The sequence below is a fragment of the Streptosporangium longisporum genome (assembly GCF_039534895.1).
Lineage (GTDB): Bacteria > Actinomycetota > Actinomycetes > Streptosporangiales > Streptosporangiaceae > Streptosporangium > Streptosporangium longisporum.
This window is the reverse complement of sequence record NZ_BAAAWD010000019.1, coordinates 344446-402116: the sequence shown is the minus strand read 5'-3', so window position 1 is coordinate 402116 and position 57671 is coordinate 344446. Positions and strand designations below refer to the sequence as shown.

Annotated in this window: 42 protein-coding genes, 1 tRNA gene and 1 pseudogene (1 of these 44 running past the window's edge); 34 read left to right on the top strand and 10 right to left on the bottom strand. The window is 71.9% G+C overall.

Going from position 1 to position 57671, the window contains the following annotated elements; genetic code table 11:
- The first annotated feature begins 320 nt into the window (after nt 1-320).
- The 6 genes from ABD832_RS33690 to ABD832_RS33665 all read left to right on the top strand — a co-directional run bounded on the left by ABD832_RS33690 (nt 321) and on the right by ABD832_RS33665 (nt 11691).
- Nucleotides 321-392 (top strand) — tRNA-Val (locus ABD832_RS33690).
- Between the two features lie 217 nt (nt 393-609).
- A complete protein-coding gene (locus ABD832_RS33685) occupies nt 610-3513 on the top strand; it encodes a helix-turn-helix transcriptional regulator (protein WP_344903722.1) in 2904 nt (967 codons plus the stop codon).
- Nucleotides 3514-4044: 531 nt separating this feature from the next.
- The gene (locus ABD832_RS33680) at nt 4045-7641 is read left to right on the top strand and encodes a galactose-binding domain-containing protein (protein ID WP_344903719.1); all 3597 of its coding nucleotides are present in this window, start codon (nt 4045-4047) and stop codon (nt 7639-7641) included.
- Between the two features lie 300 nt (nt 7642-7941).
- Nucleotides 7942-9888: a DNA helicase RecQ gene (recQ, locus tag ABD832_RS33675; protein WP_344903716.1), complete on the top strand. Its 1947-nt coding sequence runs from the start codon at nt 7942-7944 to the stop codon at nt 9886-9888.
- 132 nt (nt 9889-10020) lie between these two features.
- Nucleotides 10021-10683 (top strand): potassium channel family protein, encoded by a 663-nt coding sequence (locus ABD832_RS33670; protein WP_344903713.1) that lies wholly within the window; start codon nt 10021-10023, stop codon nt 10681-10683.
- Between the two features lie 108 nt (nt 10684-10791).
- Complete coding sequence (locus ABD832_RS33665) at nt 10792-11691, top strand: TIGR03564 family F420-dependent LLM class oxidoreductase (protein WP_344903710.1); 900 nt, start codon at nt 10792-10794, stop codon at nt 11689-11691.
- A 174-nt stretch (nt 11692-11865) separates the two neighbouring features.
- Here the strand turns inward: ABD832_RS33665 and ABD832_RS33660 are convergent, their stop codons facing one another.
- Together ABD832_RS33660 and dapD are read right to left on the bottom strand one after the other, a co-directional pair.
- Nucleotides 11866-12534, bottom strand: coding sequence for a hypothetical protein (locus tag ABD832_RS33660; RefSeq protein ID WP_344903707.1), 669 nt, complete (start codon nt 12532-12534; stop codon nt 11866-11868).
- 163 nt (nt 12535-12697) lie between these two features.
- Nucleotides 12698-13675, bottom strand: a complete 978-nt coding sequence (gene dapD, locus ABD832_RS33655) for a 2,3,4,5-tetrahydropyridine-2,6-dicarboxylate N-succinyltransferase (RefSeq protein ID WP_344903704.1) — start codon at nt 13673-13675, stop codon at nt 12698-12700.
- 154 nt (nt 13676-13829) lie between these two features.
- Between dapD and thrS the strand changes: the two genes are divergently transcribed.
- Complete coding sequence (gene thrS, locus ABD832_RS33650; protein ID WP_344903701.1) at nt 13830-15797, top strand: threonine--tRNA ligase; 1968 nt, start codon at nt 13830-13832, stop codon at nt 15795-15797.
- A 143-nt stretch (nt 15798-15940) separates the two neighbouring features.
- Here the strand turns inward: thrS and ABD832_RS33645 are convergent, their stop codons facing one another.
- Complete coding sequence (locus ABD832_RS33645; RefSeq protein WP_344903698.1) at nt 15941-16705, bottom strand: Asp23/Gls24 family envelope stress response protein; 765 nt, start codon at nt 16703-16705, stop codon at nt 15941-15943.
- A 181-nt stretch (nt 16706-16886) separates the two neighbouring features.
- Here ABD832_RS33645 and ABD832_RS33640 point away from each other — a divergent pair, with 181 nt between their 5' ends.
- Entirely contained in the window at nt 16887-17438 is a 552-nt protein-coding gene (locus ABD832_RS33640; RefSeq protein WP_344903695.1) for an HIT family protein, read from the top strand.
- Here ABD832_RS33640 and ABD832_RS33635 read toward each other — a convergent pair.
- From ABD832_RS33635 to ABD832_RS33625, 3 genes are all read right to left on the bottom strand, one after another.
- Nucleotides 17381-19468, bottom strand: coding sequence for a hypothetical protein (locus tag ABD832_RS33635; protein WP_344903692.1), 2088 nt, complete (start codon nt 19466-19468; stop codon nt 17381-17383). The two genes, ABD832_RS33640 and ABD832_RS33635, sit on opposite strands and share 58 nt — an antisense overlap.
- A 131-nt stretch (nt 19469-19599) precedes the next feature.
- Nucleotides 19600-21231, bottom strand: a complete 1632-nt coding sequence (locus ABD832_RS33630; protein ID WP_344903689.1) for a glycoside hydrolase family 10-like protein — start codon at nt 21229-21231, stop codon at nt 19600-19602.
- A gap of 162 nt (nt 21232-21393) precedes the next feature.
- On the bottom strand, nt 21394-23526 hold the full coding sequence (locus tag ABD832_RS33625; protein ID WP_344903686.1) for an elongation factor G-like protein EF-G2: 2133 nt from the start codon (nt 23524-23526) through the stop codon (nt 21394-21396).
- Nucleotides 23527-23875: 349 nt separating this feature from the next.
- Here ABD832_RS33625 and pgsA point away from each other — a divergent pair, with 349 nt between their 5' ends.
- From pgsA to ABD832_RS33535, 18 genes and pseudogenes are all read left to right on the top strand, one after another.
- The gene (gene pgsA / locus ABD832_RS33620) at nt 23876-24493 is read left to right on the top strand and encodes a phosphatidylinositol phosphate synthase (protein WP_344903683.1); all 618 of its coding nucleotides are present in this window, start codon (nt 23876-23878) and stop codon (nt 24491-24493) included.
- A gap of 12 nt (nt 24494-24505) precedes the next feature.
- Nucleotides 24506-25420, top strand: a complete 915-nt coding sequence (locus ABD832_RS33615) for a phosphatidylinositol mannoside acyltransferase (protein ID WP_344903680.1) — start codon at nt 24506-24508, stop codon at nt 25418-25420.
- Nucleotides 25417-26508: pseudogene (locus ABD832_RS33610) on the top strand (glycosyltransferase family 4 protein); the annotation flags it as partial. The gene ABD832_RS33615 and the pseudogene ABD832_RS33610, both read left to right, overlap by 4 nt.
- 230 nt (nt 26509-26738) lie before the next feature.
- A complete protein-coding gene (locus tag ABD832_RS33605) occupies nt 26739-27275 on the top strand; it encodes a LemA family protein (RefSeq protein WP_344903677.1) in 537 nt (178 codons plus the stop codon).
- Between the two features lie 105 nt (nt 27276-27380).
- Nucleotides 27381-28400: a DUF3048 domain-containing protein gene (locus ABD832_RS33600; protein ID WP_344903674.1), complete on the top strand. Its 1020-nt coding sequence runs from the start codon at nt 27381-27383 to the stop codon at nt 28398-28400.
- Between the two features lie 152 nt (nt 28401-28552).
- A complete protein-coding gene (pdxS, locus tag ABD832_RS33595; protein ID WP_344903671.1) occupies nt 28553-29467 on the top strand; it encodes a pyridoxal 5'-phosphate synthase lyase subunit PdxS in 915 nt (304 codons plus the stop codon).
- Nucleotides 29468-29705: 238 nt separating this feature from the next.
- Nucleotides 29706-30296, top strand: a complete 591-nt coding sequence (gene pdxT / locus ABD832_RS33590; protein WP_425582706.1) for a pyridoxal 5'-phosphate synthase glutaminase subunit PdxT — start codon at nt 29706-29708, stop codon at nt 30294-30296.
- A 3-nt stretch (nt 30297-30299) separates the two neighbouring features.
- The gene (locus tag ABD832_RS33585) at nt 30300-31052 is read left to right on the top strand and encodes a YebC/PmpR family DNA-binding transcriptional regulator (RefSeq protein ID WP_344903665.1); all 753 of its coding nucleotides are present in this window, start codon (nt 30300-30302) and stop codon (nt 31050-31052) included.
- A gap of 85 nt (nt 31053-31137) precedes the next feature.
- Nucleotides 31138-32523 (top strand): cation:proton antiporter, encoded by a 1386-nt coding sequence (locus tag ABD832_RS33580; protein ID WP_344903662.1) that lies wholly within the window; start codon nt 31138-31140, stop codon nt 32521-32523.
- A gap of 85 nt (nt 32524-32608) precedes the next feature.
- Nucleotides 32609-33862, top strand: a complete 1254-nt coding sequence (locus tag ABD832_RS33575; RefSeq protein ID WP_344903659.1) for a GNAT family N-acetyltransferase — start codon at nt 32609-32611, stop codon at nt 33860-33862.
- Nucleotides 33863-33982: 120 nt separating this feature from the next.
- The gene (gene ruvC / locus ABD832_RS33570) at nt 33983-34579 is read left to right on the top strand and encodes a crossover junction endodeoxyribonuclease RuvC (RefSeq protein ID WP_344904464.1); all 597 of its coding nucleotides are present in this window, start codon (nt 33983-33985) and stop codon (nt 34577-34579) included.
- Nucleotides 34576-35196, top strand: coding sequence for a Holliday junction branch migration protein RuvA (gene ruvA, locus ABD832_RS33565; protein ID WP_344903656.1), 621 nt, complete (start codon nt 34576-34578; stop codon nt 35194-35196). Before ruvC ends, ruvA begins: the two co-directional genes overlap by 4 nt.
- 34 nt (nt 35197-35230) lie before the next feature.
- Nucleotides 35231-36286 carry a Holliday junction branch migration DNA helicase RuvB gene (gene ruvB, locus ABD832_RS33560; RefSeq protein ID WP_344903653.1) on the top strand — a complete coding sequence of 352 codons (1056 nt, stop codon included), beginning with the start codon at nt 35231-35233 and terminating at the stop codon, nt 36284-36286.
- Nucleotides 36287-36454: 168 nt separating this feature from the next.
- Nucleotides 36455-36928 (top strand): preprotein translocase subunit YajC, encoded by a 474-nt coding sequence (gene yajC, locus ABD832_RS33555; RefSeq protein WP_344903649.1) that lies wholly within the window; start codon nt 36455-36457, stop codon nt 36926-36928.
- Between the two features lie 83 nt (nt 36929-37011).
- Entirely contained in the window at nt 37012-38808 is a 1797-nt protein-coding gene (secD, locus tag ABD832_RS33550) for a protein translocase subunit SecD (RefSeq protein WP_344903646.1), read from the top strand.
- Nucleotides 38805-39899: a protein translocase subunit SecF gene (gene secF / locus ABD832_RS33545; protein WP_344903643.1), complete on the top strand. Its 1095-nt coding sequence runs from the start codon at nt 38805-38807 to the stop codon at nt 39897-39899. The genes secD and secF overlap by 4 nt, the downstream gene beginning before the upstream one ends.
- A 195-nt stretch (nt 39900-40094) precedes the next feature.
- Nucleotides 40095-40613: an adenine phosphoribosyltransferase gene (locus ABD832_RS33540; protein WP_344903640.1), complete on the top strand. Its 519-nt coding sequence runs from the start codon at nt 40095-40097 to the stop codon at nt 40611-40613.
- Nucleotides 40614-40852: 239 nt separating this feature from the next.
- Nucleotides 40853-43048, top strand: a complete 2196-nt coding sequence (locus ABD832_RS33535; protein WP_344903637.1) for a RelA/SpoT family protein — start codon at nt 40853-40855, stop codon at nt 43046-43048.
- Nucleotides 43049-43350: 302 nt separating this feature from the next.
- Here ABD832_RS33535 and ABD832_RS33530 read toward each other — a convergent pair whose 3' ends face one another.
- On the bottom strand, nt 43351-44601 hold the full coding sequence (locus tag ABD832_RS33530) for a DUF349 domain-containing protein (RefSeq protein ID WP_344903634.1): 1251 nt from the start codon (nt 44599-44601) through the stop codon (nt 43351-43353).
- Between the two features lie 38 nt (nt 44602-44639).
- Entirely contained in the window at nt 44640-45509 is an 870-nt protein-coding gene (locus tag ABD832_RS33525; RefSeq protein ID WP_344903631.1) for a peptidylprolyl isomerase, read from the bottom strand.
- A 147-nt stretch (nt 45510-45656) separates the two neighbouring features.
- Here ABD832_RS33525 and ABD832_RS33520 point away from each other — a divergent pair, with 147 nt between their 5' ends.
- Genes ABD832_RS33520 through aspS form a run of 3 tightly spaced genes read left to right on the top strand, consistent with a single transcriptional unit; the run spans nt 45657 to nt 49386 of the window.
- Nucleotides 45657-46385 carry an MBL fold metallo-hydrolase gene (locus tag ABD832_RS33520; RefSeq protein ID WP_344903628.1) on the top strand — a complete coding sequence of 243 codons (729 nt, stop codon included), beginning with the start codon at nt 45657-45659 and terminating at the stop codon, nt 46383-46385.
- Between the two features lie 2 nt (nt 46386-46387).
- On the top strand, nt 46388-47653 hold the full coding sequence (hisS, locus tag ABD832_RS33515) for a histidine--tRNA ligase (RefSeq protein ID WP_344903625.1): 1266 nt from the start codon (nt 46388-46390) through the stop codon (nt 47651-47653).
- Nucleotides 47650-49386, top strand: a complete 1737-nt coding sequence (gene aspS, locus ABD832_RS33510) for an aspartate--tRNA ligase (RefSeq protein ID WP_344903622.1) — start codon at nt 47650-47652, stop codon at nt 49384-49386. The genes hisS and aspS overlap by 4 nt, the downstream gene beginning before the upstream one ends.
- 161 nt (nt 49387-49547) lie before the next feature.
- Here aspS and ABD832_RS33505 read toward each other — a convergent pair whose 3' ends face one another.
- The gene (locus ABD832_RS33505; RefSeq protein ID WP_344903619.1) at nt 49548-50780 is read right to left on the bottom strand and encodes a cytochrome P450 family protein; all 1233 of its coding nucleotides are present in this window, start codon (nt 50778-50780) and stop codon (nt 49548-49550) included.
- A gap of 488 nt (nt 50781-51268) precedes the next feature.
- Nucleotides 51269-52150: a peptidylprolyl isomerase gene (locus ABD832_RS33500; protein ID WP_344903616.1), complete on the bottom strand. Its 882-nt coding sequence runs from the start codon at nt 52148-52150 to the stop codon at nt 51269-51271.
- Nucleotides 52151-52349: 199 nt separating this feature from the next.
- Between ABD832_RS33500 and ABD832_RS33495 the strand changes: the two genes are divergently transcribed.
- The 5 genes from ABD832_RS33495 to alaS all read left to right on the top strand — a co-directional run.
- Nucleotides 52350-52811, top strand: coding sequence for a hypothetical protein (locus ABD832_RS33495; protein WP_344903614.1), 462 nt, complete (start codon nt 52350-52352; stop codon nt 52809-52811).
- A gap of 30 nt (nt 52812-52841) precedes the next feature.
- Entirely contained in the window at nt 52842-54152 is a 1311-nt protein-coding gene (locus ABD832_RS33490; RefSeq protein ID WP_344903611.1) for a replication-associated recombination protein A, read from the top strand.
- A 271-nt stretch (nt 54153-54423) separates the two neighbouring features.
- Nucleotides 54424-54816 carry a DUF948 domain-containing protein gene (locus tag ABD832_RS33485; RefSeq protein WP_344903608.1) on the top strand — a complete coding sequence of 131 codons (393 nt, stop codon included), beginning with the start codon at nt 54424-54426 and terminating at the stop codon, nt 54814-54816.
- Nucleotides 54813-55079, top strand: a complete 267-nt coding sequence (locus ABD832_RS33480; RefSeq protein ID WP_344903605.1) for a hypothetical protein — start codon at nt 54813-54815, stop codon at nt 55077-55079. The genes ABD832_RS33485 and ABD832_RS33480 overlap by 4 nt, the downstream gene beginning before the upstream one ends.
- A 1-nt stretch (nt 55080) precedes the next feature.
- A protein-coding gene (gene alaS, locus ABD832_RS33475; protein WP_344903602.1) for an alanine--tRNA ligase crosses the window boundary here: on the top strand, nt 55081-57671 show its 5' portion. It continues 79 nt past the right edge of the window; only the first 2591 of its 2670 coding nucleotides appear in the window; its start codon is at nt 55081-55083; its stop codon lies beyond the right edge, outside the window.

Below are 57671 nucleotides of genomic sequence, written 5' to 3'. Positions count from 1 at the left end.
TCACAGCGAGACATTTGGGCATCTACCTGGCTAAACATCACCAACAGGGCCGTATTTGCAAGGGTTTTGCGTATCGTTTTGGTCACCGTCGACTCCCCGGCGGGGCGTCTCGGGTGATTCGGGTCGAGCCTGGGTCGTTCGGTGCTTCTGCGGATCAGGACGATGCTATGACACCGTAGCCCTCCGCCGGATGCATCCTCGGACCTTTGCCTCCCGGCCGTGTCGTTCTCAAGATCTTTTATAGGCCGTCACCGCTTCGCGAGCGGTCCCGGATTGCTGTATGGTTTTCCACGTCGGCACCGTGAGGCGCCGCACAGGGCGGGCGATTAGCTCAGCGGGAGAGCGCTTCGTTCACACCGAAGAGGTCACTGGTTCGATCCCAGTATCGCCCACAGTAGCAAGGCGCAGGTCAAGGCCCCCCGGCGGAGTCCGCCGGGGGGCCTTCGACGTTCCCGGGGCCGTCCGGCCCCGCTCGCATGATCGCGTCATGATCCCGCCCGGTCCCGTACGTGCCCGGAGCGGGGGCGTGCCCCGGATTCCTGATCTACTTCGTAAAGGCGGGCGGTCGCCGAGCGCGTGGATGTCGGTGGGCGGTGGCATCCTGGGGGCGTGAGAGCCCACACCGTCAGTCCCCGGTTCATCGGGCGCGCGGCCGAGCTGGCCGCCCTGGAGCGCGCGCTCGGCGGGGCGCGCGCCGGATCGGCCTCCACGGTGTTCGTGGGCGGCGAGGCCGGGGTGGGCAAGACCCGCCTCGTCCGCGAGTTCGCCCGGCGCGCGGGCGACGCCTTGGTCCTCATCGGCGGGTGCCTGGAGCTCGGCACCGACGGCCTGCCCTTCGCCCCCTTCACCGCGGTGCTCCGCACGCTCGCCCGCGACCTGGGGCACGACGGGGTCGCCGCCCTGCTGCCGGGCGGCACGACCCGGGAGCTGGCCCGGCTGCTGCCGGAGTTCGGCGAGCCCGACAGGGAGGGCGCCGAGGCACGGGCCCGGCTCTTCGAGCAGGTCCTGGGGCTGCTGGAGGGGCTCGCCGAGCTCCGGCCGACGGTGCTGGTCGTCGAGGACGCCCACTGGGCCGACCGCTCCACCCGTGACCTGCTGTCGTTCCTGGTCCGCTACCGGCGTGCCGACACCCGGCTGCTGACCCTGGTCACGTACCGGATCGACGAGATCCACCGCACCCACCCGCTGCGCCCGCTGCTGGCCGAGCTGGGCCGGGTCGACGGGGTCGGCCGCCTGGAGCTGGGCAGGCTGAGCCGGCGGGAGGTGGACGAGCAGGCCGCGAGCATCCTGGGCACCGGGCCGGGTGCCGTCCCCGAGACCGACATGGACCTGGTCTACGCGCGCAGCGAGGGCAACCCGCTCTTCGTCGAGGCGCTGCTCAGCGGTGACGGGAGCGAGGCGCTGCCCGAATCCCTGCGTGACCTGCTGCTGGCCAGCGTCGAGCGCCTTCCCGAGGAGACCCAGGAGCTGCTGAGGCTGGCCGCCGCGGGCGGGGCGAGGGTCGAGCACGCGATGCTGGCGGCGGTCGCCGGCGCGGGCGAGGCCGAGCTCTCCGGCCTGCTGCGCCCCGCGGTGGCGGGCAACGTCCTGGTCGTGGACGGCGAGACGTACGCGTTCCGGCACGCGCTGATCCGCGAGGCCGTCCACCACGACCTGCTGCCCGGCGAGCGGATCCGGCTGCACACCCGTTTCGCCGAGGCGCTGGAGCGCGACCCCGGCCTGCTGCCGGCCCCGCGCGGGGCCGTCGAGCTGGCCCACCACTGGTACGCCGCGCGCGACCACCTGTGGGCACTGATGAGCGCCTGGCGCGCGGCCGCCGCGGCCAGGAGGGCGGCCGCCTACGACGAGCAGCTCAGGATGCTGGACCGGGTGCTGGAGCTGTGGGAGACGGTGCCCGACGCCGCCGGGCGGATCGGGACCGACCATGTCGAGGTGCTCCGGCAGGCCGCCACCGTGGCCCACCTGGCGGGGGAGTTCGAGCGGGGCCTCTCCCTGGCCAAGGCGGCGCTGCGCGAGATCGACATCGAGGCCGACCCGATCCGTGCGGCCCGGCTGCTGCGGCAGCGCGGCCTGGTCAGGTACGACCTCGGCCGGCCCGGTTCCGTCGAGGACCTGCGGACCGCCGTCGCGCTGGTCCCGGCCGAACCGCCGACGGGCCTGCGCGCCCAGGTCGTGGAGAAGCTGGCGCGGGTGCTCCACCACTCCGGGAACTCGCAGGAGAGGGAGGCCCTGGCCGAGGAGGCGATACGCATCGCCCGCCAGGTGGGCGACGCCGACACCGAGGCCCACGCGCTCATCACCCTCACCTGTGGCGGGTGTCACTACGCGGACATGGAGGGCCGGCTCGACGCCTTCGCGCGGGCACGCGAGGTCGCCGGGCGGGCCAGCACCTACGGCGCGCTGATGCGGGCCGTCATCTCCGAGTCCGACGCCTTCGAGGGGGCCGGCTGGCACGAGCGGGCCGCCGAGGTCGCCCGCCGGGGCGTCGCGGACGCCGAGGCGTACGGCCTGGCCCGCACCTCGGGTGCCTTCCTGGCGATCAACCTGGCCGAGCCCCTGGTCTCGCTGGGGCGCTGGGACGAGGCGCTGGAGGTGATCGAGCACGCCCTGGAGGTCTCCCCGCCCGCGCCGTTCCGCGCGAGCCTGCAGGGGCTGGCCGTCGACGTCGCACTGGCCCGCGGTGACCTGGACCGGGCCGGGGTGCTCCTCGCGGCCTCGCGGGCGGTGTTCCACCAGGGGGCGCACAAGGACCAGGCGGTCCTGCCCACGCTGCGCAGGGAGATCGGGTCGCTGGCCGCCCACGGCCGGTTCGACGAGGCGTGCGCGCTCGTCGAGCGGATCCTGGACCAGCGCGACCTGACCGACTCGCCCCGCTACGCCTGGCCCCTGCTGCTGACCGCCGTCCGGGTGCCGGGGGCTCCCGTGGACCGGCTGCGGAGGCTGGCGGAGAAGCTCGCCGCGGAGGGGGACCTCCAGCGGGCGCACGGCCTCACCTTCGCCGCCGAGGTGGGCCGGCTCGACGGCACGGACGACCACGGGCGGTGGCGGGCGGTGGCCTCGGCCTGGGCCGGGCTGCGCCAGCCCTATGCCGAGGCCCGTGCCCTGCTCGGTGCCGCCGAGGCCGCGATCGCGTCGGGGGAGCGCGAGGCGGCGGCCGGTGACCTGTCGAAGGCGGCCGGGCTCGCGGCCGGGCTGGGGGCGGCACCGCTGGCCGCCGGGATCGAGGCCCTGGCCGGACGGGCACGGATCGCGATCGCCGAGGGGGCGGAGCCGGCCCGGACGCCCCCCGCGGTCCCGTCCCCCCGGATGGCGGGGTTCGGGCTCACCGCGCGCGAGCGCGAGGTGCTGGCCCTGGTGGTGGCCGGGCGCAGCAACCGGGAGATAGCCGGTGAGCTGTTCATCTCGGTGAAGACCGTCAGCGTGCACGTCTCGAACATCCTCGCCAAGCTGGGCGTCGCCTCGCGCGGGGAGGCGGCGGCCACCGCGCACCGGCTGCAGCTGGTCCAGCGGTAGGGGCCCGCTTTTCCGGCTGTCGTTCGCCGGATCGCGCGTTGCTGCGAGGATCTTTCATCCCCTTATCCGGTCGATGATCTCCACGGGTCCGCCGTGCCCGTCCGTGCCGTTGTACGCCCGTGCCCGCCCCATGCCCGCACCTGTCCGTGACCGGCCGTTCCCGGTGCCCGACCCTTTCGGGCGGCTCTCCCGGACGGCCCGGCAGGCCCGGAAAGAGCGGGATCCTCGCGTCCACCGGCGGCTTCACGAAGCCCTCCGGGGACCCTTTCCGCGGGCCCTTCGACATCCGGTAAGCGGCCCGTCTCGACCCGTTGACGTGCCCGTAGCACGTATGTAACATTTGGCCAGCGCAATGCAAAAATATTGCAAATGACTGTTAAATTTTCTCCTGACTTCGCAACTTCTGCCAGCGTTGCGCTGCGCACCGCTCGTCCCGCCGACCGTCCCCCGCAGGCATCCCGGCGTACACGGCGACCAGCACCCCCCAGCCTCTCCCCGTCCCCGTCGTTCCAGACGAGAGATAGAGGAACAATGAGAAAGCAGTACCTGGCGCTGAGGCTGGTGGCGGCGATGGCCGCCACCAGCCTGCTCGCCCTGGCCGGTGCGGTCACACCGGCCACGGCGGCGGCCGCCCCCAACCTGGCGGCGGGCAAGGCGGCCTCGGCCTCCGGCTCCAACGCCCCGTACGTGGCCGGCAACGTCAACGACACAAACGCCTCCACCTACTGGGAGAGCCCCAACAACGCCTTCCCGCAGTGGGTCCAGGTGGACCTCGGGGCCACGGCCACCGTGAACAGGGTCGTGCTGAAGCTGCCTCCGGCGACGGACTGGGCCACCAGGACCCAGACCCTGTCGGTGCAGGGCAGCACGAACGGCTCGTCCTTCTCCACCCTCGCCGCCTCCGCGGGCCGCACCTTCAACCCGGCGACCGGCAACACGGTGACGATCGACTTCACCGCGGCCGGCACCCGGTACGTGCGGCTGAACATCACCGCCAACACCGGCTGGCCCGCCGGGCAGCTCTCGGAGTTCGAGATCTACGGTCCCGAGGGCACCGGCGATGACACCACGCCGCCGACCGCGCCGGGGAACCTGGCCTACACCCAGCCCGCCGCCGGGCAGATCAGGCTGACCTGGAACGCCTCCACCGACGCCGTCGGCGTGACCGGCTACGAGGTGTACGCCAACAACGTCCTGCGCGCCAGCGTGGCGGGCAACGTGCTGACCTACACCGACAGCCAGCCCGACACCGCGACCGTGTCCTACCGCGTCAGGGCCAGGGACGCCGCGGGCAACCGGTCGGGCGACAGCAACACCGTGACCCGCAACGGCTCCACGCCGGGCGGCACCAACCTCGCCCTGGGCAAGCCGATCAGCGCCTCCTCCTCGATCTTCACCTTCGTGGCCGCCAACGCCAACGACAACAGCACCGCCACCTACTGGGAGGGCAGCGCGTACCCGGCCACCCTCACGGTGAACCTGGGGTCGAACGCCACCCTCGGCTCGGTCGTGGTGAAGCTCAACCCCGACAGCGCCTGGGCCACCCGTACCCAGACCATCGAGGTCCTGGGCCGCGGGCAGGGCACGAGCGGGTACACCACCCTGTCACCGGCGGCGCAGTACACCTTCAACCCGGCCACGGCCAACACCGTGACGATCCCGGTCTCCGGCACCGCCGCCGACGTCCAGCTGAAGATCACCTCCAACTCCGGCGCCCCGTCCGGGCAGGTCGCGGAGTTCCAGGTCCTCGGCACCCCGGCGCCGAACCCGGACCTGACGATCACCGGCCTGACCGCGTCCCCGGCGAGCCCGGTCGAGACCGACTCCGTCACGCTCTCGGCGACGGTCAGGAACGGCGGCACCGCCGCATCCGGCGCGACGAACGTCAACTTCTACCTCGGCACCACGAAGGTCGGCACCGCCGCGGTCGGCGCGCTGGCCGCGGGGGCGTCGGTCACCGTCTCGGCGAGCGCCGGTCCCCGGGACGCGGGCAGCTACCCGCTGAGCGCCAAGGTCGACGAGGGCGGGAGCGTCAACGAGCAGAACGAGTCCAACAACACCTTCTCGGCCTCCTCCCCGCTCGTCGTCAGGCCCGTCGACACCGCCGACCTGGTGGCGACGACGACCTGGACCCCGGGCAACCCGTCGGCGGGCAACGTCGTCACCTTCTCCGTGGCGATCAAGAACCAGGGCACCGCGGCCTCGGCGGGCGGCGCTCACGGCATCACGCTGACCGTGCTCAACGAGTCCGGCACGGTCGTGCGGACGCTGACCGGCTCCCACACCGGCGTGATCGCCGCTGGCGCCACCGCGGCCACGGTCACCCTGGGCACCTGGACGGCCGGCAACGGCAGGTACACGGTCAGGACGGTCCTGGCCGACGACGCCAACGAGCTTCCGGTCAAGCGCGCCAACAACACCTCCACCCGGCCGTTCTTCGTCGGCCGCGGCGCCAACATGCCGTACGACATGCTGGAGGCCGAGGACGCCGTGGTCGGCGGCGGGGCGGCCGTGGTCGGCCCGAACCGCACCATCGGCGACGTGGCCGGCGAGGCGTCGGGCCGCAGGGCCGTGACGCTGAACACCACCGGCAGCTACGTCGAGTTCACCACCAAGGCCAGCACCAACACCCTGGTCACCCGCTTCTCCATCCCCGACGCCCCGGGCGGCGGCGGCATCGACTCCACGCTGAACGTCTACGTCGACAACACCTTCCTCAAGGCGATCAACCTGACGTCCAGGTACGCCTGGCTGTACGGCGCCGAGGCGTCCCCCGGCAACTCGCCCGGCTCCGGCGGGCCGCGTCACATCTACGACGAGGCGAGCCTCATGCTCGGGACCACCGTCCCGGCCGGCAGCAGGATCAGGCTGCAGAAGGACCCCGCCAACACCACCACGTACGCGATCGACTTCATCAACACCGAGCAGGTCGCGCCGGTCGCCAACCCCGACCCCGCCAGGTACACCGTCCCGGCCGGGTTCACCCACCAGGACGTGCAGAACGCGCTGGACAAGGTGCGGATGGACACCACCGGCACGCTGGTCGGCGTCTACCTGCCGGCGGGCACCTACCAGACCGCGAGCAAGTTCCAGGTCTACGGCAAGGCGGTCAAGGTGGTCGGCGCGGGCCCCTGGTACACCCAGTTCCGCGCTCCCGCCAGCCAGGACAACACCGACATCGGGTTCCGCGCCGAGGGATCCGCGAACGGCTCGTCGTTCGCGAACTTCGCCTACTTCGGCAACTACACCTCGCGCATCGACGGCCCCGGCAAGGTGTTCGACTTCGCAGGCGTCGCCGACGTGGTGATCGACAACATCTGGAACGAGCACATGGTCTGCCTCTACTGGGGCGCCAACACCGACCGGGTGACGATCAAGAACTCCCGGATCCGCAACATGTTCGCCGACGGCATCAACATGACCAACGGCAGCACCAACAACCTGGTCAGCAACAACGAGGCCCGGGCGACCGGTGACGACAGCTTCGCGCTGTTCTCGGCCATCGACGCCGGCGGGGCCGACATGAAGGGCAACGTCTACGAGAACCTGACCTCCATCCTGACCTGGCGGGCCGCGGGCATCGCGGTCTACGGCGGGTACGACAACGTCTTCCGCAACATCTACATCGCCGACACGCTGGTCTACTCGGGCATCACGATCAGCTCGCTGGACTTCGGCTACGCGATGAACGGCTTCGGCGCCAGCCCGCCGACCCGGTTCGAGAACATCTCGATCGTCCGCGCCGGTGGCCACTTCTGGGGCCAGCAGGTCTTCCCCGCGATCTGGGTGTTCTCCGCCTCCAAGGTCTTCCAGGGCATCCGCGTCAGCAACGTGGACATCGTGGACCCGACCTACGGCGGCATCATGTTCCAGACGAACTACGTCGGGGGCCAGCCGCAGAACCCGGTCAAGGACACGATCTTCACCAACGTCACGATCACCGGCGCCCGCAAGAGCGGCGACGCCTTCGACGCCAAGTCCGGCTGGGCCATCTGGGCCAACGAGATGCCCGAGCCCAACCAGGGGCCGGCGGTCGGCTCGGCGACCTTCAACAACCTCCAGATGAGCAACAACGTCCAGAACATCAAGAACACCACGTCCACCTTCACGATCAACGTCAACCCGTGATCACCGTCCACGGGTGATCACCGACGGCCGGTGACCCGCGGGCGACCGCGGGACCCGTGACGACCCGGCACCGCCGGGAGGCCCCGCCTCCCGGCGGTGTCCTGCGTCCCCGCCCGGCCGCGTCCGGTGTCCCGTCGTTCCGTGTCCCGCGGTGCACGCCCGGGTCGCGCCTTCCGCGACCCCGACGGACCCCGACGGATCCCGACGGGCCCCGGTCGGTCGCGGCCGTTCCCGGACTTCGCGGCCGGTCGGCCCCGGGTTCCCCGTCATCCGGGGGAGCATCCCTCGTACACTGATCCGATGATCTCCCCCGAGAACGGCCCCGAGGTGAGCGACGCGTCGAGGGTCCTGCAGCGCGTCTTCGGCTACGACTCGTTCCGGGCCGGGCAGCAGGAGATCATCGACCACGTGGTGGCCGGTGGCGACGCCCTGGTGCTCATGCCGACCGGTGGCGGCAAGTCGCTGTGCTACCAGATCCCCGCGCTGGTCCGTAAGGGCACCGGGGTGGTGATCTCGCCGCTCATCGCGCTCATGCAGGACCAGGTGGACGCCCTCACCACGCTCGGCGTACGGGCCGGTTTCCTCAACTCCACCCAGGACTTCGACGAGCGCCGCCGGGTGGAGTCGGCCTTCCTCTCCGGTGAGCTGGACCTGCTCTACCTGGCGCCGGAGCGACTGAGGGTCGACGCGACGCTGCGGCTGCTGGACAGCGGGGTGATCTCGCTGTTCGCCATCGACGAGGCGCACTGCGTGGCCCAGTGGGGGCACGACTTCAGGCCGGACTACCTGGCGCTGTCCGCGCTGCACGAGCGCTGGCCCGACGTGCCGCGCATCGCGCTGACCGCGACCGCCACCAAAGCCACCCACGCCGAGATCGCCTCCCGGCTCAACCTGGAGCGGGCCCGGCACTTCGTGGCCAGCTTCGACCGCCCCAACATCCAGTACCGCATCGTGCCCAAGAACGAGCCCAAGCGGCAGCTTCTGGAACTGCTGCGCGCCGAGCACCCCGGGGACGCGGGCATCGTCTACTGCCTGTCCCGCAACTCGGTCGAGAAGATCGCGGAGTTCCTGGTGGCGAACGGCATCCCGGCGCTGCCGTACCACGCGGGGCTCGACTCCCGCACCCGGGCGGCCAACCAGGCGCGGTTCCTGCGCGAGGACGGTCTCGTGATGGTCGCCACCATCGCGTTCGGCATGGGCATCGACAAACCCGACGTGCGGTTCGTCGCCCACCTGGACCTGCCCAAGTCCATCGAGGGCTACTACCAGGAGACCGGCCGCGCCGGGCGCGACGGCCTGCCCTCCACCGCCTGGCTCGCCTACGGCCTGCAGGACGTCGTGCAGCAGCGCAAGATGATCGACACCTCCGAGGGCGACGACGTCCACCGCCGCCGCCTGGGCACCCACCTGGACGCCATGCTCGCGCTCTGCGAGGCGGTCGAGTGCCGCCGCGCACGGCTGCTCGCCTACTTCGGCCAGGAGGGCACCGCCTGCGGCAACTGCGACACCTGCCTGTCGCCGCCCGAGGCCTGGGACGGCACGGTCGCCGCGCAGAAGGTCCTGTCGACGGTGTTCCGCCTCATGCGCGAGCGCCGCCAGAAGTTCGGCGCGGGCCAGATCATCGACATCCTGCTGGGGAAGAAGACGGCCAAGGTCATCCAGCACGACCACGACGCCCTGACCGTGTTCGGCATCGGCACGGAGCTGAGCGAGGCCGAATGGCGCGGCGTGGTGCGCCAGCTGCTGGCCCAGGGGCTGCTGACCGTCGAGGGCGACTACGGCACCCTGGTGCTGACCGAGGCGAGCGCCGAGGTGCTGGGCCGCCGGCGCCAGGTCCCGCTGCGGCGCGAGCCGGAACGACCGGCGCGCGCCTCCAGGGCCGCGAAGACCGCCACCGGCCGCAAGGCCGACCCGGTCGAGATGCCCGAGGAGGCGACCGGCGTGTTCGAGCTGCTCCGCTCCTGGCGGGCCGCCACCGCCAAGGAACAGGGCGTGCCCGCGTACGTGATCTTCCACGACGCGACCCTGCGCGAGATCGCCACCCGTTTCCCCGCCTCCCTGCAGGAGCTCGGCACGGTGAGCGGGGTCGGCGAGAACAAGCTCGCCAAGTACGGTGACCAGGTGCTGGAGACCCTCGCCGGTTCGCGCCGGGAAGCCGCCGCCGACGATCCGGACCCGGACGCCCCGTGGGCCGGTCCCGACCGGGAGCCCCAGGAGTACGACGACGATCCGCCGGTGTTCCCCTGAGGTAGAATCGGGGCAATCCGGGTCTGGAGGCCCGAAGCGGTGCGCAGGTGGAAGCCTGGAGGCGGACGTCGGCCTCCGGGCTTCTCTCGTTGACGGACCGCCGTGCTGCGGACTCCCGGAAGAGGACGGTCGTTGGCTGACAGAAGGAACGATCCGGTGGTGGTCGTCGGGCTCGGCCGTTTCGGCGGCTCCCTGGCGATGGAGCTGTGCCGCCGGGGGACCGAGGTGCTCGCCATCGACAACCGTCCCAAGGTGGTCCAGAGCATGGCGGCGAAGCTCACCCACGTGGTCGTCGCCGACTCCACCGACATCGAGGCGCTGCGGCAGATCGGGGTGCCCGACTTCTACCGGGCGGTCGTCGCCATCGGCACCGACCTGGAGTCCAGCATCCTCACCACGTCCCTGCTCGTCGAGCTGGAGATCGAGGACGTCTGGGCCAAGGCGACCAGCCGCGATCACGGCCGCATCCTGGAGCGGGTCGGGGCCCACCACGTGATCCTGCCCGAGCACGACATGGGGGAGCGGCTGGCCCACCTGCTCAACGGTCGGATGCTCGACTACATGGAGGTCGACGGCGACTACGCGCTGGTCAAGACCCGTCCTCCCCGCGAGTACGTCGGCGTGCCCCTGGGCGAGTCCAACCTGCGCCGCAAGTACGAGGTGACCGTCGTCTGCGTGAAGGGCGAGCACGAGGAGTTCACCTACGCCGACGCCGGGACCGTGCTGGGGTACGGGGACATCATCGTGATCGCGGGCCGGATCGAGAAGGTGGAGCGGTTCACCGAGCTCCTGTGACGCCTGCCCGACGCCGGTCGCGGGCACGGCCGGTGACCCGGCGGTGGTGTGTGATCGCCACCCTCGATCTACACTGGGCGGACTCGACTAGAATGGAGTTCGGTAGCGATGCGATTCGGACTGATGATCAACGAGCCCAAGGGACCCGACGTACTCGGCGGACTGCGGGAGCGCATCGCCCGCGCGGCCGGTGACGGCTTCTCCTCCGTCTGGATGTCGCAGATCTTCAGTCTCGACGCGCTGACCGCGCTGGCCGTGGCCGGAAGCCAGGTGCCCGGCATCGAACTGGGCACCGGCGTCGTCCCGACCTACCCGCGCCACCCGGCCGCCCTCGCCCAGCAGGCCCTCACCGCCAACGCCGCCCTCGACGGGCGGCTCGCGCTCGGCATCGGGCTCTCGCACCAGATCGTGATCGAGGGCATGTACGGCTACAGCTTCGACAGGCCCGCCCGCCACATGCGCGAGTACCTGTCGATCCTGATGCCGCTGGTACGGGGCGAGAACGCCGACTTCGAGGGCGAGACCCTCACCGGCAAGCTCGGGCTGACCACGCCCGGCCCGAGGGACATGCCCGTCCTCATCGCGGCACTGGCCCCCAGGATGCTCAGGCTGGCCGGGGAGGTGGCCGACGGCACGGTGCTGTGGATGACCGGTCCCAGGACCGTGGCCGAGCACGTGGCGCCCGCGGTCACCGAGGCGGCCCGGGCCGCCGGACGGCCTGCGCCGAGGATCGTCTGCGCGCTGCCCGTCTGCGTCACCGACGACGCCGACGCGGCCAGGGCGCTGGCCGCCGAGCGCTTCGAGGTCTACGGTCAGCTGCCGTCGTACCGGGCGGTGCTCGACCGGGAGGGTGCGGCCGGTCCCGCCGACGTGGCGATCGTCGGCGACGAGGACGCGGTGTCGGCGCGGATCGAGGAGCTCGCCAAGGCCGGGGTCACCGACTTCGTCGCCTCCGAGTACTCCTCGGGCGACGGCCGGACGAGGGAGTTCCTCAAGAGCCTGCTGTGAGACCGGGTCCCCGCGATCCCGGGGCCTCAGGGCCCCGGGTTTGACCCCCGGGTGGCACGGGCCGGTCCCGCAGGACCGGCCCGCTCAGAGGCCGAAGGCGTCCAGCCCTGCCCGGCCCCGCCCAGCCACCCGGCTACGATCGTCCCCGCTCAGCCCGGCCCTGTTCGGTGCCGCTCAGAGGCCGAAGGCGCTCAGCGCGGCCCAGGCCGTCCCGGTGCCGACGGCGGCTCCGGCGGCCACCTGCGCGGGCGTGTGGTGGGTCAGCCGGACCCGTGCCCAGCAGATCGCCGCCACCACCAGAGCGCCCACGACCAGGGTGGGCGCCGCGGGCAGCACCCGGGCGAGCACCACCACGGTGCCCGCCGACACGGCCGCGTGGAAGGAGATCTTCCACCTGAGCGTGATCGGGACCGTCACCGCGAGCGCGGCCAGCATCGCGGTCACCGTGGCCACCAGCAGCCGGGGCGCGCCCAGCAGGACCAGCAGCACCAGCGCGACGACCACCCCGGCCACCGCCACCAGCAGCGGCCCGGTCCGGCTCGCCCGGTCGACCAGGTGGTGGGAGTCCAGGCGCCCGGCGCGGACCCCGGCCAGGATCACCGCGGCCGGCACCCCGCCGCACAGGACCGAGGCCAGCAGACCCCAGGCCGCGCCTGCCGGGCCGTCGGCCATCAGCCCCACGAGCGGGGGCAGCACGATCACCAGCACCTGCGGCGCGAACAGCCCGGTGATCAGCCGCGCCGTCGCGTCCGCGCGGCTCTCACTCTCGGCGGCCTCGGCGCTTCCAGGGCCTTCAGCGTTTCTGGCGTCCTCGGCATTCTCGGTGGTCGGTCGATCGGTCATCTCCGCCCTTCCGGTGTCCCGATGGTGTTCTCCCGGCCTCTCGGACAGGGCCGTCTCCGCAGGCCCGGCCCCGCCCTGCCGGAGCCCCGGCGGGCCCGGCTCGTGGACGGCCCCCGGGCGGTCGCGTCCCCGGCCGGCCCCGTCCCCAGCCGGGCCGCGGTGTTCAGTCGTTGGCGTGCAGGATGCTGTTCAGCTCCACGCCCGTGCCCTGGCGGGGCACGACCTCGACCGCCCCGGAGGTGGAGTTGCGCCGGAACAGCAGCCCCGAGGCGCCGGAGAGCTCGGCGGCCTTGACCGTCCGCCCCTCGGGCAGGGCCACCTTGGTCCCGGCGGTCACGTACAGGCCCGCCTCCACGACGCAGTCGTCGCCCAGGGAGATGCCGATGCCGCTGTTGGCGCCCAGCAGGCAGCGCCGACCGATGGAGATGACCTGCTTGCCGCCGCCGGACAGGGTGCCCATGATCGAGGCGCCGCCGCCCACGTCGGAGCCGTCGCCCACGACGACGCCCGCCGAGATGCGGCCCTCGACCATGGAGCCGCCCAGCGTCCCGGCGTTGAAGTTGACGAACCCCTCGTGCATCACGGTCGTGCCGCTCGCCAGGTGCGCGCCGAGGCGGACCCGGTCGGCCTCGGCGATCCGGACCCCGGTGGGCACCACGTAGTCGACCATGCGGGGGAACTTGTCCACCCCGTAGACGGTCACCTGGCCCCGGGCGCGCAGCCGGAGCCGCACCTCCTCGAAGCCCTCCACCGCGCACGGGCCGTGGTTGGTCCACACCACGTTGCTGAGCATGCCGAACAGTCCGTCCAGGTTCTGGCCGTGCGGCTGGACGAGACGGGCCGAGAGCAGGTGCAGGCGCAGGTAGGCGTCGTGGGTGTCGGCGGGGGCCTCCGACAGCTTGGTGATGCCGGTCCGTACCGCCACCACCTCCACGCCGCGGTCCTCGTCGGGACCCAGCAGCGCGGCGACCCCGGAGCCGAGTTCCTCGGCGGCCTCCCGCTCGGTCAGCCGCACGGTGCCGGGGGAGGGGGGCTCGCCCAGCTGCGGGGACGGGAACCACGTGTCGAGCACGGTCCCGCCGGAGGTGATGGTCGCGATGCCGGCCGCGTGCGCGCCGGAGGTCTGGGCTGCTGCGTTCACATCGGCCAAGCCTAGCCAGAGCCACCGCCACGGCGGTACGCCGAGGGAGCGCCGGCACCACGCCGGCAGGGCCGGGAAAAGGCGTCCCCGGCACCGGTAGCATCGACTCCCTACAGCTTTCGTCACATCCGACGACGTCCTCTCGGGAGCAACCGTGTCCGCCGTGCCAGAACTTCAGATCACCCTCGCCGGAACCGCGCGCGTGGTGGCGGAGGGCACGACGTACGGCGAGGCGCTGGAGGCCGACGGGCGCTCCGTGGTCGCCGCCCGCGCCAACGGCGAGCTCAAGGACCTCGCGGCCCGGGTGGCCGACGGCGACGTGGTCGAGCCGGTCGAGGCGGGCAGCCCCGACGGGCGCGCCATCGTCCGCCACTCCGCCGCGCACGTCATGGCCCAGGCCGTCCAGGAGATCTTCCCCGAGGCCAGGCTGGGCATCGGCCCGCCGGTGGAGAACGGCTTCTACTACGACTTCGACGTCAAGGACCCGTTCACCCCCGAGGACCTCAAGCGCATCGAGAAGCGCATGCGCGAGATCGTCAAGCAGGGGCAGTTGTTCTCCCGCAGGCCCGTCTCCGACGAGGAGGCCACCGCCGAGCTCGCCGCCGAGCCGTACAAGCTGGAGCTGATCGGCCTCAAGGGCGGGGCGGCCGACGAGGAGAGCGTCGAGGTGGGCGGCGCGGAGCTGACCATCTACGACAACCTCGACGCGAAAAGCGGCGAGCTGCGCTGGAAGGACCTGTGCCGCGGCCCGCACGTGCCGACCACCCGGTCCATCCCGGCGTTCAAGCTGATGCGCTCGGGCGGCGCCTACTGGCGCGGCAGCGAGAAGAACCCGCAGCTCCAGCGGATCTACGGGACCGCCTGGGAGTCGCGCGAGAAGCAGGACGAGTACCTGCACCTGCTGGAGGAGGCCGAGAAGCGCGACCACCGCAAGCTGGGCGCCGAGCTCGACCTGTTCTCCTTCCCCGACGAGCTGGGCTCGGGCCTGCCGGTCTTTCACCCCAAGGGCGGCGTGATCCGCCGCGCCATGGAGGACTACTCGCGCAGGCGCCACGAGGAGGCGGGGTACTCCTTCGTCAACACCCCGCACATCACCAAGCAGAAGCTGTACGAGACCTCCGGCCACCTGGAGTGGTACGCCGACGGCATGTTCCCGCCCATGGAGCTGGAAGGCGCCAAGTACTACCTCAAGCCGATGAACTGCCCGATGCACAACCTGATCTTCCGGGCGCGCGGGCGTTCCTACCGCGAGCTGCCGCTGCGGCTGTTCGAGTTCGGCACGGTCTACCGCTACGAGAAGTCGGGCGTGATCCACGGCCTGACCCGGGTGCGCGGCCTCACCCAGGACGACGCGCACATCTACTGCACCCGCGAGCAGATGCGCGACGAGCTGGCGTCGCTGCTGCGCTTCGTGCTGGACCTGCTGCGCGACTACGGCCTGGACGACTTCTACCTGGAGCTGTCGACCAAGGACCCGGTCAAGTTCGTCGGGAGCGACGAGGACTGGGAGGAGGCGACCCGGACGCTGCGCGAGGTCGCCGAGTCGGAGAACCTGGAGCTGGTCCTCGACCCGGGCGGCGCGGCCTTCTACGGGCCGAAGATCTCCGTCCAGGCCAGGGACGCGATCGGCAGGACCTGGCAGATGTCGACGATCCAGCTCGACTTCAACCTGCCGCAGCGCTTCGACCTGGAGTTCCAGGCGGCCGACGGTTCGCGGCAGCAGCCCGTCATGATCCACCGGGCGCTGTTCGGCTCGATCGAGCGCTTCTTCGGCGTCCTGGTCGAGCACTACGCGGGTGCGTTCCCCCCCTGGCTCGCGCCGGTCCAGGTGGTCGGCATCCCGATCGCCGAGGCCCACGTGTCCTACCTCCAGGACCTCGCGGAGAAGGCCCGCGCCCGGGGCATCAGGATCGAGGTGGACGCCTCCGACGACCGGATGCAGAAGAAGATCCGCAACGCGCAGAAGTCCAAGGTGCCGTTCATGCTGCTGGCGGGCGACGAGGACATCGCGGCCGGTGCGGTCTCCTTCCGCTTCCGCAACGGCGAGCAGAAGAACGGGGTGCCGGTCGACGAGGCGCTCGCGGAGATCGTCGACGCGATCGAACGCCGCGCCCAGGTCTGAGCCCTCCGGAGTCTGATCCTCCCGTCCGGGTCCGAGCCTCCCGGGTCTGAGCCTCCCGGCCCTCGGCGCTCTCGACGGGAGGGCCCTCGGACGGCCGGGACGTCCCGGCCGTCCCGGATCCCCGGCCGTCCCGGACGGCCGGGTCAGGCCGGTGTCGTGCTGCCGGTCTCACCGGGCAGGCGGACGTCGTCCACGGTGACGTTGACCTCGACGACCCGCATGCCCAGCATCCGGCTGATCGTCCGCGCCACGTTGGTCTTGACCTCGTTGGCCACGTCCATCACCACGTGCCCGTACTCGGTCACGATCGTCACGTCCACCGCGGCCGTGCGGTCCTGCACGTGCGCGCTGACGCCCCGCGGGCCACGCCTGACGCCGGCTCCGGCCCGGCGGTGTACCGGCTCCGCGGCCGGACCGGCCTCGTCGCGCAGCTCGGCCACGCCCGCCACCTCCAGCGCGGCGAGGGCGGCGACCTTCTCCACCACCTCGTCGGCCACCTTGATCCGGCCCTTCACCACGGCCCCTGCCACGGCGGAGGGCGCGGGCGGGGCCGCCGGGATCACCGAGACCGACTGGGGCGGGGCCTCCGGGACGTCCGGCGCGTCGTCGCCGGGGGACGCGGAGAGCGGCTCGTCCTTCACACCCGACGAGGACACGGAAGGCACGTAGGACCCCGGGGACGGCGTCGAGGGCGCCGGGGAGGGGTCCTCCTCGGCCACGGTCAGGAAGGGCTCGTCGGGGGAGGCGTCCGGCTCGTCCCGGAAGGACGCGGGCACACCCGGGGACGGCTGCGACGGCTCCGGGGTGGACAGGGACAGGCTCAGGGAGAACGGGCGGGCGGGCCTGCCGCTCGCCTCGGCGGGAGACGCGGTCTTCTCGGTCGGTTCCTCGACGGAGACGTCGGTCATGGGTACTCCTCGGCTGTCGTTGGTGGTGAAGGGGGATTCTGCCGGAAATCCTCCATATTCGTCCGCTGATACCGGGACATGCGGGAAGGCGCCTCCCGGGCTCCGCGGGGGCGGGGCGGCGGGGAGGGAAGGCGGGGAGGCGCGAGTCCGGCCGGATCGGGGTGGCAATATGCTGGCGGCCATGAGCAACGAGCCGGAGGCGCAGCACGGGGCGGGGACACCGGACGCGTTCCAGAGACTCTGGACTCCTCACCGGATGGCCTACATCAAGGGGGCCAGCAAGCCGAGCGGCTCGGGCCCGGAGGACGGCTGCCCGTTCTGCGAGATCCCCCGGATGAGCGACGAGGACGGGCTCGTCGTGGCCCGGGGCGAGTCGGTCTTCGCGCTGCTCAACCTCTACCCGTACAACTCCGGCCACCTGATGGTCTGCCCCTACCGGCACGTCCCCGACTACACCGACCTGGACGGGCCCGAGACCGCGGAGCTGGCCGACTTCACCCGGCGGGCCCTGGTCGCCCTGCGCAAGGCCAGCGGCGCGCAGGGCTTCAACGTGGGCATGAACCTGGGCGGTGTGGCGGGCGCCGGCATCGCCGCCCACCTGCACCAGCACGTGGTCCCCAGGTGGGGCGGCGACACCAACTTCATGCCCGTGGTCGGCCAGACCAAGGTCCTGCCTCAGTTGCTGCGCGACACCAGGGAACTGCTCGCCGGGTCCTGGCCCGCCTCGTCGTAGGGCGGGTCACCGGCGCCCAGGGCCCTGATCCCCACCGAGAGGGTCAGCGGGACCGCCAGCGCCAGCGCCATCGACAGCACCGCGGCGCCCGAGTCGTTGACCAGCATGCCGACCACGCCGCTGATCAGGGTGCCGATCAGCCCGGCCCGCAGCGCAGGGGAGTGTGTGAACGCCGCGGGCAGCACCCCGGCGGTCGCCTGCTCGGGCCGCAGCAGCGCGTACACCAGGAAGGCCACCGCGGCGATCACGACCGGCATCAGGTTGGGGTTGAGCAGCGTGCCGATCATCGCGCCGAACTTGCGGCCGATCACCTCCAGGGCCTCGCCGGTGAACACCTGGCCGACGAAACGTCCCAGGTGGGTCTGCGAGCCCGGCGGGCGGAGGTAGTCCAGGTAGGCGATGGCCATCACGGTGACGCCGCCCGCCACGCAGAGCGCGCCCAGCTTGACGATCGAGACCCGCTTGCCCGCGATCAGCATCGCGGTCACCGCGATGCCCGGTACGAACGCGATCACGCCGCCGAAGTCGCTGCCCACGCCGGGCCAGCCGCCCAGGATCATCGCGAAGCCGCCCAGGCCCGCCACCACGGCGACCGCCGTGCCCTTGCGGCCCCGGCGCGTCAGCCGGTGCGCGATCGTGGACGCCAGCAGCAGCACCGAGGTGGCGAAGAGCGCGAAGGGGATGTTGCCCAGCCCGTAGTAGCGGGCCCCGACCACCGCGCTGTAGCCCATCACGCTGTTGAGCTGCAGCGTCGTCCCGGTCAGCAGGTCACCGGCGAGCACCGCCGCGGTCACGCCCGCCACCACCGCCAGGGGGCCGAGCGGGGCGCGCCGCCAGGGACCGGCCAGCGCCACCGCGGCCAGCAGCAGCGCCGAGACGACGATCCCACCGGCCAGCGCCAGGACCGGGGTCCCCGTGCGGTGCCAGCCGACCAGGTTGACCAGGTACGTCGAGACGGGCACCGAGGCCAGCGCCACCGCGGCCACCCGGATGGCGGTCAGGCCGCGCCCGCGGCGCAGCAGCAGGAAGGCGGCCAGGTAGAAGGCGACCTGGAGCACGGCGACCGTGGTGAAGAACACCCCGCCCGCCTGCCTGATCGTCTGCCCGGCCACGTCGGCCCGGTCCAGCTCCACCCGCGCCGCCTCGACGCCTCCGGTACGCCGCTCGCTCGCCTGCCAGGGCACCCCGATCACCGCCGGGGGGGTCGCCACCCCGGCCAGGGAGAGCATGGTCGCGGTGACGTCCGGAAGGATCGTGATGTCGTCGCGGTGGGTGGAGGCCGCCCCCAGGAAGTGTCCGGGGAGCCGTCCGCCGTTCTCGCCGCTCATCATGGCCACCCGCAGGTGCGGGTCGCCGCCGTGGTCGGACAGGCCCGCCAGCAGCACGATCGTCTCCCGGGGCAGCACGCTCAGCACCGCTCCGGCCTTGGCGTCGGCCAGCCGCAGCGCCGCCGCCCGCTGCTGCGGCCCGAGCGGCTCCCCGTCCGCCGGCAGCCGCCCGCCGGTCACGTACGGCCTGATCAGGTCGTCGACGTCGGCGGCCATCACCCGGCACCTGGTCAGCGCCCCGGAGGGGATCTGCTCGGGGGAGGGGGCGTACACGCCGACGCGGCCCGAGCGGTCGGCCAGGGCCAGCGCGGCGCCGGGGCCGATCGCCAGCGTGCACTGCCCGGCGACGCGCACGGCCTCGCCCAGGGCGCCCGCGTAGCGCTGCCCGGCGACCTCGTGCAGGTAGCCGTAGTCGGGGATGACCGCGCCCGTGCCGGAGGGCTCGGGCACCGGCGGCAGGCCGCAGCCGTAGCCGACCGCCGACCTCACCCCGGCCGAGACCGTCAGCCACCCGTCGTAGGGGCAGGTCACCCGCCCGACCGTGCGCACCGAGAGCGATCCGACGGCGCTCCGCCCGGCGAGCCGCCACAGGTTCGGGGTGGTGTCGGGACCGAGATCGCTCCACCGCAGGCCGGGGACGCCGATCAGCATCACCCGTTCGTCCGCCTGCGTGGCGGCGTGCGCGGCCCCTGGCCACAACATGCCCAATACCACCGCAAACGCGACAAGCGTCCGCTTCACGAACGACCTCCCCTTCAGCTTCGGTCAAGGCTGGCACCGTAGGGGAAGATCGCGCCCGGGTCCAGCCGGGGGGGGCCGGGCGGCGGCCGGGCTCAGGTCCCGCTCGGCTCGCTCTCGTTCTGCAGCCGGTCCAGCGAGGTGACCAGGTAGGAACCGCCACCGGGAACGGTGAGGGTCTGGCGCTCCCCGGCGGCCGCGGGCACGACCGCGATCAGGTTGCGGGCGTCGGCGGTGGCGCACTCGCCGGGCTTTCCCGAGGCGATCCGGTAGACCGCGTACGAGCGGGCCCCGGCCGAGCCCTTCCAGCCGAGCGAGGTGCCCTGGAGCCGCACGTCGGAGGGCCTGGGCGGGGCCTGCCCGCCGCGGTCCTTCATCAGCGGCAGCAGCGCCGGGCGCGAGTAGTGGTTCTTGACGAGACGGTCCAGCACCCCCAGCGGGTTGGTGGACAGCTGCTTGGCGCTGAAGTAGACGTCGCCGGAGACCTGCGGGTACGCGCGGTTGCGGGCCAGGTGGGAGGGCAGCTCGCCGGGCCTGGTCCAGGCGGGGGTGTCGGTGGTGCCGACCCGGTACAGGGCCTGGCCGATGTAGAGCTGGACGCCGGTGCCCTTGACCTCGTTCGCCCACCACGGCATCAGCACGTCGTAGTCGGCGATCGCGAAGGCGCGGGGCCAGTACAGCTGCGGGATGACGTAGTCGACCGTGCCCTTGCGGATCCAGTGCCGGGCGTCGGCGTAGATGGAGTCGTAGGCGGACATGCCGCCGGTGGCCGAGCCGGTGGGGTCCTGGGCCTTGTTGCGCCAGATGCCGAACGGGCTGATCCCGAACTTCACGCTGTTCCTGGTCGCGTGCACGGCCTCGTCGACCTGGGCGATCAGCGTGTTGACGTTGGAGCGGCGCCAGGCGGCCAGCTTCTTGCCCTTGCCGTACTTCGCGAAGGCGGCGCGGTCGTCGAACGTGGCGCCCGCGGCGGGGTAGGGGTAGAAGTAGTCGTCGAAGTGGACGCCGTCGACGTCGTAGCGCGTCACCACGTCCGTGACGACCTTGGTGACGTGCTCGCGGACCGAGGGCAGGCCGGGGTTGTAGTAGGCCAGGCCGTTGTACTTGACGATCCAGCCGGGGTGCCGCCGGGCAGGGTGGCCCGCGGGCAGCGCGGCGAGGTTCCCGTCGTAGGAGGCCCGGTAGGGGTTGAACCAGGCGTGGAACTCCATGCCGCGCCGGTGGGCCTCGGCGATGAGGAAGGGGAGCGGGTCCCAGCCGGGGTCCTTGCCCGCGGTGCCGGTCAGGTACTGCGACCACGGCTCCAGCGACGATCGGTACAGCGCGTCCGAGGCGGGGCGGATCTGGACGAACACCGCGTTGAACCGCCGTTTGGCCGCGTTGTCGAGGATCCTGACGTACTCGGCCTGCTGGCGGGCGACCGACAGGCCGGTCCGCGAGGGCCAGTCGATGTTCTTGACCGTGGCGATCCAGATCCCGCGCAGCTGGCGCTTGGGATACCTGGGGTCGACGTCGCAGCGCGCCGAGGCCGAGGCGGTGGTCGTCGCCCCGTCGGTGGCGCGCGCGGCCCCCTTCGCGTCGGCGGTGCCGTCCGCGCCGGTCCCGGCCGGTGCGCGCTCGGCGGTCCTGGCCCGGCCGGGCGGGGCTTCGGGGCCGAACGTGTAGGCGGCGCCGGTGGTCAGAACGGCGAGTGCGGTAGCGGCCAGCAGAGGGCGTCCGTTTCGCATGATTCCTCAGTCTGGCATCCGGACCGGTGTGCTCCGGCCAGAAAAAAGAAATCGTTTCGTGATGACTTCGTTACGGAAGTGCGGGGTGGGAGGCATGTGCCGGACGGGGCCCGTTCCCGGCCCGGAACCGGGCGGCCCGTCCGGCGCACGCCTCCCGCGGCCTCAGGCGGTGACCTTCTCCACCAGGTGGGACGGGAGCGGTTCGTAGCGCAGGAAGGTCCGGCGGAACGTGCCGGTGCCGTGCGACATCGACCTCAGGTCGATCGAGTAGCGGGTGATCTCCAGCTCGGGCACCTCGGCCTTGACCAGGGTGCGGCCCGCGCCCACCGGCTCGGTGCCCAGCACACGGCCCCGGCGCGAGGACAGGTCGGACATCACCGCGCCCACGTGCTCGTCGGCGACCAGCACCCCGATCTCGTCGACCGGTTCGAGCAGCAGGGTGGGCACCTTGGCGGCGGCCTCCTTGAGCGCGAGCGCCCCGGCGATCTGGAAGGCCATGTCGGAGGAGTCGACCGAGTGGGCCTTGCCGTCGTAGAGGGTCACCCGCACGTCCACCATGGGGTAGCCGGCGACGACCCCGCGCTGCATCTGGGTGCGCACGCCCTTCTCCACCGAGGGGATGAACTGGCGTGGCACCACCCCGCCGACGATCTTGTCCACGAACTCGAAGCCGCCGCCGGAGGGCAGCGGCTCGACCTCCAGGTGGCAGACGGCGAACTGGCCGTGGCCACCGGTCTGCTTGACGTTGCGGCCCAGCGCCCGGCAGCTGCCGCCCAGGGTCTCCCGCAGCGGCACCCGCAGCTCGACCTTCTCCACCTCCACGCCGTGCCGCCTGCTCAGCCGGTCGAGCAGCACGTCGGCGTGGGCCTCGCCCATGCACCAGAGCACGAGCTGGCGGGTCTCGGGGTTGTTCTCCAGCCTCAGCGTCGGATCCTCGGCGACCAGCCGCTGCAGCGCCTGGCCGAGCTTGTCGTCGTCGGCCTTGGACCGGGGCTGGATCGCGACCGGCAGCAGCGGCTCCGGCATCGTCCAGGCCGTCATCAGCAGCGGGTTCTCCCGGTCGGAGAGGGTGTCGCCGGTCTCGGCGCGTGACAGCTTGGCGACCGCGACGATGTCCCCGGCCACGCACGTGGCGACGGTGCGCTGGAGCTTGCCCAGCGGGCAGGACAGTGCGCCGATGCGCTCGTCCACGTCGTGGTCCTCGTGCCCGCGGTCGGCCAGGCCGTGCCCGGAGACGTGCACGGTCATGTCGGGGCGCAGGGTGCCGGAGAAGACCCGGACCAGGCTGATCCGGCCCACGTACGGGTCGCTGGTGGTCTTGACGATCTCGGCGACCAGCGGGCCCTCGGGGTCGCAGACGATGCCGGGGACGGGGGTGCCGTCGAGGGTGACGACCTCGGGCACCGGGTGTTCGAGCGGGGAGGGGAACCCCTGGGTGACGAGCTCCAGGATCTCCGTCGCACCCACTCCCGCCCCGGCGGCCAGCACCGGGTGGAAGCCGCCTCGTGCGACCGCCTTCTCCAGGTCCTCGACGAGGGCCTTGGTCTCGATCTCCTCGCCGGAGAGGTAGCGGTCCATCAGGGACTCGTCCTCGCTCTCCTGGATGACGCCCTCGATCAGGGCGCCGCGGTAGAGCTCGATCTGGTCGGCGTAGGCCGGGCCCGGGGCGTTCTCGGTCCGGGTGCCGGTCGCGTAGTTGTAGAACTTCTGGCTCAGCAGCCCGATCAGGCCGTTCACCCGGCCGTTGGTCACCACCGGCAGGTACAGCGGGGACACCCCGTCGCCGAAGGCGTCCTGGCAGGCCGTCAGGGCGGCCTCGAAGTCGGCCCGCTGGTGGTCCATCTTGGTGATCACCACGGCGCGCGGCATGCCGACCGCGGCGCACTCCTCCCAGAGCATCCTGGTCAGGCCGTCCACGCCGTCGCAGGCCGAGACCACGAACAGCGCCGCGTCGGCCGCGCGCAGCCCGGCGCGCAGGTCCCCGACGAAGTCGGCGTAGCCGGGGGTGTCCAGGAGGTTGATCTTGATGCTGTTGTGCACCACCGGGGACACGGTGAGGTTCACCGAGCGCTGCTGGCGCACCTCGACCTCGTCGAAGTCGCTCACGGTGGTGCCGTCCTCGACGCGGCCCGGCCGCGAGACGGTCCGCGTCGCCTCCAGCAGGGCCTCCACCAGGGTGGTCTTCCCGGCACCGGAATGGCCGACCAGCACGACATTTCTGATCATGTCCGGCCGGTCGGCCGCGGGTGCCCTCCCCGCGGCTCCCGCTGCTCCGCCGGATGTTCTCTCCGCCACATCGCCTCCCGCGTCGTTGCCGAAGGAGCACGGCCCGGTGGGGCCACACCCCGGGGGTCGCAGCCGCGCCCGTACGCCGACGGACGCGGTCTGTTCACCAAATACCCATGTGGCGAATATCACAAGAGGGGTAAGGCGATCCTCTTGCAAGAAGAAGATCGAATCGCTATTGATCCGGTTCGTACGGATGACCGGGCGACTCCGGCACGTGTCCCGGCCGACGCGCCGCCACCCGTGCCGCCGTCCCGTGGACGTCCCGCGGCCGTCGCCGCGACGGCGCCCGGCCGGCAGGTGATCATCGGGTGGCCGTAGCGCGGGTGCAGGCCGGTTGGCCTACGATCGGAGCGCGATGTTGAAACTTCTGCGCCCCGCCGTCACCCGAGTCCTGACCCCGCTGGGCCGGGCCCTCACCCGTCATGGGGTCAGCCCCAACGCGGTCACCGCGGCGGGCACGCTCGGGACCGTCGCCGCGGCCCTGTTCTTCTACCCCAGGGGCCAGCTGTTCGTCGGCACGGTGGTGATCACCTTCTTCGTGCTGGCCGACCTCCTGGACGGGGTGATGGCCAGGATGACGGGCCCGGGGAGCGTCTGGGGCGCCTTCCTGGACTCCACCCTCGACCGGGTCGGCGACGCCGGGATCTTCTCCGGGCTGGTGTGCTGGTTCATCGTGAGCGACCAGCCGGTGCTGGCCGGGGTCGCGCTGTTCTGCCTCGCGGCGGGCGCGGTGGTCTCCTACGTCAAGGCCAGGGCCGAGGCGCTGGGCATGACGTGCGACGTCGGCCTCGCCGAGCGGCCCGAACGCCTGGTCGTCGGCCTGGTCTCGACCGGGCTCGGCGGTCTCGGCGTGCCGTACATCCTGCCCGTGGGACTCTGGCTGCTCGCCGTGGCCAGCGCGGTCACCGTGGGCCAGCGCCTGCTGCACGTGCGCCGGCAGGCCGTCTCCGCCCCGCCCCGCACCCTCCGCTGATCGGAAAGATCGATGACCGACACGCCCTCCCTCCAGGATCGTCTCGTCGCGGCCGCGTTCGGCGCCGGCTGGACGGTCGTCCCCCGCCTGCCCGAGCGGCTCACCGCCGCCGCCTTCCGCGTCGCCGCGGACCGGCTGTGGAAGCGCCGGGGCAAGTCCGTGCTCAGGCTGGAGGCCAACCTCGCCCGCGTCAAGGGCACCTCGCCCTCGGACCCGGCGATCCGGGAGCTCAGCCGCGCCGGCATGCGCTCCTACTTCCGCTACTTCCACGAGGTGTTCCGGCTGCCCTCGATGTCCGTCGAGGAGATCGCCTCCCGGATGCGCGTGGCCGGGGCCGAGACGGTCTACGACCACCTGGCCGCGGGCCGGGGAGTGGTCATGGCCCTGCCGCACACGGGCAACTGGGACCAGGCCGGCGCCTGGTTCGCCGGGACGGGCCACCCGTTCACCACGGTCGCCGAGCGGCTCAAGCCCGAGTCGCTCTTCCACCGCTACACCGCCTTCCGCGAGGGCCTGGGCATGGAGGTGCTCCCGCTCACCGGCGGGGAGGGCCACACCTTCGGCACCCTGGCGCAGCGCCTGCGCGCCGGCCTGCCGGTGGCCCTGCCGGCCGAGCGGGACCTGACGGCCAAGGGGGTCGAGGTGCAGTTCTTCGGCTCGGCCACCCGGATGCCCGCCGGTCCCGGCCTGCTGGCCGTGCACACCGGGGCCCCGCTCATCCCGGCCCTGCCCTACTTCACCGAGTCCGGCTGGGGACTGCAGTTCTACGACGAGATCGCCATCCCGGCCGAGGGCGACAGGAAGGAGAGGGTGGCCGCGGCGATGCAGAGCCTGGCCACCGTCTTCGAGAAGGGCATCGCCGAGCACCCCGAGGACTGGCACATGCTGCAGCGCCTCTGGCTCGAGGACCTGGAGCCCAGGGCATGAGGATCGGCATCGTCTGCCCCTACACCTGGGACGTGCCCGGCGGCGTCCAGGTGCACATCCGCGACCTGGCCGAGGCGCTCATGGCCGACGGGCACCACGTCTCGGTGATCTCCCCGGCGGCGGACAACGCCCCGCTGCCCCCGTACGTGACCTCGGCCGGCCGCGCCGTCCCGGTGCCCTTCAACGGGTCGGTGGCCAGGATGTCGTTCGGGTTCCTGTCGGCGAACCGGGTACGGCGCTGGGTGCGCGAGGGCCGCTTCGACGTGCTGCACGTGCACGAGCCGGCCATCCCGTCGCTCGGGCTGCTCGCCTGCTGGGTGGCCAAGGGGCCGATCGTGGCCACCTTCCACGCCTCCTACGGCAACTCCCGGTCCTTCTCGGCCGGGGTGGCGATCATCATGAGCGCGCTGGAGAAGATCACCGGCCGGATCGCCGTCTCCGACGCGGCCAGGAAGACCCTGGTCGAGTTCATGGGCGGCGACGCCGTGCTGATCCCCAACGGGGTGGCGGTCGGCCGCTACGCCGAGGGTGAGCCGCTGCCCGGCTGGGACGAGGGCGAGGTGATCGGTTTCCTCGGCCGGATGGACGAGCCGCGCAAGGGCCTTCCGGTGCTGCTGGAGGCCTTCACCCTGCTGGCCGCCGAACGACCGGCGCTGCGCCTGCTGCTGGCCGGCCCCGGGGACGCCGCCGAGGTGCTGGAGCGCGTCCCGGCCGCCTACCACGACCGGATCGGGCTGCTCGGCATGGTGAGCGAGGAGGACAAGGTCCGCGCCTACCACACGGTCGACGTCTTCTGCGCGCCCAACCTGGGCGGCGAGAGCTTCGGCATCGTGCTGACCGAGGCGATGTCGGCGGGGGCGGCGATCCTGGCGAGCGACATCCCGGCCTTCGCCAAGGTGCTCGACGAGGGCCGGGCCGGGGCGCTGTTCACCACGGGCGACGCGGCGTCGCTGGCCCGCGAGGCCGCCGCCCTGCTGGACGACCCCGAGCGCCGGGCCACGCTCTCGCGGGAGGCCCGCCAGGCCGTGCGCAAGTACGACTGGTCCACCGTCGCCCGCGACGTGCTGAGGGTCTACGAGACGGTCGCGAGCACGGCGAGCACGACCGGGGTCCAGGAGGACGACGAGGACGCCGAGAGCCTCGGGGACACCGGGGACACCGGGGACACCGGGGACACCGGGGACGTCAGGGATACCGGGGACGCCTCGGGCGCCGATGGCACCGGTGGCGTGGCGGTGGCCGCTCCCCGGTCCGGCGGGGCCGGGCAGCCCGCGGGCGCCGCCCTGGTCGGCACGGCGACCGAAGGCGACGGCGCGGCGTGACGACCACGATCCTGGTGGTGGGCGCGTTCGTCGTGCTCCTCGCCGTCTACGTCTCCTGGCGGGCGGGCCGGCTGGACCGGCTGCACATCCGGCTGGAGCTGGCCCGCGAGTCGCTGGACGCCGCGCTGGTGCGGCGGACGGCCGTCAGCCTGGAGCTGGCGGCCTCCCGGATGCTGGACCCGGCGACCAGCCTGGTGCTGGCCGCCGCCGCCCACGAGGCCCGTACCGCGGGCCCTGAGGAGCGCGAGCACGCCGAGAGCGACCTGTCGCGCACCCTGCGGGCCGTCGTCGACCAGGAGCGCTTCCGGGACCGGCTGGTGGGCACGCGGGCCGGGTCCGATCTGCTGGAGGAGCTGGGCGCCGCGGTGGCGAAGGTCCTCTACGCCCGCCGGTTCTACAACAACGCGGTGGGCGTGACCCGTACGGCGCAGCGCCGCCCGCTGGCCCGCACGCTGCGGCTGGCCGGGCACACCGCCTACCCGGAGTTCTTCGAGATCGACGACGCGCCGCCCAAGGCGCTCGCCGCCGAATAGCCCGAATATGCCTAATAGGCGGTGCATAAACCCGCGTATCTGATAAGTCGGACACCGGTAGGCTCATGGCGTTCGTGCCAGAGGCCTACCTGGAGGAGACGAGTCGTGCGGGTGCCCCGGATGATCACCGCCGCGGTGGCGGGAGTCGCGCTCCTCGCGCCGGCCGCCGCCTGCTCCTCCGACGAGCCGGCGGCCCCCGCGGGCAACGCCCAGGGTTCGGGCGCCGAGCCCAGCGCGACCCCGACCCCCGAGCCCGAGCCGACGCACCCCTTCACCGGCATGCCGGGCGCGGCCCGCAGGCCGGTGGTCGCGGTGAAGATCGAGAACACCGGGGCGGGCAAGCCGCAGCTCGGCCTCAAGAGCGCCGACGTCGTCTACGTCGAGCAGGTCGAGGCAGGGCTGACCCGCCTGATGGCGATCTTCTCCTCGAAGCTCCCGGCCAAGGTCGGCCCGGTCCGCAGCGCCCGGATCTCCGACCTGCACATCGTCCCGCAGTTCGGCAGGCCCGCCTTCGCCTACTCGGGCGCGCAGACCAAGATGCTCCCCTTCATCGCCGAGGCGCCGCTGTTCGACGTCTCCGACAGCAGGCAGCCGGGCGCCTACTTCCGCCAGCCCGGCCGTTTCGCCCCCTACAACCTCTTCGCCGAGACCCGGCGGCTGCTGGCCGGGGCGCCCAAGGCGTCCAAGGCCAAGGACATCGGGTTCACCTTCGGCGACGCCCCGGAAGGGGGCGTGCCGCGCAAGACCTACACCGTGCGCTACCCCGCGGCCCGCTTCGGGTTCGTCTGGTCCCAGGCGGCGGAGAAATGGCTGATCTGGCAGGACGGCAAGAAGAACATGGCCGCCGAGGGAGGCCAGCTCGGCGCCCCCACGATCGTCGTGCAGTACACCAGGACCGAGCGCTCGCAGTTCCACGACAAGAACCAGAGCTACACCCCGCTGGTGCACACCACCGGCAAGGGCAGGGCGGTCGTGCTGCGCGACGGCCGGGCGTTCAAGGCCCGCTGGTCACGGCCCTCGGAGAAGCAGGGCACCGTCTTCACCACCGAGGCCGGGGACCCGATGAACTTCGCCCCCGGACAGGTCTGGGTCGTGCTGGCCTCGGCCAAGCCCGTCATCCCCTGACGGCGACCCTTACAGGATGTCCAAGACGGTCCGCCGACAGTGACAAGGTGGCATGTGAGGGGAGAGGCCGCCCTGCGCCTACGATGGAGGCGTCAGCGGTCGCCCTCCGGGGCGGCCCGTGCCCCGCAGCCAGACGTCGTGAGGTAGAGCCCGTGTCCAGCAGCACGCCCGAAGTCAGCGAGACCACCGTCACCGGAACCGCCCGGGTCAAGCGCGGCATGGCAGAGATGCTCAAGGGCGGCGTCATCATGGACGTCGTGAACGCCGAGCAGGCAAAGATCGCCGAGGACGCCGGCGCCGTCGCCGTCATGGCGCTCGAACGGGTGCCCGCCGACATCCGCGCCCAGGGCGGCGTCTCCCGGATGAGCGACCCGGACATGATCGACGGCATCATCTCCGCCGTCTCGATCCCGGTCATGGCCAAGGCCCGCATCGGCCACTTCGTCGAGGCCCAGGTCCTGCAGTCGCTCGGCGTCGACTACGTCGACGAGTCCGAGGTCCTCACCCCGGCCGACTACGCCAACCACATCGACAAGTGGCGCTTCACCGTGCCCTTCGTCTGCGGCGCGACCAACCTGGGCGAGGCGCTGCGCCGCATCACCGAGGGCGCGGCGATGATCCGCTCCAAGGGCGAGGCGGGCACCGGCGACGTGTCCAACGCCACCATGCACATGCGCAAGATCCGCGGCGAGATCAAGCGGCTGTCCTCGCTGCCCGAGGACGAGTTGTTCGTGGCGGCCAAGGAGCTCCAGGCCCCCTACGAGCTGGTCGCCGAGGTCGCCAGGGCCGGCAAGCTGCCGGTCGTGCTGTTCACCGCGGGCGGCATCGCGACCCCGGCCGACGCGGCGATGATGATGCAGCTCGGCGCCGAGGGCGTGTTCGTCGGCTCGGGCATCTTCAAGTCCGGCAACCCGGCCGAGCGGGCCTCGGCCATCGTCAAGGCCACCACCTTCCACGACGACCCCGACGTCATCGCCAAGGTCTCCCGCGGCCTGGGCGAGGCCATGGTGGGCATCAACGTCGACGAGATCCCGGCCCCGCACCGCCTGGCCGAGCGCGGCTGGTAGACCCCGCACGGTCCCGCGCCGTACGGACGGATCGGCCGGGTGCGGCCGCCCTCCGTACGGCCCCGCACCGGCCGGCCGGATGTGACCGCCGATCGTCGCGCGGCCCCGTCCCGGACGCCCGGGGCGGCCCGCCCCGCCCCCACCGGAACCCCGGCGGGGGCGGCGAAAGGTCGTTTTGGGATGATCCAGGCGTTGGTCGTACCCTGAAGAGGCACCCACCCGCTCTGGAAGGACCATGGTGACCAACGCCCCCACGATCGGCGTGTTCGCGCTCCAAGGCGACGTGCGCGAGCACATGCACGCCCTGGAGGCCGTGGGCGCCCGGGCGGTCGCCGTGCGGCGGCCCCGGGAGCTGGAGGAGGTCGACGGCCTCGTCGTGCCGGGCGGGGAGTCCACCACGATGTGGAAGCTCGCCGAGACCTTCGAGCTGCTCGAACCGCTCCGCATGCGGATCAAGGCCGGCATGCCCGCCTACGGCTCCTGCGCCGGCATGATCATGCTGGCCGACCGGATCGAGGACGGGATCGAGGGCCAGCAGACGATCGGCGGCATCGACATGGTCGTCCGCCGCAACGCCTTCGGCCGCCAGGTCGACTCCTTCGAGGCCGACGTCGACTTCGCCGGCCGGGGGGAGATGCGGGCGGTCTTCATCCGCGCACCCTGGGTGGAATCCGTGGGTTCGGAGGTCGAAGTGCTGGCGCTGGCCGAACCTGGGGATAGGATCGTCGCGGTCCGTCAGGGACCGCTGCTCGCCACGTCCTTCCACCCGGAGATCACCGGGGATGTCGGCGTGCATTCATATTTCGCTGAGATGGTGAGGGAGCTCTAGGCGATGTCCGGCCACTCCAAATGGGCGACGACGAAGCACAAGAAGGCCGCGCTCGACTCCAAGCGCGGCAAGCTGTTCGCCAAGCTCATCAAGAACATCGAGGTGGCGGCACGGACGGGCGGCCCCGACCCCGACGGTAACCCGACGCTGTACGACGCCATCACCAAGGCGCGCAAGAACTCGGTGCCGATCGACAACATCGAGCGCGCCCGCAAGCGCGGCGGCGGCCTGGAGGCCGGCGGCGCCGACTGGCAGACCATCATGTACGAGGGGTACGCCCCCGGCGGCGTCGCGGTGCTGATCGAGTGCCTGACCGACAACCGCAACCGCGCCGCCTCCGAGGTCCGTGTCGCGCTGACCCGCAACGGCGGCTCGCTGGCCGACCCCGGATCGGTGTCCTACATGTTCAACCGCAAGGGCGTCGTGCTCGTCCCCAAGGGCGACCTGGGCGAGGACGACGTGCTGTCGGCGGTGCTGGACGCGGGCGCCGAGGAGGTCAACGACCTGGGCGACCAGTTCGAGGTGGTCTCCGAGGCCACCGACCTCGTCCCGGTCCGCAAGGCCCTGCAGGACGCCGGGATCGACTACGACTCGGCCGAGTCGGGCTTCATGCCGACGCTGAACGTCCCGCTCGACGAGGACGGCGCACGCAAGGTCTTCCGGCTGATCGACGCCCTGGAGGACAGCGACGACGTGCAGAACGTCTGGGCCAACTTCGACGTCTCCGACGAGGTCATGGAGAAGCTGGACGCCTGACGGCTCCCGCCGTCCGGTGATTTTCGGTTGATCTCATGTCATCTGCGAGGTTTGCCCCTCTGACCAGGGGCATATCACGCGGACGATGGGCAATCCTGATCTGATCTTTGCCGTGGCCGGTGTCGCCGCGCTGCTCGCGGCCACCATGCCGCAGCTTTTGAACCGACGTCCCTTCTCCCTTCCGCTGGCCTGCCTGCTGTTCGGCGTTCTCCTGTACGTACTGCCGCTCGATCTCCCGGACGCCGACCCGATCGCCCACCGGGCCATGGTCGAGCACGCCACCGAGGTGTGCGTGCTGATCTCCCTGATGGGCGCCGGGCTGGCCATCAACCGTCCCTTCGGCCGGCGCTCCTGGTCCTCGACCTGGCGCCTGCTGGGCTGGACGCTCCCGCTGACCGTCCTGGGTGTGGCCGCCGCCGCCTACGGCCTGCTCGGCTGGCCGCTGGCGGCGGCGCTGCTGCTGGGCGCCGTGCTCGCCCCGACCGACCCGGTGCTCGCCTCCGACGTGCAGGTCGGCGAGCCCGTCGACTCGGACGAGGCCGAGGAGTCGGAGAAGCCCGGCGGCCAGGGGAAGCCTCGCGACGCGCAGAAGGACGACGACGACGCGGAGAAGGACGACGACGCGAAGGACGGCGCCGCGGAGAAGGACGACGACGAGGTCCGCTTCACCCTCACCTCCGAGGCCGGTCTCAACGACGGCCTGGCCTTCCCCCTGGTGTACGCCGCGATCGCGCTGGCCGTCAGCGGGGGAGCCGGCTGGCTGGGCGAGTGGGCGCTGGTGGACGTGCTCTACCGGTGCGGCGCCGGTGTGGTGGGCGGCCTGCTGATAGGCAAGCTGCTGGGACGGCTCTTCTTCCGCGCCCGCGCCTCCGACCTGCGGCTGGCCGAGCACCGCGACGGCTTCGTGGCGCTGGCCGCGACGTTCCTGGCCTACGGCCTGACCGAGCTGGTGCACGGGTACGGCTTCATCGCGGTGTTCGTGACCGCCTGCACGATCAGGGCGGCCGAGCGCGACCACGGCTACAACGGGGTGCTGCACGGCTTCATCGAGCAGATCGAGCGGCTGTTCACCGCCTGGCTGATCGTGCTGCTCGGCGGGTTCGTCGCCACCGGCGGGCTGAACGCGCTCACCTGGCGGGGCGCCGCCGTCGGCCTGCTGCTGATCCTGGTGATCCGGCCGCTGACCGGATGGCTGGCCGAGCTGGGCGGACGAGCCGGCCCGCGCGAGCGCATCGCGACCGCGTTCTTCGGCATCCGCGGCATCGGCTCGCTGTTCTACCTCGCCTACGCCCTCGGCCAGGCCGACTTCGGCGTACCGGCCGCGGAGCTGTGGGCGGTGGTCGCCTTCACGGTGCTGGCCTCCCTGGTCGTGCACGGCATCTCGGCCACGCCGGTGATGACCCGCCTGGACCGGCTCCGCGAGCGGGCCGGCCGCGCCCGGGACGCCGACCCCGCCACCCAGCACCTCTGAGGGCGGCGGGACCGGAGAAGGGGCGGGAAGGGGCCGGCGAAAAGGGCTGGCCCGGCGGGAACGCGGCCGACTATCTTGTCCGCTCGTGGAGATACGTCCCCTGACCGCCGACGACCTCGACGCGGTGCTCGACAACCGAAGGCGCGCCTTCGGGATCATCCCGGCCGGTGACCTGGAGGACTGGCGGGCACAGGTCGTCCCGGTCCTGGAGGCCGGCAGGTATCTCGGCGTCGCCGACGGTCCCCGCCTGATCGCCACCAGCAGGATCAACGACTTCACCCAGTGGTGGCACGGCAGGCCGATCTCCATGGGCGGCGTCGCCTCGGTGACGGTCGCCCCGGAGGACCGCGGGCGCGGCGTCGGCCGCATGCTCCTGCGGGCCACCGTGGACCGCTGCGCCGAGCTGGGGCACCCGGTCTCGGCGCTCTATCCGGCCGCGACCCGCGTCTACCGCTCACTCGGCTGGGAACACGCCGGAGCCCTGCACCGGGCCACCTTCCCGGCCGAGGCGCTGCGCGCGATCGGGCCCGCCGAGCGGTCCGCGGTCCGCCGGATGGGCCCCGGCGACGCCGCCGAGGTGATCGAGATCATGGGACGGGTGCATGCCGGCGCCCGCGCCTCCGGCCCGATCTGCTGGGACGAGCGGACCTGGCGCCTGTGGCTGGAGGAGGAGGACGACTTCCTCTACCTGGCCGGCGACGGGTTCGTGATCTACCGCTGGGACGGCGACGACATCGAGGTCGACACCCTGCTGGCCGGCTCCGAGGCCACCGCCCGCACCCTGTGGTCGCTGGTCGGCTCCTCGTCCTCGATCGCCACGTCGGTCCGCGCGATCGTCGCCCCCGACGACCCGGTCTTCTGGCTGATCGGCGAACGCAAGAAGGACGAGGTCACCCAGACCCGCTGGATGTTCCGGGTGATCGACCTGCCCGCCGCCGTCGCCGGCCGGGGTTTCCCCGACGGCGTCACCCTCGACACCGTCGTCCGGGTCGAGGATCCCCACCGCCCCGCCAACTCCGGCGCCTGGCGGCTCTCGGTCCGCGGCGGCACCGGCGAGGCCCGTCCCGCCGAGGCCCCGCCCGGCTCCGTGCCGGTCCTCACCGCCGGGGGCTTCTCCGCGTTGTTCGCGGGCGTCCCGGCGGCCACCCTGCACCGCTCGGGGACGCTCACCGTCCCCCGCGGCCCCGCCTCCCCGGACGCCTCCGGTGCCTCCGGTGCCCCGGACGCCTCCGGTGCCTCCGGTGCCCCGGATGCCCCGGATGTCCCGGGTGCCTCCGGCGTCCTCGGCGCCCTGGAGACCGCCTTCCGCGCCACCCCGTACATGCTCGACGCGTTCTGACACCCGGCTGACACCCGGCGCCGGGCCCGCGAGAGCCGTGCGCGCCGTGCCCGCACGCGGTAGAGTCTGCCACCGAACAGGTGTTCGGCGAGCGGAGGCGTGTCGGTGCGGGTGCCCGAGCTGCGGGTGATGGGGGTCGATCCCGGGCTGACCCGATGCGGGCTCGGCGCGGTCGAGGGGCGGCCCGGGGCGCCGCTGAACCTGGTCAGGGTCGGGGTGGTCCGCACCCCCGCCGACGACGAGATCGGCGCCCGGCTGGTGGCGATCGAGGCCGGCATCGAGCAGTGGCTCGACGAGGTCGAGCCCGACGCGGTGGCCGTGGAGCGGGTCTTCGCCCAGCACAACCTCAGGACCGTGATGGGCACCGCGCAGGCCTCCGCGGTGGCGATCCTCTGCGCCTCCCGCCGGGGGCTGCCGGTGGCGCTGCACACGCCGTCCGAGGTCAAGGCCGCGATCACCGGCAGCGGCACGGCCGACAAGCAGCAGGTCGGCACGATGGTCACCCGCCTGCTCCGGCTGGACGCCATGCCCAAGCCCGCCGACGCCGCGGACGCGCTCGCCCTGGCCATCTGCCACGTCTGGCGGGGCGGCGCCCAGAACAGGCTGGCCGAGGCCGCGGCCAAGGCCAGGGCGGCGAGCGGCCCGAGGACGAGTGCCGCGGCCTACTTCCGCGGCCGGGGCGGGACGGCCGGATACTCGAGAGGAACCAGCACGTGATCGCCTCGGTGCGGGGACAGGTGACCGCGATCGCGCCCGACGGTGCGGTCGTCGAGGTCGGGGGCGTCGGCGTCCGGGTGCACTGCACCCCCACGACGCTGGCGACGCTCAGGCAGGGCGAGGAGGCCCGGCTGGCCACCTCGCTGGTGGTCCGCGAGGAGTCGCTGACGCTCTTCGGCTTCGCCACCGACGACGAGCGCGGCATCTTCGAGATGCTCCAGGCGGCCAGCGGGGTCGGCCCCAAGGTCGCGCTGGCGATGCTGGCGGTGCACACCCCCAACGCGCTCCGGATGGCCGTGGCCGCCGCCGACGTCAAGGCGCTGACCAGGGTCCCCGGGGTCGGCCCCAAGGGTGCCCAGCGGATCATCGTCGACCTCAAGGACAAGCTCGGCACCCCCGAGGAGGCCGTCACCGCCGCGCTCAACGGCGACGCCCCGGTGCCCGTCTGGCGCGACCAGGTCCACTCCGGCCTGGTCGGGCTCGGCTACTCGGCCCGCGACGCCGACGAGGCCGTCGCCGCGGTCACGCCCCAGGCCGACACGGCGCTGGCCGAGGGCCGCACCCCGCCGGTGGCGGCCCTGCTCAAGGCCGCCCTGCGGGTGCTGAGCGTGCGATGACGGACCTGTGGCCGGCGAGGGAAGGCGGGGGAGCGTGAGCGAGCGGGACCTGGTGTCGCCGGACGCCGAGGACGACGAGCAGAACATCGAGGCGGCGCTGCGGCCCAAGCGGCTGGACGAGTTCATCGGCCAGGCGCGGGTGCGTGAGCAGCTCTCGCTGGTGCTGCAGAGCGCGCTGCGGCGCAACCGGCCGCCGGACCACGTGCTGATGAGCGGCGGCCCGGGACTCGGCAAGACGACCCTCTCCATGATCATCGCGACCGAGCTGTCGGTGCCGCTGCGGATCACCTCCGGGCCCGCGCTGGAACGGGCCGGTGACCTCGCGGCGATCCTGTCGACCCTGTCGGAGGGCGAGGTCCTGTTCATCGACGAGATCCACCGGATGGCCAGGCCCGCCGAGGAGATGCTCTACCTCGCGATGGAGGACTTCCGCGTCGACATCGTGGTGGGCAAGGGGCCGGGGGCGACCGCCATCCCGCTGGAGATCGCCCCGTTCACCCTGGTCGGGGCCACCACCCGGGCCGGCATGCTGCCCGCGCCGCTGCGCGACCGCTTCGGCTTCGTCGCGCACATGGACTTCTACGGGGTCGCCGAGCTGGAGCAGGTGCTGCACCGCTCCTCGCGGCTGCTGGGCGTCACCCTTCCCGCCGACGCGGCCCAGGAGATCGCCGGGCGTTCGCGCGGCACGCCCCGTATCGCCAACCGCCTGCTGCGCCGGGTCCGCGACTTCGCCGAGGTCCGCGCCGGCGGCGTGGTGACCAAGGACATCGCCTCGGCCGCGCTCAACCTCTACGAGGTCGACGCCGAGGGGCTCGACCGGCTGGACCGGGCGGTGCTCGGGGCGCTGCTGCGCAAGTTCGGCGGCGGGCCGGTGGGGCTGTCGACGCTGGCGGTCGCGGTGGGGGAGGAGCCGGAGACGGTCGAGGTGGTGGCCGAGCCGTTCCTGGTGCGCCAGGGGCTGCTGGCCCGTACGCCCAGGGGCCGGGTGGCGACCGCCGCGGCCTGGACCCACCTGGGGCTGACCCCTCCGCCGGACGCCTTCGGCGCCTCGTTCCTCGTCGGGCTCGGGGACGAGCCCGGGAAGATATAGCGTGAGGAAGCGGTAGGGAGAACGTACGGGATTGATCACAGATCAATGACAAGAGTATCGAAATGGGAACTTCCTCGTGCGCCGAAACGTGACCTCGTTGCCGCGCTCCTAACAGCTCGCCTAAACTCCTAGGCTTGGCCGGCTGTGTAGGCTGACGTGCTGAGTGGCGTGGCCGTACAAGACGTCCGGCTTCCGCCGGTCATTCTCAAGAGAGGGAGCGGCCCCGTGGGCGACAGCTATTCGAGTTTGATCATGATCGCTCTCATGGTCGTGGTGTTCTACTTCCTGCTCATCCGCCCGCAGCGCAAGCGGCAGCAGGAACAGGCCAAGATGCAGAACAGCCTCACGCCCGGCACCGGCGTGATGACCACGACGGGTCTGTTCGCGACCGTGGTGGCCATCGACGCCGACGACGTGATCCTGGAGATCGCCCCCGGAGTCGAGACCCGGTGGGTCAAGGCGGCGATCGGCCGTGTCCTGGTCCCCGTCGACGACGCCGAGGAGGACCTCAAGGCCGTCGACACCGCAGGCACCGTCGACCCGGTCACCCCGGCGACGCCGGTCACCCCGGTCGTCCAGGACACGCCGAAGACCGCCGAGCAGCGCGGCGAGGACCAGGACTCGACGATCAGGAAACCGTGAGCAGGATCCCCATCAGTCCCTATAGCCGAAAGAACTGACGACCAGTGGCCCGACCGACCAGCAGCCAGAGCAGACCGGGGCGCATGCTCCTGTTGCTCCTGGCGATCATTCTCGCCATGGGCGGGGCGATGCTCCTCAACAAGGCGTACACCCCCGAGTACGGCCTTGACCTCGCCGGCGGCACGACAGTGACGCTGTCGCCCATCACGCCGAACGGGACCGCCCCCACCGAGGAGAGCCTCGACCTCGCCGTGAACATCATCCGGGATCGGGTGAACGGCACCGGCATCTCCGACGCCGAGGTCGCCAAGTCCGGTGACAACATCGTCATCTCCGTCCCCGGCGCGGGCCAGGAGGAGGTCGTCAAGCTGGTCGGCACCACCGCGGAACTGAGGTTCCGCCAGGTGCTGGCGGTCGGGCCCGGCTCGCCCGCGCCCCCGGGACAGCTGTCCACCAAGGCGCCGACCCCGTCGCCGTCGCCCACGGCCTCAGGCAAGGGCGACAAGGGCGACAAGGGCGACAAGAAGGCCGAGCCCGCGGAGCCCGCGGAGTCCACGACCCCGAAGCCCGGCACGACCGCCGCGCCCGACACCGGCGCCTCGCCGGCCGGTCGCGCACTGTCGTCGGCGCTCACCGGTGCCACCCCGGCCCCCGCCACGCCTCCCTCGGCCGAGCCGAGCGGCAACGGGTCGGCCAAGCCGGACGCCAGCCCCGGCGCCAGCGCCCCGCCCACCACCCAGCCGAGCACCATGCCCACCGCGCCCCAGAACCCGCAGGACCCGGCGGCGGGCATGGACACCACCGGCATCGACCCGGCGGCCCTAAAGCAGTTCGAGACGCTCGACTGCGCCAAGGACGCCGGCAAGGGAGCCCAGGACGCCCCGGACAAGCAGTACGTCGGCTGCAGCACCGACGGCAGCGCCAAGTACGTCCTGGAGAAGGCCGCCGTGACCGGCACCTCGATCGACTCCGCCTCGTCGGGCGTCGACCAGACCACCGGCGAGTGGCTCGTCCAGCTCTCCTTCAAGGGCCAGGGCCCCGACCAGTGGTCGAAGGTCACCACCACCGCCTTCAACTCGCAGGCCCCGCGCAACCAGGTCGCCATGGTCCTCGACGGCGTGGTCATCTCCGCGCCCGTCATCCAGGAGCCCATCACCGGCGGCCGGGCGCAGATCTCCGGCAGCTTCACCCAGGCGACCGCCGACGAGCTGGCCAACCAGCTCAAGTTCGGCGCGCTGCCGCTGAAGTTCGAGAAGAGCTCCATCGAGGAGGTCTCCTCCACACTGGGCGCCGACCAGCTGCGCGGCGGTCTCACCGCGGGCGCGATCGGCCTGCTGCTGGTCGTGGTCTACTCGATGCTCTACTACCGGGGCCTCGGCGTCGTCTCGGTGCTGAGCCTGCTCGTGGCGTCGATCGTGACCTACCAGGCCGTGGTGCTGCTCGGCGCGCTGGCGGGCTTCCGCCTCTCGCTGCCGCACATCATCGGCCTGATCGTGTCCATCGGTATCACCGCGGACTCGTTCATCGTCTACTTCGAACGCATCCGTGACGAGATGAAGGAGGGCCGGCGCTCGCTGCGCGCGGCCGTCGAGGTCGCCTGGGTCCGTGCCCGGCGCACCATCCTCATCGCCGACGCGGTCATGTTCATCGCCGCCGTGGTGCTGTACTTCCTGGCGGTCGGCGGTGTGGCCGGGTTCGCCTTCGCGATGGGCCTGACCACCCTCATCGACATCGCGGTGGTGTTCATGTTCACCAAGCCGTTCGTCGCGCTGCTGGCGAAGCTGAAGTTCTTCTCCAGGGGTCACAAGCTCTCCGGCCTCGACGCCGAGCGCATGAGCGAGTCCGTCGTCGCCCCCAAGACCGTTCCGCAGGAGGCATGATGTCCGGCATCGCGCGCCGGCTGTACCGGGGCGAGGTCAACGTCGACTTCGTCGGCCGCCAGAAGCTCTGGTACAGCCTCTCCGGCATCCTGCTGTTGATCTCCGTCGCCGGTCTGCTCTTCAACGGCCTCAACCTGGGCGTGGAGTTCAAGGGCGGCTCGGTCTTCTCGTTCAAGGCCCCGACCGCCACGATCGAGCAGGTCCGCGGCACCTTCGCCGAGTCCGGCGCCCACCAGGTCATCGCCCAGACGACCCAGAACGGCTGGCGGGTCACCACCGAGAGCCTGCCCGCCGAGCGGGTCTCCGCGGTGCAGAAGGCGGTGGCGAACGAGTTCGAGCTCCGGCAGAACGACGTCACCCTGCAGGTGATCGGCGCGTCCTGGGGCGGTCAGGTGGCCGACAAGGCCATCATCGGACTGATCGTCTTCATGCTGGCGATCATCCTGTACCTGACAATGGCCTTCGAGTGGAAGATGGCGCTGGCCGCGGTCGTGGCACTGCTGCACGACCTGGTGATCACCGCCGGTGTCTACGCCTGGTCCGGGTTCGAGGTCACCCCGGCCACCCTGCTGGGCTTCCTGACGATCCTCGGCTACTCGCTCTACGACGCCGTCGTCGTGTTCGACATGATCAAGGAGGTCACCGCCAAGCTCGGCACGACCTCCAAGATGACCTACACCGAGGCCGCCAACAACGCGCTGAACCACACGCTGATCCGGTCGCTGAACACCACCCTGGTGGCGATCCTGCCGGTGGCGGCGATCCTGTTCATCGGCACCACGCTGTTCGGCGCCGGCACGCTGAAGGACCTGTCGCTCTCGCTGTTCGTCGGCATGATCGTCGGTACCTACTCCTCGCTCTGTGTGGCGACGCCGCTGCTGGTCACGCTGAAGGAGCGCGAGCCGCGCTACCAGGCGATCGCCCGCAGGCTCTCCTCGCACGGCACCTCCGGGGCGAAGGCGGCGGCGCGTCAGCCGGTCACCGCCGGAGCCGCGGGCGGTGCGGGCGGCACGGGGGGCACCACGACCGCCGGCCGTGGCGGGGCCACCCGCGCGGCCACGCCGTCCGGCGACAAACGCAAGAAGAGGTAGCTCAGGGCAGTCAGCGCCTCCGCTCCCCGCACAGGGAGCGGAGGCGTTCGTCTTCCCCCACCCGTCCGGCCCAGCCCGGCTCGCCCAGCCCGTCCGTCCGCCCCGATCTTCCTCCGCCGCCCGTTCCTCCTGCCCGGCCCCGCGCGCCCGTCCCGCCCGTCGCCCTCCCGCCCCTCCCGCCCCAGGAGTACCGCCATGACCGAGCTCAGCAACCTGATCCTCGACCGCATCCGCGACGTACCCGACTACCCGAAGCCCGGCGTGCTGTTCAAGGACATCACCCCGCTGCTGGCCGACCCGGTCGCGTTCGCGGCGGTGACCGACGAACTGGCCGGGATGTACGAGGTGGACAAGATCGTGGGAATCGAGGCGCGCGGCTTCATCCTGGCCGCCCCGGCGGCCCTCCGGGCGGGCGCGGGCTTCGTTCCGGTACGCAAGAAAGGCAAACTGCCCTCTGAGACGCTTGAGGAGTCCTACGATCTGGAGTACGGCTCCGCCGTCATCGAGGTCCACCGGGACGCGTTCGTCCCCGGAGAGCGGGTCCTGATCGTCGACGACGTGCTCGCCACCGGCGGCACGGCACGGGCGGCGGTGGAGCTGGTCCGCAGGGCGGGCGCCGATGTCGTCGCCCTCGCCGTGCTCATGGAGCTGGCCTTCCTCAAGGGGCGCGAGCGCCTGACCGACGTCGAGGTGCGCTCCTTGGTCGTCGTTTGACCCACCCGCGGACGAATGCACACAACTCGGTCTGGATACACTGAAGAATCTGGACTCGAACGTAGGGAGTCTGAGTGCCCCGTGATGTGGTCGTCCCCGACACGACCGCCGGCGGCGGCGGTGGTCCCGAGACGACCGCCCCCGCAGGCGATGCCGGTTCTGCCATGTCCGGAACCGCCGAGGAGAAGCCGGCGGTAAGGCGAAGGCTTGCGCGTCTTGGGGGGCAGTGGGGTGGTGGCATGAACCCGGTTCTGGAGCCCCTGTTCCGAACGGTCCGCGCGACCCATCCCAAGGCGGACCTGAGGCTCATCGAGCGCGCCTACGACGTGGCCGCCCACCACCACCGCGACCAGAAGCGCAAGAGCGGCGACCCCTACATCACCCACCCCCTGGCGGTGGCGACGATCCTCGCCGAGCTGGGCACCGACGACGAGACGCTCTGCGCCGCGCTGCTGCACGACACCGTCGAGGACACCGCCTACGGCCTGGACGAACTGCGCTCGGACTTCGGCGACAACATCGCGCTGCTGGTCGACGGCGTCACCAAGCTCGACAAGGTCAAGTTCGGCGACGCGGCCGAGGCCGAGACCGTGCGCAAGATGGTCGTGGCGATGTCCCGCGACATCCGGGTGCTGGTGATCAAGCTCGCCGACCGGCTGCACAACATGCGCACCATGCGCTACCTGCCCGAGCACAAGCGGCACCAGAAGTCCCGCGAGACGCTGGAGATCTTCGCGCCGCTCGCCCACCGGCTGGGCATGAACACCATCAAGTGGGAGCTGGAGGACCTCGCGTTCGCCATGCTCTACCCCAAGCGCTACGACGAGATCGCCCGCATGGTCTCCGAGCGCGCCCCCCGCAGGGACCTGTTCCTGCAGGAGGTCATCGAGAAGGTCTCCGGCGACCTGCGCGACGCCAAGATCCGCGCGACCGTCAAGGGCCGCCCCAAGCACTACTACTCGGTCTACCAGAAGATGATCGCCAGGGACGTCGCCTTCGACGACATCTACGACCTGGTGGGCATCCGGGTCCTGGTCGACACCGTCCGCGACTGCTACGCGGCGCTGGGAACGATTCACGCGCGATGGAACCCGGTGCCCGGCCGGTTCAAGGACTACATCGCGATGCCCAAGTTCAACATGTACCAGTCGCTGCACACCACGGTCATCGGCCCCGAGGGCAAGCCCGTCGAGCTGCAGATCCGTACCAACGGCATGCACCACAGGGCCGAGTACGGCGTGGCCGCGCACTGGAAGTACAAGGAGGACACGACCACCTCCGGTCCCGCCGGGTCGAAGCTGAAGCCCGCCAGCGACATGGCCTGGCTGCGCCAGCTGCTCGACTGGCAGAAGGAGACCGCCGACCCGGGCGAGTTCCTGGAGTCGCTCCGCTTCGACCTGTCGGTCTCCGAGGTGTACGTCTTCACGCCCCGGGGCCAGGTGATCGCGCTGCCCGAGAACGCGACGCCGGTCGACTTCGCCTACGCCGTGCACACCGAGGTCGGCCACCGCTGCATCGGCGCCCGGGTCAACGGCCGCCTGGTGCCCCTGGAGTCGCGGCTGAGCAACGGCGACACCGTGGAGATCTTCACCTCCAAGTCGCCCGACGCGGGACCCTCGCGCGACTGGCTGAAGTTCGTCAAGTCCGGCCGGGCCCGTAACAAGATCCGCCAGTGGTTCTCCAAGGAGCGCCGCGAGACCGCGATCGAGGCCGGCAAGGAGGCGATCGGCCGCGCCATGCGCAAGCAGGGCCTGCCGTTGCAGCGCCTGATGTCGGGAGAGTCCCTCCTGGCCCTCGCCAGGGACCTGCGCTACGCCGACGTCTCCGCGCTGTACGCGGCCGTCGGCGAGGGCCACGTCGCCGCGCAGACGGTCGTGCAGAAGCTCGTGACGTCCATCGGGGGAGTGGAGGGCGCCGAGGAGGACATCGCCGAGACCTCCGTGCCCACCAAGCTGCGCGGCCGGCCGCGTGGCAGCGGCGGCGCCGGGGTGGTCGTCGCGGGCGACTCCGACGTCTGGGTACGCCTGTCGCGCTGCTGCACCCCGGTGCCGGGCGACGAGATCGTGGGCTTCGTCACCCGCGGGCACGGCGTGTCGGTGCACCGCACCAACTGCCCGAACATGGACCAGCTCACCTCCGAGCCCGACCGCCTGGTCGAGGTCGCCTGGTCCGCCGCGGACGACTCGGTCTTCCTGGTCGCCCTGCAGGTCGAGGCGCTGGACCGGCCTCGCCTGCTCTCCGACGTCACCCGCACGCTCTCCGACCAGCACGTCAACATCCTGTCCGCGTCGGTGACGACGTCCAGGGACAGGGTGGCGATCAGCAGGTTCACCTTCGAGATGGGCGACCCCAAGCACCTGGGGCACGTGCTGAAGGCGGTCCGCAACATCCAGGGCGTGTACGACGTCTACCGGGTCAGCGGAGCCGGTTCCTGAGAACACCCGCCTGACGGGCTCCGGGGGACGCCTCCCGCGAGGAACGGTCCGCCGGAACGCGGCCCGGCTCCCGCGGCGTCACGTCGGGAACGGACGTCCCGATCTTCCCGCTCTCATGCCCGCCGGTCCCGCAGCGTCACGTCGGCAACGGACGTCCCGGTTCTCCCGCGGCACCACTCCGGGCGGTCTTGGGGGATCGACGGCCCCGGCTCCTCCGGGGGTCTCCGGGGACCGCGGTGGTCCCGGCTCCCCGGAAGGTTCCTCCGGCGCCACGCCCGCGGGCCGCGGCGCCGGAGGGTGGTTCAGGAGAACTCGGCGAGCGTGCGCTCGGCCTCCTCCAGCCAGGAACGGCGGGCGGCCAGGGCCTCCTCGGCGTCCTTGACGTCCTTGTCCTTACCGGCCTCCTGCGCCTTGGCCAGGCGGGCCTCCAGCTGGGCGATGGACTTGCGCAGCTGGTCGACGGTGTTCTGGGCGCGGGCGCGGGCCTCGGGGTTGGAGCGCTTCCACTCCGTCTCCTCGGCCTTGCGGACCGCTTCGTCGATCTTGCGCAGGCCGCCCTCCAGGCGGTCGCGCTGCTCGCGCGGGACCGCCCCGGCCGCCTCCCAGCGCTCCAGCAGACCCCGCAGGGCGCTCCGGGCCGCCCGGGCGTCGGTGACCGGGAGGATCTTCTCCGCCTCGGTCAGCAGCTGCTCCTTGACCTCGGCGTTGGCGGCCAGCGAGGCGTCGCGCTCGGCGAAGACGGCCGAACGCGCCTGGAAGAACCGATCCTGGGCGCCCTTGAAGCGGCCCCAGAGCTCGTCCTCCACCTCGCGGGAGGCCCGGCCCGCGTTCTTCCACTGCTGCATCAGGTCGCGGTAGGCCGACGCGGTGGTCCCCCAGTCGGTGGACGAGGCCAGCTCCTCGGCCTCGGCCACGATGCGCTCCTTGGCCGAGCGCACACCCTCACGCTGCTCGTCCAGCCCGGCGAAGTAGGCCTTGCGCCGCTTGGCGAAGGCCGTGCGGGCCGCCGACAGGCGCTTCCACAGGGCCGCCTCGGTCACCCGGTCGATGCGCTCGGCGGCCTTCCACTCCTCGATCAGCTGGCGCAGCCGCTCACCCCCCGTCTTCCAGTGGGTGGTGTCCTCGGCGATCCGCTCGGCCTCGGCGACGATCCGCTCCTTGATGCCCTTGGCCTCCGCCCTGGCCACGTCACGGGCGGCCTTGACCTCCTCCCGGCGCCGGGCGACCAGCTCGGTGAGGGCGCCCAGGCGGGCCAGCAGCGCGTCCAGGTCGCCGACCGCGTGCGCGTCGGTGATCGCCTCACGGAGCTTGACGATGGTCGCCTCGGCCTGGGCGGGCGGCAGGTCGGTGCCGCGGACCCGCTGCTCCAGCAGGGCGACCTGCCCGGCCAGCTCGTCGAACTTGCGACGGAAGTAGGCAAGGGCCTCCTCCGGTTCGCCGGCCTGCCAGGACCCGACGGCCCGTTCTCCCTCAGCCGTACGTACGTAGACGGTGCCGTCGTCGTCTACCCGGCCCCACGGGTCGGTGCTCACCGTGTCCTCCCGCACTTTCATCAGCCTTTCGGGACTTGCCGCCCCTTGTATGTATTACGTCAGCTCTTGCTGGACATTGTCACGTCTTTGATTTCGACGGTTTCCTTTGGTGCGCCGGTGCCGTCCGGTCCCGGGGTGATGACCCCCGCCTTGTTCACCTTGTCAAGGATCTCCAGGCCCTTGGTGACCGTACCGAACGGTGTGTAGTCCGGCGTCAGCGGGGCGTCGCCGTAGACGATGAAGAACTGGCTGCCGTTGGTGTCGGGGCCGCTGTTGGCCATGGCCACGACGCCGCGGCTGTACTTGGCCCCCTCCAGGTTCTCGTTGACGAAGCGGTAGCCGGGCCCGCCCTGGCCGTCGGTCTGGCTCTTGCCGTCGGCCTTGGCCAGCGGGTCGCCGCACTGCAGCATGGGGAACTGGGCCGACCCCAGCCGGTGGCACTTGGAGCCGTTGAAGTACTTCTTCTTGGCCAGGAAGGCGAAGGAGTTGACCGTGCACGGCGTCTTGTCCGCCGACACCTCGATCACGATGTCGCCCTGGCTGGTCTTCAGCGTCATCTTCTTCGGGCTCTTGTCGACCTTCGCCGGGGGCAGGCCGACGTCCTTGACCGCGCCACCGGGGGAGGCGGCGTAGCCACAGGTGCCCGCGTCCGGGTCGAACGCCGCGGGCTTGGCCTCCGCCGCCCCCGAGGAGGACGCCGACGCGCTGGCGGACGGGGCCGGGTCGGAGGTCGCGGTCGCCGTCGTGTCCGACCCGCCGCCCAGCAGGGTGGTCGCGGCGATCACACCTCCCACGACCACCACGGCGGCCACGCTGGTGCCGATGATCGCGTTCCGCTTGCCCCTGGCCTCGCGTTCGAGACGCCGCTGCATCTGCCGCTCGTAGTGCTCGCGCGCCAACTGCTTCTGACGCTCCTTGCCGCCGCTCACCGCTTCGCCCTCCCGAGTGCCGAGTAGTACTTAATGAGGTGGGCGAATCGTATCGGCCAATGGGTAATGGTTCGCAGCCCGCCGACCCGCACCGGTACCCTTCGGTTACATTCCCATCCGCATTCTTGACGAGATCAGCTGAGGCAGATGCTCATCGCCGGCTTTCCCGCAGGGGCCTTCCAGACCAACTGCTACGTCGTCGCTCCCGCCGCGGGAGAGGAGTGCGTGGTCGTCGATCCCGGTCAGAACGCCGTCGGCGACCTCGACGACCTGCTGCGCGAGCACCGGCTCAAGCCGGTCGCGGTGCTGGTCACCCACGGGCACGTCGATCACATGTGGTCGGTCGCCCCGGTCTGCGGGGCGCGTGACGTCCCGGCGTGGATCCACCCGGAGGACCGCGAGCTGCTCTCCGACCCGGGCCGCGGGCTGTCGCTGTCGACCCGGCAGCAGCTCTTCGGCGGGATGACCTTCACCGAGCCCGACGACGTGCGCGAGCTCGCCGACGGCGAGGTGCTGCGGCTGGCGGGGCTGGAGCTCACCGTCGACCACACCCCGGGCCATACCAGGGGGTCGGTGACGTTCAGGCTGCCCGCCGCCGAGGAGATCCCGGATGTGATGTTCTCGGGCGACCTGCTGTTCGCCGGCTCCATCGGCCGCACAGACCTTCCGGGCGGCGACTACCCGACCATCCTGCGCAGCCTGGCGGCCAAGTGCCTGCCGCTGCCGGAGGAGACGGTCGTGCTGCCCGGCCACGGACCACAGACCACCATCGGCCACGAGCGTGCCACCAACCCCTACCTCGCGGAGGCGAAGAAGGCCGCGGGCGCAGGCCCCGCGGAGGTCCGGCACGACGGCGGCCCCGGCAGGGGACTTTAGACATGACTTTGCAGGCGCCCAAGGGCACCTTCGACTGGCTCCCGCCGCGCTCCGAGCGAGCGCTGCAGGTACGCGAGACACTGATCGCCCCGGCCCGCCGGGCGGGCTACGGCTACATCGAGACCCCGGTCTTCGAGGACACCGCGCTCTTCGTCCGGGGTGTGGGGGAGTCGACCGACATCGTCTCCAAGGAGATGTACACCTTCGAGGACAAAGGCGGGCGCTCCATCACGCTGCGCCCGGAGGGCACCGCCTCGGTGGTGCGGGCGGTGCTCCAGCACGGCCTGCAGAACGGGCAGCTCCCGGTGAAACTGTGGTACTCGGGCAGTCAGTTCCGCTACGAGCGGGCGCAGAAGGGCCGCTACCGTCACTTCTCGCAGGTCGGCGCCGAGGCGCTGGGCGCCGAGGACCCGGCGCTGGACGCCGAGCTGATCCTGCTGGCCGTCGACGGCTACGCCGGCCTGGGGCTCACCGGGGTCCGGTTGCTGGTCAACACGCTGGGCGACAAGGAGTGCCGCCCGGTCTACCGGGCCGCGCTCCAGGAGTTCCTGCGCGGCCTCGACCTCGACGAGCCCACCCGGCAGCGGATCGAGATCAACCCGTTGCGCGTCCTGGACGACAAGCGCCCCGACGTGCAGGCGCAGCTGGCCGGGGCGCCGCTGGTCGTCGACCACCTGTGCGAGGCGTGCAAGACCTACCACGAGGAGGTCCGCTCGCTGCTGACCGCCTCCGGCGTCCCCTACACCGACGACCCCCGGCTGGTGCGCGGTCTGGACTACTACACGCGCACCACGTTCGAGTTCGTCCACGACGGGCTCGGCGCGCAGTCCGCGGTCGGCGGCGGGGGACGCTACGACGGGCTGAGCGAGATGCTCGGCGGCCCGGCCCTGCCCAGCGTCGGCTGGGCGCTCGGCGTCGACCGCACGGTCCTGGCCATGGAGGCCGAGGGCCTGCTCGGGGGCGAGAGCGCCGAGGCACGCGTCCAGGTGTACGGTGTGCCGCTGGGTGAGGAGGCGCGCCGCCGGATGTTCCTTCTCGTCACCGAGCTGCGCCGGGCCGGTCTGGCCGCCGACATGGCGTTCGGCGGCAAGGGTGTCAAGGGCGCCATGAAGGGCGCGGACCGCTCCGGGGCGAGCCACGCGGTGATCCTCGGTGAGCGGGACATCGCCGCGGGGGTCGCGCAGGTCAAGGACCTGGTCAGCGGGGACCAGGCCGCCGTGCCGCTCGCCGAGATCGTCACCATGCTGAAGGAGAGACTGGACAAATGATCCGCACGCACGAAGCGGGATCACTGCGCGAGGAGCACGCCGGGCAGCCGGTGACGCTCGCCGGATGGGTGGCGCGACGCCGCGACCACGGCGGCGTGGTCTTCATCGACCTGCGGGACGCCTCCGGCTCCGCGCAGGTGGTCTTCCGCGAGGAGGACGACGCCCACGGCCTGCGCGCCGAGTACTGCGTCAAGGTCGTCGGCGAGGTGCGGGTCCGCCCCGAGGGCAACGAGAACCCCGACCTGGCCACCGGCCGGATCGAGGTCGTCGCCTCCGAGGTCGAGGTGCTCAGCGAGTCGGCGCCGCTGCCGTTCCCCATCGAGGGCGGCTCCGGCGTCTCGGAGGAGGCCCGGCTCAAGTACCGCTACCTCGACATCCGCCGCCCGCAGGTCGCGCAGGCCATGCGCATCCGCTCCCGGGCGACCTACCTCGCCCACGAGGTGATGAACGAGCACGGGTTCACCTACGTGGAGACCCCGACGCTGACCCGCTCCACCCCGGAGGGCGCCCGCGACTTCCTGGTCCCGGTCCGCCTGCAGCCCGGCAGCTGGTACGCCCTGCCCCAGTCGCCGCAGCTGTTCAAGCAGCTGCTGCAGGTGGCCGGTCTGGAGCGCTACTACCAGCTCGCCAAGTGCTACCGCGACGAGGACCTGCGCGCCGACCGGCAGCCGGAGTTCACCCAGATCGACGTCGAGATGTCGTTCGTGGACCAGGACGACGTCATCGCCCTGGGCGAGGCGCTGATCGGGCGCATCTGGAAGGAGACCGTCGGTCACGACCTGCCGGTGCCGCTGCCCCGGATGACCTACCACGACGCCATGGCCCGCTACGGCTCGGACAAGCCCGACCTGCGCTTCGGCCAGGAGCTCGTGGAGATGACGCGCTTCTTCGCCGACACCACCTTCCGGGTCTTCCAGGCCCCGTACGTGGGCGCCGTGGTCATGCCGGGCGGCGCCTCGCAGACCCGCAAGGAGCTCGACGGCTGGCAGGAGTGGGCCAGGTCGCGCGGGGCCAAGGGGCTGGCGTACGTCCTGGTGGGCGAGGACGGCACGCTGGGCGGCCCGGTCGCCAAGAACCTGTCGGAGACCGAGGCGGCCGGCCTGGCCGCCGAGGTGGGCGCCGCCCCCGGTGACGCGATCTTCTTCGCGGCCGGCGCCCCCTCCGCCTCCCGCGACCTGCTCGGCGCGGCCCGCCTGGAGATCGGCCGCCGCTGCGGCCTGATCGACGAGTCCGCGTGGAACTTCCTGTGGATCGTCGACGCCCCCATGTTCGAGGAGGACGGCGAGGGCGGCTGGACCGCGGTCCACCACCCCTTCACCGGCCCCAAGCCCGAGTGGGCCGACACCTTCCAGGACCGTCCCGGCGAGGCTTTGGCCTACGCCTACGACATGGTCTGCAACGGCATGGAGATCGGCGGCGGCTCGATCCGTATCCACCGCGCCGAGATGCAGCAGCGCGTCTTCGACGTGCTCGGCATCTCCAAGGAGGAGGCGGAGAACAAGTTCGGCTTCCTGCTGGAGGCGTTCACCTACGGCCCGCCGCCGCACGGCGGCATCGCCTACGGCTGGGACCGGATCTGCATGCTGCTCGCGGGCGGCGACTCCATCCGCGACGTCATCGCCTTCCCCAAGACGGCCTCCGGCTTCGACCCGCTGACCGGCGCGCCGACCCCGATCACGGCCGCGCAGCGCAAGGAGGCCGGCGTCGACGGCAGGCCCAAGACCGGCGCCTGACCCGGCGCCTCTCGTCCCGGCGCCTTCCGTCCTGGGCCCGGCCCGTCCCCTCGCGGGCCGGGCCGGGCCCCGTGCGTTTCCCGTGGCCGTGGGTCCCCGCGGCCGGGTCTCACCGGCCGGATCCCACGCGGCCGGGTCTCATACGGCCGGGCTTCATGTGCTCAGAAGGAGACCGGCAGGCTCCGCAGGCCGCGGATGATCGTGCCGTTCCCGCGCCAGGAGAGCTCGGAGGGCGGGCACGCGAGCCTGAGGCCGGGCAGCCGGCGCAGCAGCGTCTCGAAGGCGATCCGGCCCTCCAGGCGGGCCAGGTGCGCGCCCAGGCAGAAGTGGACGCCGTGCCCGAAGGCCAGATGGTGGTTGTCGCCGCGGGTGATGTCGAGGACGTCGGGGTCGCCGAAGGCCCGCGGGTCCCGGTCGGCCGCCCCGAGGGCGACGTGCACCACGGAGCCCCGCGGGACGGTCACGCCGTCGATCTCCATGTCCTCGGCGGCGAACCGCAGGGTGGCCCGCTCGACCGGGCCCTCGTAGCGCAGGAACTCCTCGACCGCCGAGGGCAGCAGCTCGGGCCGCTCCCGCAGCAGCCGCAGCTGCCCGGGATGGGTCAGCAGGGCCAGCGCGCCGTTGCCGATCAGGTTGACCGTGGTCTCGTGCCCGGCGATGAGCAGCAGCGTGAGCGCGGCGATCAGCTCCGGCTCGCTGAGCAGTTCCCGCTCGTCGCGGGCGGAGACCAGCGCGCTGACCATGTCGTCCCGGGGCTCGGCCCGGCGCGCGGCGATGATCCCGGCGAAGTAGGCGCGGATGTCCTGGTTCGCCGCGACCCGGCGCCGGGCGTCCTCCTCGGTCAGGGTCGCGCTGACCAGCGTGGTGGACCACACCCGGAAGTCCTCGCGGTCCTCGGCCGGGATGCCGAGCAGCTCGCAGATCACCACGATGGGCAGCGGGAAGGCGTACTCGTCGAGCAGGTCGGCGTGCCCCCTGCCCGCCATGCCGTCGACCAGCCCGTCGGCGATCTCCTGGATCCGGGGGCGCAGGCTCTCGATGCGGCGGGGGGTGAAGGCCCGGGAGAGCAGGCGGCGCAGCCGGGTGTGGTCCGGCGGGTCGGAGTTGAGCAGGTTCCTGTCGAGCAGCGGGCTGCTCGTGGCCGTGTCGCCGTTGTCGTCGGTGTCGCCGCGCCGCTGGGGCGAGGCGGCGCCGTGCCTGAAGTCCTTGGCCAGCCTGGGGTCGGCGAGCGCGGCGCGGCCGTGCTCGTAGTCCACGACCAGGAAGTCGTCCCTGCCGGTGTGGGAGCGCACGGCGTGCACGGGCCCCTTCTCGCGGAGCGCGGCGTAGGTCGCGTAGGGGTTCTGGCCGAACTCGGGATCGAACACGAACTCGCCGCTCAGCTTCTCCGCCATCGGGTGCTCCCTCGTGAGGTGGACAGGATCCGTCTCGAGTCTGGCCTCGGGAGAGAGGGGCACCGGGCGACTGTGGCGGGGATCACGGCCTTTCGGTGATCACGATTTTCTCAGGTTCACGGCCCGGAGTCCCGGCCGGACCCCGCACGGCCCGTCAGGGCGCCCAGACCGCCCCGGACTCCCCGCGCGCGTCCCGGGGCCCACTGGTGCCCGACGGGCACCACCCGTGCCGCACGGACGCTCTGAGCGCTCCGCGGCCGGGTTCGAGAGTGCGAGCCGCCGACACGACGACGCGACGGCACGACGCGATGACACAGCGACGGGACGACACGACGCGATGACACAGCGACGGGACGACACGACGACGAGGGAGGCCAGGACGCGAGAACGCCCCGGGCGGGCCTTCCGGCCTCCGGGGCGTCCATGGTGTCCGTGACGCGGGGACGGGGCGATCCTGTCCCGGCGGCGACGCGTCGCCGCACGGCGTGCTAGGAGAGCTTCACGTCCTTGATGATCACCGGCAGCTTGGGGGCGGTGGAGCCGCCGTCGCCGGTGATGTCGTCGGGGTTCTGGATCCACCCGCCCGTGTAGATCTTCTCCAGGACGTCCATGCCCTCGGTGACGACGCCGAAGGGCGTGTAGGCCTTCTCCACCTGGTTGGTGTCGTCGGCCAGCGAGATCCAGAACTGGCTGCCGTTCTGGTTGACGGAGTCGGGGGCCTGGGCCACGGCGACCACGCCCTTGGGGTACGCGGCCCCCTCCATGTTCTCGTTGTCGTAGACGTAGCCCGCGCTGCCCTGGCCGTCGGTGGGGTTCTTGCCGTCGGCCTTGGCCTGCGGGTCGCCGCACTGCAGCAGGCCCACCCCGGAGTTCTCGGGGGTCGCCAGGCGGTGGCACTTGATGCCGTCGAAGAAGTTCTTCTTGGCCAGGAAGGCGAAGGAGTTGACCGTGCACGGCGCCTGCGGGGTCGCCAGCGCGATCGTGACGTCACCGTGGTTGGTGGTGATCTTCATGGTCTTGAGTTCCATGTCGGGCTTCTTCGGCGGCATGCCCACGTACTTCATCGGGCTGCCGCTGGTGTCCTTGCGATAGGAGCAGCGCGTGCCGGCCGGCGCGGCCGACGTGGTGATGCTGGGCGTCACCGCGGGGGTGTTCGACGGGCTCGGCGAACTCGTGGCGGCGACCGGCTTGCCCTGGTCGTCATCGCCTCCCAGGAGGGTCACACCGGCCACCAGCCCGCCGGCGACGACGAGCGCGGCGACCGTTCCGATGACGGCGTTCCGCTTCGACGTGCTGGTCTGCTCAGCACGCTTCGCCTGCCGCTCCCTGTGTTCCCGAGCCAGCCGGCTCTGGCGGTCCTCGGCGCTCACCGCTATGTCCTCCAGGATTGCTGTTGCATGATGTCTGACTGGCCGAAAGAGTACCGGCCTCGACGTGTGTTGCACGTAAGTGATGAAATTCGTCCATTGGTGCCACAGGGGAGAAAGTTGAATCTTCACGCTCCCCATAACCGGCCCATGGTGGGATTCGCGTCAATCGATGATGAACCACGCACCACCGGAGCACCCTATGTTCGACGAGATCCTCGGCCTGCCCCAGCACCCTTTGATCGTCCACGCCGCCGTGATCCTCACGCCGCTGCTGGCGGTGCTCGCCACCGTGTACGCGCTGGTGCCCCGCACCCGGCCGGTGCTCACCTGGGCGGTGGCCGGGCTCGCCCCGATCGTGCCGGTGAGCGTGTTCGTGGCCAAGCAGAGCGGTGATGCCCTGAACGAGGGCCGTTTCTCCTCCGCGAGCGGGGAGCTCGGGCAGCGCATCACCGAGCACGCCGGGTTCGGCACCCCCCTGCTGCTGGTCGCCCTCGGCCTGGGGGTCGCGTCCGCGGCCCTGGTCTACGCCTGCCGCGGCGACCGGTTCGGGCGTCCGCTCGTGACCGTGGTCTCGGCGCTGACCGTGATCCTGGCGGTGACGGCCCTGTACTACGTGGTCCGGGCCGGGCACAGCGGCGCCGTCGCCGTCTGGGGGAGCTGAGGCCCGCCGGGCGGCGGTACTGTCTCAGGCGTGGACAGCCTGTTCGACGCGGCGGCCGAGGAGGCGCACCGCGGCCAGGAGCCCCTGGCGGTACGGATGCGCCCGCGCGGCCTGGACGAGGTGATCGGCCAGCGGCACCTGCTGGGGCCCGGCACACCGCTGCGCCGCCTGGTCGAGGCCGAGGCGCCGATGTCGCTGTTCCTGTGGGGCCCGCCGGGCACCGGCAAGACCACCCTGGCCTACGTGGTGGCAGGCGTCACCAAGCGGCGCTTCGTCGAGGTGTCGGCGGTGTCGGCCGGGGTCAAGGAGGTCCGCGCGGCCATCGAGCAGGCCCGCCGTGACCTGGGCATGTCCGGCCGTCAGACCGTCCTGTTCGTCGACGAGGTGCACCGTTTCAACAAGGCGCAGCAGGACGCCCTGCTGCCCGCGGTGGAGAACCGCTGGGTCACCTTCATCGGCGCCACCACCGAGAACCCGTTCTTCTCCGTCATCTCGCCGCTGCTGTCGCGCTCGCTGCTGCTGACCCTGCAGGCGCTGACGGAGGACGACATCCGCGCGGTGCTGGAGCGCGCCGTCGCCGACCCGCGCGGCCTGGACGGGAAGGTCCGCCTGGCGCCCGAGGCCGCCGAGCACCTGGTCCGGCTGGCCGGGGGCGACGCCCGCAGGTCGCTCACCTACCTGGAGGCCGCCGCGCTGATCGCCGACGGCGAGATCACGGTCGAGGTGGTGGAACGCGCGGTGGACAAGGCCGCCGTCCGCTACGACCGCCAGGGCGACCAGCACTACGACGTGATCAGCGGCTTCATCAAGAGCATGCGGGGCTCCGACGCCGACGCCGCGCTGCACTACCTGGCCCGCATGATCGAGGCGGGGGAGGACCCCAGGTTCATCGCCCGCAGGATCGTCATCTTCGCCTCCGAGGACGTGGGCATGGCCGACCCCACCTGCCTGCAGGTCGCGGTGGCCGCGGCCCAGGCGGTGGAGCTCATCGGCATGCCCGAGGGGCGGCTCAACCTGGCCCAAGCCGTCATCCACTGCGCGCTCGCCCCCAAGTCCAACGCGGTGATCACCGCCATCGGCGAGGCCTCGGCGGACGTGCGGCGCGGCGCCATCGGCCACGTCCCCGCGCACCTGCGCGACGCCCACTACGCCGGGGCCGGGAAGCTCGGGCACGGTGAGGGCTACCGCTACCCCCACGACTTCGAGCACGGCCTGGTCCGCCAGGAGTACGCGCCCGAGGAACTGCGGGACCGGCGCTACTACAAGCCCACCCGGCACGGCGCCGAGGCGGCCTTCGCCGACCGGTGGTCCAGGATCCGCGCCTTCCTGCGCGGGGAGTGACCCGCCCGCACGTCGCGCCGCCTTCCCGCCTCGCCCCGCCTCCCCGCGCCGCCTTCCCGCCCCGCCCCGCCCCGCGCCTCGCCGCGCCGCGTCCGTTCCGCACCCGGCCGGTGTCCGGCCCGCGTACGTTCCCGCGCGCCCGTCCCCGCGCCGCCGTGCCCGGCGCGTCCGGTGACGTGCGGTGAGCGGAGAGCGGTGACCTCGGGCACGATAGGGTTTTGCCATTCCACCCGACCACGGCCGGGGTCACCTATGAGGGGACGGGTCCGCAATGCTCACCGCAGGAGAGGTCGCCGGGCTGATCGCCGCGATGGCCTGGGCGATCCTGGTCTGCTTCATGGCCGTCGCCCTGGTCCGGCTGATCCGGTTGCTGACCGAGACCACCAAGATGGTCTCCCAGCTGGGCGACCGGGTCGTGCCGCTGCTGGAGGACGTCTCGGCGGCCGTCGGCGAGACCAACCGGCAGCTGGTGGCCCTGGAGGCCATCACCAAGGACGTCAAGCAGGTCAGCGGGCACGTCGCCCGGGTCAGCGACGTCACCCAGAACCTCGTCACCGGTCCGATGATCAAGGTCGCGGCGTTCACCCACGGCCTGCGCCGGGCGCTGGGCGCCCGCCGTCGCCCGGCGGGTGCCCGGCCGGCGCTGGAGAGGCGGCGGCGATGATCCGCAGGCTGTTCTACATGGGCCTGGGCGCGTTCGGCGCCGTGTGGGTCATGCGCAAACTCCAGGCGCTGCACCCCGACCACCTGGCCCGGCGGGCCGTGCACGGTGCCGCCGGCGCGCTGGAGCAGGTGCGCGAGCTGGCCGGTGAGACCCGGCGCGGCGCGGCCGAGCGGGAAACAGAGTTGCGATCGCGGTTCGGACTCGACACCGTGGAGAGCGCCGTGGAAAACCCCTATCACACCGACGTAAAGGATGGCCGCTGACATGGATTCGGCAGAGATCGCCCGCCGCTTCCTGCGCTTCTTCGAGGAGCGTGGGCACACCGTCGTGCCCTCGGCCAGCCTCATCGCCGAGGACCCGACCCTGCTTCTGGTGAACGCGGGCATGGTGCCCTTCAAGCCCTACTTCCTGGGGCAGCAGAAGCCGCCCTACAGGCGGGCCGCCAGCGCGCAGAAGGTCGTGCGGACCCTCGACATCGACGAGGTCGGCAAGACGACCAGGCACGCCAGCTTCTTTCAGATGCTCGGAAACTTCTCCTTCGGCGACTACTTCAAGGACCAGGCGATCCCCTTCGCCTGGGAGCTGCTGACCAGGTCCGAGTCCGAGGGCGGCTTCGGCTTCCCCGAGGACCGGTTGTGGGCCACCGTCTACCTCGACGACGACGAGGCCGCCGAGATCTGGAAGAAGGCCGGCGTGCCGGCCGAGCGCATCCAGCGCCGCGACCTGGCCGACAACTACTGGCACATGGGCGTGCCGGGCCCGGGCGGCCCGTGCAGCGAGATCTACTACGACCGCGGCCCCGAGTACGGGCGCGAGGGCGGCCCGGTCGCCGACGAGAACCGCTACCTCGAGGTGTGGAACAACGTCTTCATGCAGTTCCAGCTCAGCGCGGTCCGCAGCAAGATCGACTTCGACATCGCCGGAGAGCTGCCCGCCAAGAGCGTCGACACCGGCATGGGCCTGGAGCGCATGGCGGCGATCCTGCAGGGCGTCGACAACATCTACGAGATCGACACCACGTACAAGATCCTCGACCGGGCGGCGGAGCTCACCCGGACGCGCTACGGCCGCGACCAGCGCGCCGACGTGTCGCTGCGCGTGGTCGCCGACCACGTCAGGACCGGCGTGATGCTCGTCGCCGACGGGGTGCTGCCCTCCAACGAGGGCAGGGGCTACGTGCTGCGCCGCATCCTGCGCCGCGCCATCCGCAACCTGCGCCTGCTCGGCGCGGGTGAGGAGCGCTACATGCACGAGCTCACCGCGGTGACCGTCGAGGTGATGGGCGAGCAGTACGCCGAGCTCAAGGCCGACGCCCCGCAGGTCCACGGCGTCATCGACGCCGAGGAGGCCTCCTTCCTGGGCACCCTGCGCACCGGCACCGCGATCTTCGACGTGGCCGCCGAGGAGACCAAGCGCAAGGGCCGCGCCACGCTCGCCGCCGACCAGGCCTTCCAGCTCCACGACACCTACGGCTTCCCGATCGACCTGACCCTGGAGATGGCCTCCGAGCAGGGGCTGCAGGTCGACGAGGAGGGCTTCCGCCGGTTGATGAAGGAGCAGCGCGACCGGGCCAAGGCCGACGCCGCCGCCAAGAAGACCGGCAACGCCGACATCTCCATCTTCGGGACGATCCTGGAGAAGACCGGCAAGGTGGACTTCCTGGGCTACGACCAGGTGACCGCCGAGGCCGAGGTCATCGGCCTGCTGGTGGACGGCGCCTCGGTGCCCGCCGCGGGTGCGGGCACGTCGGTCGAGGTGGTGCTGGGCCGCACCCCGTTCTACGCCGAGGGCGGCGGCCAGCTCCCCGACCAGGGCGTGATCCGCACCGGCGGCGCCGAGGTGGAGATCGTGGACGTGCAGTCCCCGGTCCCCGGGGTCGTCGTGCACCGCGGCAAGGTCCGCTCCGGCGAGATCCGGGTGGGCGATCAGGCCCAGGCCGAGATCGACGTCGAGCGGCGCAGGGCGATCTCCCGCAGCCACACCGCCACCCACCTGGTGCACCGCGGCTTCCGCAACGCGCTGGGCGAGACCGCCGCGCAGGCCGGTTCGGAGAACTCGCCGGGCCGCTTCCGCTTCGACTTCACCGCCGCGGGCGCGGTGCCGCCCAGCGTGCTGCGCGACGTCGAGGACGAGGTCAACGCCGTGCTGATCAACGACCTCAAGGTCAACGCCTTCCACACCTCCCAGGCGGAGGCGCGGGCGATGGGCGCCCTGGCCCTGTTCGGCGAGAAGTACGGCGACACCGTCCGCATCGTCGAGGTCGGCGAGTACTCCCGGGAGCTGTGCGGCGGCACCCACGTGGCCAGCTCCGGGCAGCTGGGCCTGGTCAAGGTGATGGGCGAGGCCTCGATCGGCGCGGGCGTGCGCCGGGTGGAGGCCCTGGTCGGGCTGGACGCCTTCCGTTTCCTGGCCAAGGAGAGCGTGCTCGTCGCCCAGCTGTCGGAGCAGCTCAAGGCCCGCAGGGAGGAGCTGCCCGAGCGCATCGAGGGCATCGTGACCCGGCTGCGCTCGGCGGAGAAGGAGCTGGCCGGTCTGCGCTCGGCCCAGGCGCTCGCCGGAGCGGGACAGATGGCGGAAAGTGCCCGTGATCTGCACGGAGCAGCCGTCGTCACCCACCGCGCGCCTGATGGCACCTCTCCGGACGATCTGCGTAAGCTCGCCCTTGACGTACGCGGGCGGCTGCCCGGCGACCGCGCCGCGGTCGTCGTGATCGCCGGTGTCCCCGGCGACCGGCCGGTCGTCATCGCCGCGGTGAACGAGGCGGGACGCGACCGGGGGCTGAAGGCGGGCCTGCTGGTCGGCGTCGCCGCGAAGGCGCTCGGAGGTGGTGGTGGCGGCAAGGACGACGTCGCGCA

Coding starts and splice junctions, on each gene's coding strand:
- secD (WP_344903646.1), top strand. CDS start 37,012: ATGCTCCTGTTGCTCCTGGCGATCATTCTCGCCATGGGCGGGGCGATG.
- aspS (WP_344903622.1), top strand. CDS start 47,650: ATGATCCGCACGCACGAAGCGGGATCACTGCGCGAGGAGCACGCCGGG.
- ABD832_RS33665 (WP_344903710.1), top strand. CDS start 10,792: ATGCGATTCGGACTGATGATCAACGAGCCCAAGGGACCCGACGTACTC.
- ABD832_RS33535 (WP_344903637.1), top strand. CDS start 40,853: ATGAACCCGGTTCTGGAGCCCCTGTTCCGAACGGTCCGCGCGACCCAT.
- hisS (WP_344903625.1), top strand. CDS start 46,388: ATGACTTTGCAGGCGCCCAAGGGCACCTTCGACTGGCTCCCGCCGCGC.
- ABD832_RS33530 (WP_344903634.1), bottom strand. CDS start 44,601: ATGAAAGTGCGGGAGGACACGGTGAGCACCGACCCGTGGGGCCGGGTA.
- ABD832_RS33645 (WP_344903698.1), bottom strand. CDS start 16,705: ATGACCGACGTCTCCGTCGAGGAACCGACCGAGAAGACCGCGTCTCCC.
- ABD832_RS33615 (WP_344903680.1), top strand. CDS start 24,506: ATGACCGACACGCCCTCCCTCCAGGATCGTCTCGTCGCGGCCGCGTTC.
- pgsA (WP_344903683.1), top strand. CDS start 23,876: ATGTTGAAACTTCTGCGCCCCGCCGTCACCCGAGTCCTGACCCCGCTG.
- ABD832_RS33630 (WP_344903689.1), bottom strand. CDS start 21,231: ATGCGAAACGGACGCCCTCTGCTGGCCGCTACCGCACTCGCCGTTCTG.
- ABD832_RS33505 (WP_344903619.1), bottom strand. CDS start 50,780: ATGGCGGAGAAGCTGAGCGGCGAGTTCGTGTTCGATCCCGAGTTCGGC.
- ABD832_RS33585 (WP_344903665.1), top strand. CDS start 30,300: ATGTCCGGCCACTCCAAATGGGCGACGACGAAGCACAAGAAGGCCGCG.
- ABD832_RS33635 (WP_344903692.1), bottom strand. CDS start 19,468: ATGTTGTGGCCAGGGGCCGCGCACGCCGCCACGCAGGCGGACGAACGG.
- ABD832_RS33480 (WP_344903605.1), top strand. CDS start 54,813: ATGATCCGCAGGCTGTTCTACATGGGCCTGGGCGCGTTCGGCGCCGTG.
- ABD832_RS33540 (WP_344903640.1), top strand. CDS start 40,095: ATGACCGAGCTCAGCAACCTGATCCTCGACCGCATCCGCGACGTACCC.
- ABD832_RS33495 (WP_344903614.1), top strand. CDS start 52,350: ATGTTCGACGAGATCCTCGGCCTGCCCCAGCACCCTTTGATCGTCCAC.
- ABD832_RS33580 (WP_344903662.1), top strand. CDS start 31,138: ATGGGCAATCCTGATCTGATCTTTGCCGTGGCCGGTGTCGCCGCGCTG.
- ABD832_RS33680 (WP_344903719.1), top strand. CDS start 4,045: ATGAGAAAGCAGTACCTGGCGCTGAGGCTGGTGGCGGCGATGGCCGCC.
- ABD832_RS33640 (WP_344903695.1), top strand. CDS start 16,887: ATGAGCAACGAGCCGGAGGCGCAGCACGGGGCGGGGACACCGGACGCG.
- ABD832_RS33520 (WP_344903628.1), top strand. CDS start 45,657: ATGCTCATCGCCGGCTTTCCCGCAGGGGCCTTCCAGACCAACTGCTAC.
- recQ (WP_344903716.1), top strand. CDS start 7,942: ATGATCTCCCCCGAGAACGGCCCCGAGGTGAGCGACGCGTCGAGGGTC.
- secF (WP_344903643.1), top strand. CDS start 38,805: ATGATGTCCGGCATCGCGCGCCGGCTGTACCGGGGCGAGGTCAACGTC.
- ABD832_RS33485 (WP_344903608.1), top strand. CDS start 54,424: ATGCTCACCGCAGGAGAGGTCGCCGGGCTGATCGCCGCGATGGCCTGG.
- ABD832_RS33660 (WP_344903707.1), bottom strand. CDS start 12,534: ATGACCGATCGACCGACCACCGAGAATGCCGAGGACGCCAGAAACGCT.